The following is a 57,671-nucleotide window of genomic DNA, read 5'->3' as shown; positions in this document are numbered from 1 at the left end:
CGAAATAAAAGGGCACCCAAAAGATGACCGTAGACAACAACAGGGCGATCAGACCGTATCCGTAATAACTCCAGCGCCTGCTCATAAGTCGACCTCCCTTCTGTTCAGAAACTTATACAGCGGGAAAGCCAACACCGATACGCCGATAAACAAAATGACGTTGCCCGCCGTAGCGAGCCCGTAAAAACCGGCCTGATATTGCTTATAAATAATCGATGCGATCAAGTCTGTCGTAAACCCCGGCCCTCCCTTGGTCATCGTCCAAATGAGATCGAAGCTGCGCAAACCGCCGATAAAAGCGAGGATGATCACCGAGTTCATCGCCGGCCGGCTGAGCGGCAAGGTGAGATGCCAAAATCCGTCCAACGAGTTGCCGCCGTCGATTTTCAGCGCTTCGTAATAATGCTGCGGAATCGACAAGATGCCGGCGATATAAATGACCGTTGCAATGCCGACGCCCTTCCATACATCAACAAAAGCTACGGACAGCAAGGCAATTTTCGTATTGCCGAGCCAATCCGGTCCCTCGATGCCGAGCAGCGCAAGCGCATGGTTGATCACCCCTTGCGTTGGATGCATCATGCTGTTGAAAGTGACGCCAACCGCAATCGTGCTGAGCAGCGTCGGGAAAAAGATAACCGAGCGGAGGTAGTTTTTGAACAATACACGGGAGGTCAGAATCGTGCCCAGCACCAGGCCTAATACAACCTTAAGTCCGCAGGTGACCACCGCGTAAATCAGCGTGTTGCGGAAACCGATATTTAAAGACGTCTCCGAAAAAAACATCTGGTAATTTTCGAAGCCGATATAGTCCCATTTCGTCAGCGTCCACCTCGTCATGCTGAAAAACAGCGACATGATCGTCGGGAGCAAATATAAAACGAAATAAATGATTCCGGCAGGCAGCAGCAGCATATACGAATATTTGCTTCTGAACACTTGGCTCATCGTCTTGGCTCTCTCCCTTAAGCGTTTCGGCCCTGCAACACTCCTGCAGGGCCGTATAATTCCATTTCGGCGGCAGCGGCTTTCATTCAAACGTTTACCAACCGGGCAGATTCAACTGCTTCGCTTGCTTTAACACGTCCTTGTCGTAATCTGCGGCACTGTCCTGCGGCGATTTGAGACCGCTGCCGGTTTCGATCAAGATGCTCTCCAAATTCGGACCTTTGACTGGTGAGACGAATTCCAGCGCCGGTCCGGTTTTGCCGGCGTCAAAATATTGCTGCATCTCTTTAACCCCTTCATACGTGCTGTCCGGCAGCTTGATGCCCTTGACGACATAAGGGCCTGAAGCTTTGCTTTTGGAGGTAAAGACGGCCTGGCCTTCCGGCGAGATGAAATATTCGACCCATTTTTTGGCTGCATCGACGTTTTTGCCTTTTTTATTAATATATAAAGAGGTCGGCATCCACACGGTCAAACCGTTGATGTCTGCACTGTCGCTGGGCAGCGCAAACACGCCGATGTCCTTGACTTTGTCGGGGTAGTTCTGGTTTAAAGCGTCGATCGCGCTGGTCAGCATCGGATACTGCACCCCTGTGCCTTCGGCAAGCATTTTTAAAGCGGCGTCGTAAGTCGTAGCTTGGAAGTCTTTATTGTAGTAGCCTTTCTTGAACGGCTCCGCCGTCTTCTCGAAGCCCCGCAGCGCCGCCGGCGTTGTGGCATATTTCGCTTTGCCCGCCGTATAGTCCTGCGCGAAATTCGGCACCTGCTTTTGCAAATTGTAAAAGTCGGCCAGCACAAACAGCTGGGACGTCCAGGTCGTTTTGTAGGAAGCGATAATCGCGGTTTTGCCGGCGGCTTTGATCTTTTCGTTGTTGGCCATAAATTCGGCCCACGTCTTCGGGATGGTCAGCCCGAGGTCGGCGTACGCCTTTTTGTTGTAAAGCACGGCGCCGACGTTCGAGGAGCCGGCCGGTACGCCGAACACTTTGCCGCCTGCGGTTACCGTTGTTTTATAACTGTCCAGCAGATTGCTCATGTACGCTTCGCCGGTCAAATCAACAAAGTTCGTTTCAGGTGAAATCGCTTGCAAAAGCGAGCCTGAATTATAGGCCAAAATGTCGTCCATATCCCCGGTCGCCAGCCGTGTCTTGACCAAGTTATCACCTTCGGTGCCGTCCGGTTTGATATCGAATTTAATCGTGATGTTCAGCTTTTTCTCGGCTTCCGCCGCCACCGCCTGAAGCGCCGGGTACAACGTGCCGTTGTTGCCGACCATCAAGGTCAGCGTCGTTTTTTGTGCAGGCGCAGGGGCTGGAGCCGGAGCTGGAGCGGCTGCAGGCGGAGTTTGTCCGGTATTGGCCGGCGGCTGTGTGCTTCCGCCCGCAGGGGCCGGGGTGGCGGAGCTAGGCGCCGACGTGCTTGGGCTGCCGCAGCCGGCGAGCAAGCTTAACAGCAATGCGGCACACGATGTGAATGCGACCGTTTTCGTTTGCATATCCATCTCATCCTTTTTTGGTATATTCGGATTGCGTCCATCACTTGTCCTCAAGAACTCAGCAAGATGAGCATTAAAAGATCACCCGCACAAACAAACGTTTACCACCCGCTTTAATCTCCTCATTCATTTATGTTATTGTCCGTTTAGTTTGTTATATGTTGGTTTATATCGCTTTATTCCGGGTATATACACAGAAAAACCTAACGGTTCAATCACCGTTAGGTCCCTTTTTGGATACTGCACTCTATTTTTGAAGTTATACCGCGACACCGCTGCTTTTGGTTGTCTCGGGCCCGACCAGCGCTTTTTTCTCCCATTGCCTGCTTTTCCAGCGGTACAGCAAGATGATGCCCCTCACCCATTCATCAAGCATAAACACAATCCAAACTCCCAGCAAGCCGTAGCCAAAATGGATGCCGACCAAATATGTCAGCGGGATGCACATGCCCCAGATGACGGAAACGCCCGTGTACACGATAAACCGCGCGTCGCCGGTTGCCCGGAGCGCTTCCCCGATCACGATATTTAAACACCTGCCGGGCTCCAGCACAAATCCAAGCAGCAGCAGCGTAGCGCCCAAGGCGATAATATCCGGATCGCCCGTAAACAAACCGATCAGCTTTTCCCTAAACAACGCCACAATGACAACAGCGCACATCGCCAGCAGCTCGCTTAGCCCCAAACTGCGAAAAAGCTGCCGGTAAGCGGTATCTTTGTCCCCCGCTCCGATCAGGCGCCCGATGATGATCTGCGTGCCGCGGCCTAATGAAATCGACAGCATCATGATGAAATACATGATGTTTTGCGTATAGATACGCGTGGACAGCATTTCAGCCCCCAGCGACGTAATAAAATAAGTCGTCACAAGTTGGCTTCCCGCATAAGCAAGCTGGTTGCCCGCCGTCGGGATGCCGATGCTTAATATTTTTTTCAAATGCTCCAGCCGGCACTTAGCGAAGTCGGCCAACCCAAGATCAAGCCGAACGACTTTCCGCAAAATCAGAATATACACGATAAGTCCGATACACTGGCTTGTCGCAGCCGATATGGCCACACCCGCAACACCCAGCTTTGGTACGCCAAACGGGCCGAAAATAAACAAATAGTTGCCGGTCAAGTTCAGCAGGCTCATTCCCATGCTGACCATCATCGTATACCGCGTATAGCCGTGAACCTGGGTGATCGCCGAAATCGTCAAATTCATAGCTTGGATGACAAGGGCGCCGCCAACAATCAGCAAATAACTTCTGGCCAATCCCAGCAAATCCTGCTGCAAGCCAAACAAACCAAGCAGCTGTTTGCTGAATACGATCATACATACGCTGATCAGCAGGCCAAACGTGAAATTCAGGCCCAGCGCCCCTGTGGCAAAACGTCTGACCTCCCCCGGCTTATCGGCGCCTAAGTATTGGGAAATAACAATCGCCGAACCGGCCGAGATCACCTGCAGCAGCAAAAACGTGAACAAAATCAACTGTGTCGACACGCCCACCGCCGCAACCGCCGCGTCGGAAACTTGGCTGACCATAAACGTGTCCGCCGTACGCATCGACATCTGCAGCAGCGATTCGATAAACAATGGCCAGGTAATCGTAAATAACGCCAGCTTTTTAGTATTCGTCATGTGCCCGTCCGCCTGCTCTGGTATTGGTCTTTCTTTGTAACTTACCATATTTCGGTAAATCCGACAATGAGGCGCTTTCATTTTAACGGCGGGAATTGTGAAACGGCTCATATATCTGTACGGCCATACGGATTATAGTAATCTGGGATTTCCGAAATAGTTCGATGTTCTCATTTTTGCTCTGTTTAGCAGGAAAATGCGATTTTCACGCTATATGCTGCTTTTTCTATGCTATCATCTATTGAGTAGAAAAATAATTTGGAAGGAAGAGTGAGAGGGATGCAAAACACAAGATTCAGAAAATGGCTGATAACCGCTATATTGGTGGGCTTATTGGGCCAAGTATTTGTTATGGGCAGCGCACAAGCGGCTTCAGAGCCGCATTTGGGAGAAATCACGCTGTTTCCTTACAGCTTTACGCCCGTAGGGTACGCATTATGTGATGGCAGCTTAATATCGGTTCAAAGTAACACCGCCTTGTTTTCTTTGTTAGGCACACAATTTGGCGGAGACGGGTCGCAGACTTTTGGCTTGCCCGATTTAAGGGGAGCATCGCCAACACCTGGCGTACGTTATTTTATAGCTACACAAGGTATTTTCCCGTCACGTCCATGATTAATTTGAGGGGAAAATGATGATGCACATAGGTAAAATACGAGTATTGACGGCAGCAAGGGTAATCGTGTGGCTGCCAATCGCTATCTTGATCGCATTTCTGTTTTGCTTTCTAGGGGTGACTGCGGCGAAAGCTGCATCCACCAACGTAGCGCTGAATAAAACGGCCGCATCCAGCTGCTCTTCCGCTCCTTACGCCGCCTCCGGAGCGGTTGACGGCTCCATCGCGCCAACCGCCCGCTGGTATTGCTCCGTCGGAATTAGCGGGGAGCCGATGTGGCTTCAGGTCGATCTGGGCACGACTTATCGGGTTGACAGCTATTCCTTAACCGGAATGGGTCAGCTTGGCGGAGGCTGGGACGCAAGCTTAAACCCGCGGAGTTTTCGCCTGCAAAAAAGCAACGATGCAAAATCTTGGACCGATGTCGACACCGTGACCGGCAACAACGAGTCGATTGTCACCCGCGGCCAGTTCAGTCCGTTCGATTCCCGATATGTCAGAGTATATATCGACCAAGGCAATCAAACCAACAATATGTGGGCATCCATCATGGAACTTCAAGTGTTTGGTGATTTGCCGCCGAGCAGCAACGCCGACTTAAGCGGCTTGTTGCTTAGTTCCGCAGAGTCTAACGATTTGGTGGAGCTGGAGCCCGCGTTTTCCGCCGGCGATCAAGAATACACCGCTGCCGTTGCTTATACGGTCTATTCGGTTAACTTGAAACCGATCACGGCCGAACCAAATGCCACAGTGACTGTCAATGGAGCACACCTATCAGCAGGCAGCGCCGCTAGCATTCCGCTCAGCGTGGGCAGCAACACTATCAGTGTCGTTGTTACGGCACAGGACGGCTTATCGTCTAAGACGTATTCCCTCACTGTAACCAGAGCGAAAAGCAGCAACGCCGACTTAAGCGGCTTTTCGTTAACCTCTGGTGCACCAAATGAAACGATAACGCTCAGCCCGGTTTTTCAACCTGCCAATATCAATTATACGTCAACGGTCAGCAGCGATGTATACAGCGTACGGATTTCCGCGGTTACGGCGGAATTAGGAGCCGATCTTTCTATTTCGGTTAATGGTACCACCGTTACCGGTGCGGCTTATTCCAACCTTCTCACCGGAGATAACGTCATTAAGGTCACGGTCACCGCGCCGGATCTCTTAACGACTAAGCAGTATACCGTTCATGTAACCAAACTGGAATCCTCCAATAACGAGGTTTCGGCAGTCCTATACGGTGACGTGCCGCTTACGCGGGGCGGAGACAGCTTTGCTCTCGATGTCGGTTATGAGATTAACCATGCCGCTTTCCGCGTCCTGCTGTCGGATCCGGCAGCTTCATTCACCGTTACAGGTGCGACTTATTCGGCCGGCACCGGATCGGTCGTGCTGCCAAGTTTACCGTTGGGCACCAATGGATTTACGATCCAAGCCAAAGCTCCCAATGGTGCGGTCAAAAATTACAGCGTGAGTGTCACCCGTTCTCCCCAACCTTCGCTTGGTTATATCGATCTGAATCAAGACGGCATCGTCGATATTAACGATGTCATCAAGCTCGCCAATCAAGTGTACGACATCAACCTGGACGACAAGGTCGACGGGGATGATGTCACCTTTATGCTGCTGCAGATCAGGACCCTGACAGCTGAACGGTAACAACGAATCCCGCGATCACAAAAAAACTCGGCCACTCCCGCAAAGGATGGCCGAGTTTTTTTCCGTTGATTATCACTCCGCCATATCCCGCATCTCTTCATCGGCGATACCCTGGACGTCTTCCGCAGTAATGCTCATATACACATAACCCATCTCTTCTTGTTTCTTCAGCGCTTTCATCTTCATATATTTCGGGCTGGCTTCTCCGGCGTCCTCATCGTAAAACAACAGAATGCCGTCCGTTTTCCTCAGCAGCAGCTCGTCTCTGGCCGAAAGCTGCCACACGCCTTCATAAGGCCGGTTGCTGACCGCACCGCAGTAATCGACGCCTTTTAGAATCTCCCGGTAGTATTCCTGCTTGTCTTCCTTCCACTTCTCATCGGGCTGGACATATGCCGTAATGATCGATAACTTTAAATGGGGATAGCGTTTTTTTAACCCGATAACAACCTCGCATGCCCATAAATCGGCCCCGATTTGTCCGGGAGTAATGACCCACTCCAGCCCCTCTTCGGCCAGCGGAGCGATACGCGCTTCCATCGCTTTTTTAATAAAAGGAATACCTTTGTGCTTCTGATCGAAAATGCCAAGCTCATGCGCCCTGTAACCTGTGACGAGAAGATTTTTCATATCCGGCTCCTTATAGAGGTTGTTCAAAAAGTCATCTTTTGATCACGAAGCAACACAAGAAGATTATTCGACATCGAATGTTGCATTCACCTTCGAAGTCCGGTGCTCATTTAGGTATCGCCTAAACTCCGCTCCTCCTTCTTCAGGTTCTTGCAACCTTCTCGGTGCTGAAAAGCCGACTTTTTGAACTCGCACTTATGCTGAATAACGATACCCGTTCATGCAAAAAGAAGCCGGAAACGCTGCACCGACTTCTTTTCCGCAACTTGGCAACCATTCGGATTAAATTTCAAAATCGACTCCGATGCTGTCCAATCTTCCCACTTCACGAATAAATGCCGCAACGGCCAAATGCTGCTCGTCCGCTGCATACCGCTCCAGCGCCGCTTTATCTTCAAACCGGACAGACAGCACCACCTGGTACTCCCGGCTTTTTTCCGAAATGTTCAGTCCCGCCTGCAGATCGACGATACCTGTCAGATGGTTGGTTAACGCCTTAAATCTGCTGATAACCTCCTGCAGCTGCTCTGGAGTAGTCGTTTCCCCGAATTTGAGAAGTACGGTACGATGAATCAATGCCATTTCCCCATTTCTATTGTATAAATAATGCCAACTTCACTATAACAGGTTACAGCTTAATTTGCACCTTCAACAAATCGGGCGCTTTCGGCTGCTCCAAAAACGATACGGTTTCTTCCAGAGAGATCGTTTTGGAAATAAGCGGCTTCACCTGAATGCGGCCTTCTTTGATCCAATGAAACGCCGGTAAAAACGTATGATTGATCGCCATCGAACCGATTAATGTCCAATCTTTGTTATACAACTTAAACGGATTGATCCGGATGCTGGCATTTTCGGCGGTAACGCCAAACTGCAAATATTTGGCGGCCGGCCCCATAAATTCAAGCGCCTTCTCGATCACTGCAGGAATGCCCGTCACGTCAACCACGGCATCAAAGCCGTACGGATAAGTATCCTTATTGATTTCCGCATCCAGATTCGAGCTGAGCACCCCGCGGGTCGCTCCCATCTCCAGCGCCAAATCGAGCTTCCCCTGCGATACGTCGACTACAACGAGCTCGGAAGCGCCGCTTCTGGCGATCGACTGGATCAACTGCTGGCCCATCGCTCCGGCACCAAACAAAATCACGCGATTGCCCACCTGCAGCTGAAGACGGTTCATGCCGTGCACAACACAAGCCATCGGCTCGATAAACGCTGCTTCTTCAAACGACATCGAATCCGGCAGCTTGACCACATTGCCTGCAGGAACCGAAACAAATTCGGCCATGCTGCCGTTCACCGTGTTGCCCAGCGCCCCCCAATTTTCGCATTGGTTGCCGCGGTGGGTTAAACAGAAAGCACAAGCGCCGCAAAACAGAGACGGGTCTGCGCTAACCCGGTCTCCGGGCTTGAAACCTGCTACACCTTCGCCCACCTCATGAATGACACCGGAAAATTCATGTCCTGGCACGATCGGATACGGCGAAATAAACTCCCCTTCAAAAATGTGAAAATCCGTGCCGCAAATCCCGACATTTTCAACTTTGATCGTGACTTCCCCGGCCTTCGGATGCGGATAAGGCACTTCCTTGATCGCCGCTTTACGTGGTCCCTCAATCACCAATGCTTTCATCGTTTATTACGCCTCTTTTCCGAATGTTTTCTGTTTTTTCGGGCGACTGCTGCGTTTATTCCCAGGTTGCGCTTAACACCAGCGCTTCTTTGGGTTCGCCAAAATAAATGTGCGGATTCAGTTCAAATGTGACACCGGCCTCGTCCAGCCGCACCGTGATCGTATCTGTAAACGGGGTTTCGATATACCGCCACTCCATTTCAAACGAATTGGCGTTTAACCATTTGCCGCTGGCCGCAATTTGCGATACGGGAAGCGCATGTCCTAAAGCGGCTCCTACACTCCAGCTTCCGAAACCGCAGCGCACCTGCTCTTCTCCTTGGCCGGTCCGTAAAGTAACGATACATTCGTCTTCTGCAAAATCGATCGACCCGGACTCCAGCTTGCGCGAATTGTCGGCAAATACGAACCGTTTGCCGGTATACGCCGTCAAAGCCGGCTGCGCCTCATCTTGAGGCAAAGGCAGGTAGGCCAAGGAGCGAATCGCTGTGGAAAGCGATTCGAACTGCCCGTCATTTGCCGGAAGCGGCTCATCTAACAGACCGGGGAGCAAATGCTTCCATACGAGATCAAGCACCTGCTGCATATTTTTGAGTCCCGACGTAATGGCCACGACCGCATCCTGCTCCGGTATAACGATGCAAAACTGGCCGAACGCCCCGTCCCCTCGATAAGCGCCGTGCTGGCAGCGCCAAAATTGGTATCCGTAACCTTGGCTCCAATCGGTATTTGTGCTGCTGTTTTGTATGTGAAAGGCCGTAGCTTCCTCCACCCATTCGCGCGGCAGCAGCTGTTTTCCGTTCCAATACCCTTTTTGCAAATACAGCTGGCCAAAGCTGGCGATATGTTCGGTTCTCAAACTCAGCCCCCAACCGCCTGCGCTGATCCCAAGCGGGCATGTCTGCCATGTCGCCCCTGCAATGCCAAGCGGCTCGAACAACCGCGGATGTAAATATTCCAGCAGCGTTTCCCCGGTGATCCGCTGTACAATCGCCGACAACATATAGCTGGCTCCGCTATTGTACACAAACACCGTACCCGACTCATATTCTACAGGCAGCTGCAGAAAAGCCTGCACCCAATCTTTATCCTCTCGTTCCCCAAGCGCTCCCATCGTATCTTTGGCATGTCCGGTCGACATCGATAACAGATGGCGGACACGCATGGATTTTAAGTGATGGTCCGCCAGAATCTCTTTGTCCGGGAAAAAGTCGACGACCAAATCGTCTACCGACAGCTTGCCTTCGGCCACGGCAAACCCTACTGCCGTCGAAGTGAAACTTTTGCTTAACGAGAACAGCATATGCGGCAGCTGCGGTCCGTAAGGTTGCCACCAAGCTTCGGCAGCCACTTGGCCATGACGGACAAGCATAAAGCTGTGAAGCCCAACCTGGCCGGAAACAACCTCTTGCAAAAAATCGGTTACGGCTTGCGGTGAAATTCCTAACGCCTCGGGTCTGCTCCTGGGTAACGCCTGATCTAACCTCATTATGCCGGTCACTCCTTTGGGAGATGATTTCGTACGTTTATTAATTCGAAGGCAAGGAATAAAATTCCTGCCGGCACCTAAAATCCAATCAAATTGGTATTTTTATCAAATGAAAGCGCTCTATTTTTTAACGGAGATGTTGCTACAATTAACCATGTAACGACGATCTCGAACAGGAAGAGGGGTAAACAAATGAAAAAAATCATTTCCATGCTCAGCGCCAGCGTGCTGCTGCTCACCGCCTGCGGAAGCGGAGGCGGAACGTCGGCCGCCTCAAAGGATGCCGCCGCCAAACCGGCCGGAGGCTCCGACAAAACGGCGCAGCCAGCTGCCCAAACTCCCGCCCCGGCCGCCGCACCCGCTGCCAGCGCGGAGAAAAAGAAGCTGTCTTTATGGTACATCGAAACCGGCAAAAAGAAAGAGCTGATCGAAGCCGCGGTGCAGAAATTTATGCAGTCCCATGCCGATGCCGACGTCGAGGTCGTGCAAATCCCTAACGATCCGTACAAAACAAAGCTGTCGGTCGCTATGGGCGGCGGAACTCCGCCCGATGTGTTCCACTCCTGGGGCGGCGGCTGGCTGAAGCAGTTCGTGTCGGCAGGCCAAGTGCTTGACCTGACAGGCAAAATCAGCGCCGACAATTATTTGCCGGCGGCGCTCAGCGCATCTACGTTTAACTCGAAAATATACGGCGCACCGCTGGGCATGGGTGTTGTCCCGTTTTTCTACAACAAAGAGATATTCGCCAAATACAACTTGCAGCCGCCGCAAACCTACGATGATCTGCTGGCAATAGTAGACAAGCTGAAGAAAGAAAACATCATTCCGATTGCCATGGCCAATAAAACGAAATGGCCGGCTGCTTTCTTCCTGATGTATTTCGCGGAACGGCTTTCCGGTCCGGAAATTTTCAACGAAGCTTTCGAGCGCACAGGCCGTAATTTCTCGGATGAAGGCTACGTCAAAGCCGGTGAAATGATCCAGGATTTGGTCAAACGCGGGGCGTTTAATCCTGGCTTTAACGGGCTCACTTACGATACCGGCCAGTCGCGTCAGCTGATTTACACAGGCAAAGCGGCCATGGAGATGCAAACCTCGTCGTACATCAACAACGTGCGCAACGAAGCTCCGGAATTTGAAAGCAAGGTTGGCATTTTCCCTTTCCCGGCCATTAATGGCGGAAAAGGCAAGATCACCAACGTTGTAGGCGGCGTATCGCCGGTATTCTCCGTGTCCGCCAAATCGAAATACCCCGATCTGGCCGTCGAGCTGGTCAAAGCGCTGACTTCGGTGGAGCTCGCGCAAAAGCTGGCCGACGAAGCAAGCGCCATCTCTGCGGTGAAAGGCGTCAATTACAAAGACCCGTTTGCCGTACAGCTTAACGACATGCTGAGCAAAGCGCAGTTTTTGCAAACTTATTACGACCAGACGCTGCCGCCGGAACTCGCCGAGCTGCACAAGGACACGACGCAGGAGCTGTTTGGTCTGACGATGACGCCGGCCGAAGCGGCCAAACAGATGGAAGCCAAAGCCAAAGAAGTGCTGAAGAAATAAAAAATCTGTTGCTCCATAACCGGGGGAGGCCAGCCTCCCCTTTCCAACTTTATACCGGGCAGAAGGGGGTATCCCGAAATGAACAACGAGCTTGAATACCGCGCCGCCGTTCAAGCGGAAACGCACCGAACTGTAAAAACAAACCGATTTCGGAATACCGCATTTTTAATCGGCTTTATCGGACCGGCGCTGCTCGTTTATTTGCTGTACGTCATTGTCCCGATCTTCGCCACGCTGTACTACAGCTTGTTTAACTGGAACGGCATCCAGTCCGAGAAAGCGTTCATCGGTTTCGGCAATTATGCGAAACTGCTGGCGGATACCGTATTTATGAAAACGATCGGCAACAATTTGCTGCTTGTTGTCGCTTCGATCGTCACCCAGCTGCCGCTTGGCCTGGCGATGGCGCTTATACTCACCGCGCCGATCCGCGGCATTCGCTTGTACAGAACCATCTATTTTATGCCGCTTTTGATGTCAACCGTCGCACTTGGCATTTTGTGGACGTTTATCTACGATCCGACCATGGGTATCGTAAACCAAACACTTGACGTGCTTGGGCTTCAATCATGGCAAAAGGGCTGGCTCGGCGACGCCAAAACCGCTTTCTGGGCGGTTACGGCAACGATTTGCTGGCAGTTCGCCCCGTTTTATATGATTTTGTTCCGCGCCGCTATGGTCGGCATTCCCGAAGAAATTTACGAATCGGCCAAGATCGACGGATGCAGCGGTTCCAAGCAATTTTGGCATATCACATTGCCGCTGTTGAAACCGACCATCGTCACTTCATCCGTTTTATCGGTCATCGGTTCGCTGAAATATTTCGACCTGATTTTTGTGATGACCGAAGGCGGTCCGGCCAGCAGCACCGAGCTGATGGCAACGTACATGTACAAACAGGCGTTTTCCAAATTCAGCATGGGGTACGCCAGCTCGATCTCGTTTACGATGTTTGTCATTGCCTTTATCGTTGCCGTCATTATTTTGGCAGCCGATAAAAACCGCGGCAAGACGGCGGCATAACGACAACTTCTATAGAAAGGACGATTCGCTTATGCTACTTCTGACCCGCCGCGTGCTGCTGCACGGGCTTGCCATCGTTTTTCTAGTTTTCACCGGTTATCCGTTTGTGTATATGGCGGCAACATCGCTGAAGACGCAGCAGCAATTTTTCGCCAGTCCGGTGTCGCTGCTTTCCGGTTTCCATGCAGATAACTATATCCAGGTGTTCAAGCTCGGCATCGGCCGTTATTTCGCCAACAGTCTGCTCATTTCGTCCGTATGCCTGCTTGCCATCGTGCTGCTCTCGGCCATGGTCAGTTATCCGCTGGTGCGGATGCGGTTTAAGCTGAACCGCCCGATCTTTTATTTGTTTTTGGCGGGTATGATGATCCCCGTTCATACAACGCTGATTCCGGTGTACATATTGACCAAGCAAATCGGTCTGTACGATACGCTGTGGGCGCTGGCCGGTCCTTACATCGCCTTCAGCCTGCCGATTTCCGTGATTATTTTGACGCAGTTCGTGCATGACATTCCGCGCGAGCTGGATGAGGCCGCTACCGTCGACGGCGCCAGCCATGCCCGGCTGTTCTGGAGCATCTTATTCCCGCTGCTCACACCCGCGCTGGCCACGGTTGGCATCTATAACTTCATTCACATCTGGAACGAATTCGTATTTGGACTTGTCCTGATCACCACCCCTGCCAAAATGACGCTGCCCCTCGGGCTCAGGGCGTTCTACGGCGAATTTTCCGTCAATGTGCCCGGCATTATGGCGACACTTACGCTGGGGACGCTGCCGCTTTTGCTCGGATATTTCTTCGCTCAAGAGAAGGTGATCGGCGGGTTGTCCGCTGGGGCCGTCAAGGGCTGAACCGATTGGACGATCGGAAGCATGATTCGCTCATGCAGCGTTCACTTTTCAGTGGCCTCCAACAAACCGATGCGTACCGCCCAATGGACGGTGCGCATTGCCGTCATTTGCGGTATGATGGGAGCATATATTCTTAACCCATACGGCTAACCTTCAGCCGACCGTTCCGAAAAAGGTGTGTGGGCATGTACAAAATAATCGATTGGCTTCGCTTAAACCGCACACGCACGCAAATATTGGCCGGATTTCTGCTTGTGCTTGCCGCAGTGCTCTCCACTGCGGGAGGATTTCTATATAAAGCGACAACGGCAATATTTATCCAGACGACCGAAGAAAACTTGGAGGAAACGGCTAAACAAGCGGGCGCCCGGGTGGACGCCGTGTTAAGCCAGATCGATACGATCAGCTTGCAGGCGGTGACCGACCCGCGAATTCAATCGCTGCTGTACAGATCCAAGCAGGGCCACCTGATACCAATCGATCAGAAGCTTTCGGTACGTCCGATTCTCGATCAATTGGTAGCGTTCTCATGGATTGTCAAAAGCATCGATTTGTACGCGGTGAACGAACCGTTTTATCCGCTGGAAAATAAAAAATGGTCCGATCTCGCCGGCAACGATCCGCAAACGCTGGAGCAAATCAAATCCGGACAACTTACCTTCATCGGCACCCATCCCGACGACAGCAACGTGCTGCTTGCCGTCCGGCAGGTCAGGCTGGAGCAGGATCATTTGGCCGGCGGCGGATATGTCGTGATTAAATCGATGAAGTCGATGCTTGATTTTTTTAATGAGGAATATACGTCCATCTCGGGCAGCAGCATGCATCTTTACGACCAAAACCATCTGTTGATCGCCTCCACCGAACCGCTTCTGCCGGAATACGCCAATCTCAATGTCGCCAGCCGGACGGACGATCAGGGCATGTATCCGGTTATTACGATCAACGGCAGCAACTATTTGCACATTATTAAACAAACCCGGCAGTTCGGATGGTCGATTCATATTCTTGTGCCGCTTAGCACCATTACCGGAAAACTCGATGTACTGAAGCAAATTTTGTGGTTTGCGCTGGCGGTTGGGCTGCTTATCTCACTGGCGCTGCTATGGCCTTTGTCCAGTATGATTACGCTGCCGATCCGCAAGTTGTGGCGCAAAATGCGCGGCGTTCATTTTACGCTGCCGACTCCTAATGAAGTGACGTATTTCAACTACGAGATGAACGAGCTGAACGGCGCATACAACAAGCTGACCCGCGAGCTTCACCATCTGGTCGAAACCGTATACGAGAAAGAGAAGCTGAAAAATCAGGCCGAAATCAAAATGCTGCAGGCGCAAATCCATCCGCACTTTCTGTTTAATACGCTGGAATCGCTGTATTGGACGCTGATCGACCGCGAGCAGCAGGAAGCGGCCCATCTTGTCGTTTCGTTGTCGCGGTTGTTCCGTTACACGATCAAGACGTCGGGAGGCGACGATTGGATTAAACTGCAAGAGGAAATCGAACACTGCCGCCGGTATTTGGAAATTATGCAGTTCCGCCTCGCCCACCGGCTTGTGTGGGACATCCGGATGGATCCGGAGCTTGGCGAGATCAGCATCCCCAAGCTGCTCATTCAGCCGCTTGTGGAAAATGCGATCCAATACGGCATCGAACCTAAAGTGAGCGGCGGCCGCGTCATCGTCACCGTTTGCTTATCCGAGCTGAACGGCAAACCTGCTCTGAACATCAAGGTCCAAGACAACGGCGACAGGATGACCGCCGACCAAGCGGCGCACATCGCCCAAAACCTGGAGCAGTACCGCCCGCTGCAGACGTCAGGTTCGGGTATCGGGCTGATGAACGTACAGGCGCGAATCCGGTTGCATTACGGTGAACCGTACGGCGTGTATTTTGCAAGAAGCGAAAACGCTGGAACCGAGGTAGATTTGTTTTTGCCCTTATAAGGTTATACAATCCCAATTCCCTCCTTGGAGGTGGCCCATGTTCGAGCCCATCAGTATACTTATCGCGGAAGACGAGCTGCCTACCCGCCGAGGCATCCACCGTACGCTGGAAATGTGGGCGCAAGGCGCACACCGTCTGCATGCGGTGGAGAACGGGACCGATGCGTTGGCTTATGCCTCAGAGCATCCGGTCGATCTGCTTATTACGGATATTCGGATGCCCGGCTTGAACGGACTGGAGCTGCTGGAACGCCTGAAGCATGAAGAATCCGAGTTGACTTCGATTCTGCTTACCGGTTATGCGGAATTCGAATACGCCAGGAAAGCGCTTCAGCTTGGCGCCATCAACTATATTTTAAAACCTGTCGAACAGGAAGCTTTAGTGAAAGCCGTGGAAGAAGCATGTTTGCATATGTCTAAAATGAAGCGGGCGCGCCAAACCGCGGATCACAAGTCCCTCTCATCTCGTGAGTTGAATGATGCCGTTCCCACGCTCCCCGAGGTGAAAAACGAATCGATCCGGCAGGCGCTTCGTTTTATTGCCCGCGAATGGAACAGCCCCGCGCTCAGCATGAAGGAGGTGGCCGAACATATCCACTTGAACGCCAGTTACGCTTCCGTGCTGTTTAAAGAAGAAACAAAACTTACATTTACCGATTACATCACGGGACTACGGCTGCGTCAGGCCAAAAAGCTGCTGCTGCAAACGGACAGCCGAATCTATGAAATCGCCGAGCAGGTCGGTTTTGCCGCCTCGAAATATTTTGTTCGCGTCTTTCGGGAAACCGAAGGCATGACACCGCGGGAATTCCGGGTACAGTTCAAACTAGGCGATGGCGGATCGGCGGAGGAGGCGGCAGATACGTAATCGTAAGATGAGGAGGAAAAAACGGTTATGTTGAAACGCAAAGCTGCGGCCGCTGCCCTATTGGCATTATTGATCCTGATGACCGGCTGTATGCCGGACATGGTCCGGTTCAGTCCGGAGCGCCGTCAAGCGGAGCCCGCTCCCGTCAAAATTACGATGTGGAACGTGGAAACGCTGGATCGGCGGCAAACGATTCTGCAGGAGAGCATCCGTACGTTCAACGAAACGCACAAGCAGATGCAAATCGTGCCCTTTTTCTACGAAACGGAAGCGTATAAAAACAAACTTCGCGTCGCTATGGTTTCCGGCAATATGCCGGATCTTTTCCAATATTGGTCCGGAGAAAGCTTTAAACGTATGGTCGACTCGCATGCCGTTGCGGATGTGACCGATCTGTTGGAGCAAAGCCGCGACTTAAAGCGCCAGTACATCCCCGAAGCGCTGCAAAGCGTAACTTACGACGGGCGTATTTACGGCTTCCCCCATACGATTCAGCGGGTCGTCGTATGGTACAACAAAGCGATGTTTGCGGAACACGGCTTGCAGCCGCCGCAAAGCTGGGCCGATCTGATCCGGATCATTCAAGTGTTGTCGCAAAAAGGAATTACTTCGGTTTCCGTCGCCGGTAAGGACCGCTGGCCGCTGCTGCACTGGTTTGCCTATATTAACCATCGGCTGGGCGGGGAGCCCGCTTTCAAAAAAACGGTATCACGCGCCGGAGACTTCAGCGATCCGGCTTTTTTGGAAGCCGGCTTAAAATTCCGGGAGCTGGTCAAAAACAAAGCGTTTATCCCCGGTTTTCTAGGGATGGACGTCATTATGGCGGAGAAGGCTTTTCTGGCCGGCGAAGCGGCCATGTACATACAAGGCGATTGGGTTGCCGGAAAGCTGATGGAGGATGAGAAGCAGAAAAACAACATCGGCTACTTCGGCTTCCCGGAGATGCCGGGCGTGGCCGGCGAGATGGAATATTACGGCGGATATGCCGTCGGATGGGCCATGTCCGCAGGAAGCAAGCAGCGTGAAGCGTCCTTCGAGGCGCTGCAGTTTCTGCTCGACAAAAAAGAACGCGTCAAATACGCGCAAGCTAGCGGCGCCAATGCGCCTTTCCTCGATATGCCCCTGACCCGCCCGGCGGCAGGTTCCGCCATTTACGATTATATGGAGCATGTCGCGGGGGACCGGTCCGGTTTTTTCGGATTTTACGACCAGGAGATCGAACCGCGCAGGGCGCAGCTGCTGCTTGATGCCGTTGTTACGCTTGCCAGCGAAGAAGAACTGAGCCGTGAGGAAATTGAAGCGATCATGGCGCAAATACGTTAGCTGTGCAGCCTTGTAAAGCGTAAAAACCCCCGCATGTTGGAAAGCCACTGAAAGCAGAGTGCGCGAGCTCATTCTAGAAAAACGTCAGCGTTCGCTTTTGTCCCTGAATTTCATCCACTGCGAGCGGATACTAACGGGGGACAACTAGCGACTCTAGAGAATGATTCGCGCACACAGCGTTCACTTTCTCAGTGGCCTACCCTGTTTGCGGGGGTTTTATTTAGATGGTTTAATCCATCGGTGTTCGATCCACCGGCATTTAATCCATCGGTAAACAAAGCCGGATCAAATCGTCCACGTGGGCGGTCGCCAAACATTCTACGGTATCTGCCGCTCCATAGTAAATCTTCACTTCGCCGTCGTCTTCCAAAATCATTCCGCCCGGGAAAATAACGTGGTTTCGAAAACCTCCGTCCGTCTCATAACCGGTTTCGGGTGCAAGCAAAGGTTCTTTGCACATGCCTTTGACGATGTACGGATTATCCAAATCAAGCAGCATGATGCCCGCGCAATAGCGTTTTTTCCAATACGGCTCCCAGCCGTTTTTCCCGCGGTTGTGGTCGATGTCCACCGAATGGAAGGTGGTCAGCCAGCCTTCCGATGTTTTAATCGGCGGCGCTCCCGGGCCTATCTTGTCATTGGCAAACGGCACCTGCTCCAAGCCGAGCAGCAGCTCCGTGTTTCCCCAATATTTCAAATCCGGGGAATCGGATATCCATATATCGAAGCTGTCCTTTCCGCCTTTGCCGTATACGGGAAACGGACGTTCCAGACGTACGTATTTGCCGCCGAACGTTTCCGGAAACAACACCATATTGCGGTTGTCCGGTGCCGACATGCTGAGCACCTCAAAGCTCGCGAAGTCGTCGGTCACGGCAATCCCGCCGCGCACGCCATGTTTAGTATCGACCGCGAAGCAGACGTAACAGCGTCCGTCCATTACAGTAATACGAGGGTCGTATGTTCGAATAATCTCGTCGTTTTCGATGCCAAAGCAAGGCGATGGCTGCACGTCCCAATGAATCCCGTCGTTGCTAAAGGCGAGCCCTACGTTGGTCGTATGGGCCGGAAGCAGCGATTGGTTTGCAGCGTCGCCGTAATCGTTGCGAAACATCATCACATACCGGCCTTCGTATTTGGCGACACCTGCGTTAAACACAAGAGCGGGTTGATAAGGAACGTCCCCGGAGGTGAGAATCGGATTACCGGGATAACGGGTGATGATTTTACTGGAAGCAAGCGAACCGATCGATGCCATTATGATTACCCCTTTCCTTAAACTTCTGCTCTTATTTTTTCGCTTTGGCGTACCAGTCGTTAACTTCTTTGTAGCTGGCTTCTCCGCCGGCCGCTTTGAACTTGGCGATAAACGCGTCCAATCCGCTCAGCGGCTCGGCGCCAAAAATCAGCTTGGTCGTGTAGTCGCCGACCATCGTGTTCAGCTGCTGGAAGCTCTTCGAAAATTCGGGCAGGTAAGGCGCAAAACCAAGCGGATCGGAAATACGCGTGTTCGCCGGTTCAGTGCGATTAATGAAATTCCAGGCGTCAAACAGCCGCATATCTTTGCGCACGCGAGCCTGCCAATAAGTCGGGTAATTTTTATCGTCGGAACCGGTCAGGAAGTTGTTGGCTTGATTCCGCTCATCCGTAAAAATCGGGTTAATCGGCGAATATTGGCCATCCTTGAACGTATAATGCTTGTTTTCCTCGCCGATCGCCATCGCTTTGAACGTTTCCGGCTCCAGCTTAGCATTTAGCCATTTGACCGCATCCTCCGGATGCTTCGATGCCTTCGGAACGTAAGTGATCCGGTCGAAACCTTGCGTTGCACTCAGTCCCAGTTTGCCGTCTTTGCCTTTCAAGGCAGGGATATATAACGCTTTGGCCGCAGGTACGTTTTTGGTTAAAGCATCGGCGATGTTAGGCACGTCGGACCAGTTCATTAAAATCATGCCCGCTCTGCCGCTCGTGAATTTCTCCTTGGCGGTAGCATCCTTGTTGGCCGCAAATTCTTTGTCAAGCAAACCTTGCTTAAACAGCTCGCTCATGAATTTGACGTATTCCGGATAAGCCGGATCCATGATACGCGGGGTCAGCTTGCCATTTACATCGTTCCAGAAATTCGGCATGCCAAACGCACCGACAATGTTATCGACGAAGAAGTTGTCCCCTCTGATCGTAAAAGGAATATTTTTATCGCCGTTGCCCCCGGGATCTTTCTCTTTAAATGCCTTCAGTACCTCGACTAGCTCGTCAAGCGTCGTTGGAGCCTTCATGCCTACTTTATCCAGCCAATCCTGGCGGATGTACAAGCTGGCAATCACGTTGGGGATGCTCTTAGTCGGAATGGCGTACAGCTTGCCGTCGATTTTCGCCGCTTCCAATACTGCCGGATCAACCGCCGCTTTAATATTCGGCCCGTATTTGTCGATAAGCGGGCCCAAGTCGGTTAATGCGCCCTTTTTGGCATAATCGGAATAAAGCGCTTTAAAATCGGTCGTACCCGTTGTTGTTATCGCATCGTAAGGCTCGCCGGAAGCGATCAGGATGTTAAGCTTATCTTGGGGTTTGTCCTGCGGCAGCATGTCGTATTGCACTTTGTAGCCTGTTTTTTCCTCCAAAAATTTCGCTACCGGATACGTGTTGTAGTCGTCCTTCTGCCAAATTTGCAGCGATTTGAGCTGAGGTTTTGGCGCCGCAGCTTGCGTGCTTGCGGAAGCTGCCGGGGCTGGGGCCGAAGCCGAACCTGCCGTTTTGCCGTCGCTTTGGTTTTGCGGAGAACAGGCGGCCAGCGACGCCGCGGATAAACTTGCCGTCAGCGTAAGGAATAATAACTTGTTTCTCTTTTTGTTCAACATGTGGGGAACCTCCCTAGACTCTATAGTTAACATATCATTAAACCAAGGATGCCGTCATCCGGGCATCTTTAGGTAAAATGCGCTCTCACCCTTTGACCGAGCCGATCAGTACGCCTTTGACAAAATGCTTCTGCAAAAAAGGGTAAAACAGCAGCATCGGAATCATGGAAGCGATGACGGTTGCGGAACGGACGCCTTCCGGCGACACGTTCATCATATCGTCGGCACTTTTGTTCACAAGCGAAGAGCTGTCCGCGTCCATGACGATATCGCGCAAATACAGCTGCAGCGGCTTAAGACCCGGATCGTTGATGTACAACATCGGATGAAAATAGTCGTTCCAGAAATACACCGCGTAAAACAGCGAGATCGTGGCGATGACCGGAATGCTGAGCGGGATGACGATGCGTACGAGCACCGTCATATTGCGGGCGCCGTCCATTTTGGCCGACTCTTCGAGCGCTTCGGGAAGCGATTCGTAGTAGCTTTTGATCACCAGCATATTAAACACGCTGATCAGCGCCGGGAGCATAACCGACCATAAGCTGTTGATCAGATGCAGCTGCTTCATCAGCAGGTAGTTCGGAATGATGCCGCCGTTAAACAGCATCGTGAATATAAACAGCACCATGATCAGCGAGATGCCCGGCAGATGACGTTTCGACAGCGGGTATGCCGTCAGCATCGTCAGCATGATCGATAAGATCGTTCCGGCCGCTGTGATAAAAAGCGACACGGATATGGCATGCAGGAATTGGACTGACGAGACGACGTAAGCCATCGTATGAAGTTGGAAGCCGACAGGGATGATACCCACTTTGCCGGAGATGACTGCGGACTCGTCGCTTAACGCTTTGGACAGCACATTGGCCAGAGGCAGCAAGGTGGCGATGCCGCACAAAAGCAGGATCCCGTACACGAATAAGTCCAACAAGCGGTCTTGAAATGATTGTTTGCGCATCGTGTGCTCCTCCTTACCAAATGCTGCGCTTGACGAGGCGTTTGCTTAATTCGTTGCCAAGCAGGATCAGAATAAACCCGACCACCGAATTGAACAAGCCAACCGCCGTGCTAAAGCTGTAATCCTGCTGACCGAGGCCTTGACGGTAAACGTAAGTCCCGATCACATCCCCCGACGTGTAAACGACGGAGTTGTACATCGTCAAAATCTGCTCCGTACCCGCCTCCAGCAAGTACCCGAGGCGAAGCACTAGGACAAGAATGATCGTTGGCATAATGCCCGGCAGCGTAATATGCAGCATCTGCCTGATGCGCCCCGCTCCGTCGATCGACGCCGCTTCGTATTGCTCCTGCTCGATCCCGGCGATCGCGGCGATAAAGATGATCGTATTCCAGCCCGACTCTTTCCAGCCAGCCGTAAATACAAGCACACTGCGGAAGTAGTCGTTATCAAGAAAGAAGGAAATCGGAGTGCCGCCGAAATAATGAATCACTTGATTAACCAGCCCGCCGCTTGGCGACAAAATATTGATGAACAGCCCGGAGATAATCACCCAGGACAAAAAGTGAGGCAGGAAAATGACGGTTTGCACGGCCCGTTTGAACCACATTTTCCGCACCTCGTTCAGCAATAACGCAATCACGATCGGCACCGGGAACAGCAGCACGATTTTGTACAAGCTGATCATCAGCGTATTGATAAACACCTGGTAAAAATCCTCCGAATGAATCAGCTTGGCGAACTGCGCGAGTCCGACCCATTGGCTGCCGGTAAAGCCTTCGAATATGTTGAAATCCTGAAAGGCGATGATAACACCGTACATCGGCGCGTATTTGAACAGCAGCAAAAACGCAAGCCCCGGAATCAATAATAGATACAGGTCGATGTTCATCTGAAAAAGCTTCCAACGGCCCCTGCCGATTGGCCTTGTCCCGGTTTGAACCGGCGCGCGTTCCGCCCCCGGCGCTGTCATTTTCATGTTGGGCTCACCTCCGAGTAGTTATGTTTGTATTATAGAGTGGCGGCAAGCGAGGTTGTAGATGGTGATATTTGTGTTTCTGGTGCAATCTTATTGTCTTTGAAACACATCTCTGCAAAAACGGCAAAAAGCCGCCGATTCAATCGAATCAGCAGCTTTCAAATTGGGTATATATGGATAATTCCATTAAATGATAAAGCGGTAACCGGACCCCCACACTGTACCAATGTACTGGGGTTTGGACGGATTCTCCTCAATTTTCTCTCTGATCCGCGCAATATGTACCGTGACGGTGGAAGCGTCGCTTAATGCGTCCATTCCCCAGATGCGCTCAAACAGCTCTTCTTTGCCGAACACCCGGTTGGCATTCTGAAACAAAAAAAGCAGCAGATCAAATTCCTTTTGGGCCAACGTGACCTCATTTCCGTTCACAAAAACCCTGCGGGCATCTTTCTGGAGTTCCAGCCCCCTTACCTGAAGTTTAGCTGCTTCTTCGCTTTTGCCGAACCGTTCTTTCATACGCTCGAACTTGTTCAGATGGGCGTTGACCCTGGCCACCAGCTCGCCGGAGCTGAAAGGTTTCGTAATATAGTCGTCCGCGCCGAGACCAAGGCCGTTAATTTTATAAATTTCCTCCGCCCTCGCCGACACAAGCAGCACGGGAATGTCTTCGTCTTCGCGAATCTTTCGTAACACCTCGAATCCGTCCATCCCCGGCAGCATAATGTCAAGAATAACAAGGTCCACCGTATCTTTCTTCAAAGCGTCCAATCCTGCGGCTCCCGTAGCTTCGATTCTGACCGAAAAACCGCTCAGCTCCAAATAATCCTTTTGCAGATTGGCGATGCTCTGATCGTCCTCAATTATCAGTATCTTTTTCATCCATCCTTACCCTCCAAAACAATCCCTTTCGGAACTGAACGGTCTGCCTAAACAATCTTTCAACTTATTTACAACTTTTTCAGAGATATCATCATGCGGGTTCCTTCTCCAAGGCCACTTCTCACCCAAATGTTCCCCTCGTGATCCTCCACGATTTGTTTGGCGATGGCCAGCCCCAGACCGCTGCCTTCGGCGCTTCTTCTTGATGCGTCCGCCCGATAAAACCGTTCAAATATATGGGGAAGATCGTGTTCCGGTATGCCTTTTCCATTGTCTTTAATCTCTATAACGGCAGACGACCGCGTTTCTCTTAATACGATCTCAATCCGCCCATCGCTCTTCTCCATATATTTCATTGCATTGTCCAAAATGTTCTGAATGACCCTCTTTACTCTTTCCCGATCGATGGAAACAAAGACGTTATCCTGTAACTCGCTGACCAACGTCAGCTGTATATTCAACTTTTCACATTCATAACGATGATCGGCAACGCAATCCTCGAAATATTGCAAAATATTCGTTTTCTCAAAATGATACGGAATCTGGTGCATATCCAGCCTGGAATATAAAAGCAAATCATCGATCATGGCATTAACCAATATCGCCTTTGATCGTGCCGTTTCCAAATATTCGGCCATTTTCTCCGGGGTTTTGGCAACTCCGTCGATAATGCCTTCGATATACCCTTTCACGGAAGTGACAGGGGTTTTTAAGTCGTGTGATATGCTGGACACCAGAAATTTCCGGTTCTCGTCGTATTTCTGCTGCAAGTATACGGATTCCTTCAGCTTGATCCGCATCAGCTCCAGCGTCCTGCTCAGCTCTCTGACCTCGCCTTCGCCTTCCACCGCAATCCCGCGGTTTAAGTCGCCTTCGCTGATTTTCACGGCGGCGTCCTTGAGCCTGGAGACAGGCGCGATGATGCCGCGGGAAAACCTGTAAGAAACCCAGAAGTTCATCAATAAGAAAGAAGCAATAAAAAAACATAGCGTAAACACGCCGAGAAACATATAAAAACCCGTCTTCAGCCTGACCGGCGCAAGCAGCAGCAGTACGCCCTTATCCCCCGAATGCAAGTTGTAATCCGCCCTGGCGTACATATACGTTCGGCCATCCAGCTCCAGTGTATCCAGGTTAGGACCGCTGCCCGTCAGCATCAAGCTTTTATCGATGTCGATTTCACTTACCTTTTTGGCGGAATACAAGATTTCTCTATTTTTTAAAATGACGGCGTTAGCGCCCAGAACATTTACCCGGTCCGACAGTTCCTGCTGAAATGCCTTATCCAGCAGCCGTTCGAACTCGATGTTTTGCGCCATGCTTTTGATTTCGCCAAGCCCCATTCGGACTTCAAACGCGTTCTTCAAATCGCCCGCGCCCGCTTTCGGGCCAAGCAATTTCGTATATGCAGCTACAAAAATCATGACGGCCAAAACGGTTAATGCTATGGAAATGAACACAGTCAACGCGTTCATAATAAAAAAACGTTTGGCTAGTTGCATTCGGATTACCTTTCTACAGGTCCTTGCGGTCAAATAAATAATAACCCGCCGTAAACAACATTATACCACAACCGGTCATAATTAACGTTTGCCGGAAAATCTTAAGCCCGTTGATCGTTTCCGATATCCACAGCGTATACCAATCAAACATCGAGGTGATCAGAAAGCTGGAAACATGGGAGAAGACGATGCCGATAAAATTAAATCCGATAAAAATCAGGATCGAAAGAAAAAAGACAGCGAGTCCGCCGCGCAATAGGTTGGCCAGCAATACGACAAGCAGCGCAAACACAAAAACCGGGAAAAACGTCGCGGCATAAGACAACACAACTCTTAAAACGCCCATGAAACCGGAAGATGAAGGGTTAAAAATAAATCCGGCCAACAAAGAAAGAATCATCACAAACAAAAGATTGGCGAAAATAAACAAAGCGACGTTTAACACTTTTGCGCAAAATACGCCGAATCGGGAAACGGGCCTTGTGAGCGTAATTTTCATCGTATTGGAAGCAAATTCGCCGTTAAACATATCGATCGCCACAAATGTTGCAAACAGCGGCAAAATCGTGTAAGCGAACACCGATAAAACAATCAACGGAAATTCGGTGCTACCCACGACGCGCAAGCCAAAGCCATGTTTGATCGCCAAAATGGCGACTTCGCCGACTAAAACGGCAATAATGGACAAGATTGCGGCCGCGATCAATTTTTTCTTTTTCAGCAGCTTGACGGTTTCATTAATAAATGCAGCCTTAAACCCTGACATTTCGGTCTACCTCACTGACAAAATAGTTTTCAAGCGAAGAATAATTGGACAAAATATGCTGCGTATAATCCACATTCACCAGCTTGCCGCCGTACACAACGCCGATTCGGGTACAGGTCAGCTCCACATCGTGAATCAAGTGGCTGGATATAAAAAACGTCGTGCCTTCTTCCTCGGCCAGCCGCTTCACCAATCTTCGCATATCGAGCATGCCTTCGACGTCAAGGCCGTTAAGCGGCTCATCCAGAATGAGCAGCCGAGGCCTGGACAAGATCGCCGCGGCTACGCCAAGCCGCTGTTTCATGCCAAGCGAGAACTTCCTGGATTTTTCATGCTTGTATTTCAACATGCCGGTGACTTCCAGACATTCATCGATTCTTTGCTCGTCCACGCCGGGATAAAACCGGGCAAACAACTTCAGATTTTCATAAGCTGTCATATACGGGTACGACTCCGCCGTCTCAATAATGCAGCCGACATGTTTCATCGCGTTCACGTAGTCATCCAAAATGCTCGCGCCAAAAATTTTCACATCGCCGCGATCCGGCTTCAACAGCCCGGCCATCACTTTCATGGCGGTAGTTTTCCCTGCGCCGTTAGGCCCCAAAAAACCGAATATATCGCCTTGATCCACTACCAAATTCAAATCGCTGATGCCCCTGCCGTTATTGTACATTTTGCTGAGGCCGGTAATTTCAATCGCTTTGTTCGTCAATGACTGCATCCCCCATAAATAGGACATGGCTGCCCCTAAAGTCGTTTCGCTTTAAGGAACAGCCTGCGCCTTATTCTTCAAATACGCGGATCATTTCCCCGTCGAAATTTTGACGATTCATGTTCGACCGGTACGAGTTGCCGTTCATCATTTCGATGTTCAGATCAATATACAGCTTTCCGGAACCGCTCGGATGAAGCTGGCCTTGCTCCTGCTCGCCCTTCGAATTGGTGTAAGTAAACAATGACATCTGTCTGGATTGGCTTGGGTTATATTCAAAATTAAAATTGTACGCATCCGGATATTCGGCTTCAAATCCGGGTTTTACCGTCTCGTAATATTTGCCGGCCACTTTATTTTGTTCTACACTTGTAATTTCCAAGTTTCTCTCGCCGATTTTGACGTATTTGCCATTTTTCTCAATAACGATGTTGTTTTTATATTTTCCAACTAGCATGCTGCTAAACCCGCCGGCCTGGCTTACTTTCTCCACGTTCACGCCGGTAAGGTCCGGTGTCGTCACTTTCGTATTGCCAATATCGGACAACTTCACCGCCACATTCAGCAATAAATCGTGCTGCACTCCGTTTTTATCTTTGCCGGTCAGAACAATGTCCCCCGTCACATTTTCCAATAAACCGGCTTTGTTTTCAACCGCTTTACCCGTAACCTTCTTCACGAAAATATCGCTTTCGATTTTCGGGAGATTCGCCTCTTTTTCCATGCGGCCCTGCTGGCCGATCATCTGCTTGAAACCAAAGGAGGAGACAGCGTTGACAACAGCCGGCACCTGCGCTTCGGATAAGCTGCCCGAATAGATGCGGCCGCCCTCAGGCCTTTCTTCGGCCTGTACGTTATCCTTGAGATTGCCCACCATCGCATCGACGATTTTTTCAACCTCTTGCGCGCCCTTTTCTTTAAAAGGATTGTCGAAGCTTTTCCCGCCATTGCGATTCATATCGTCCGGATATTCTGTCGCATAATATTTGTCGTCGGAACCGCTCTTCCAGACGGACAGCTTCTTATCGGAATACGAGTAATGTTTTTCCGTCTCGCCATTCGCCGTCTGAGTGGAGGAAGTGTTCTCCGATTTACCGGGTTCGACTTTATTAACAAAGGTCGACTGAAGCAACAATTGATTGTTGTCCTTCAAACTGAACAATCCTTCGATCGTGTAGCTGTTCAGCCCGGTTTCCAGCTGCGCGGCGGTATTTTTAATAGAGTTTTTAAACCTGTCGTAACCGGAACCAAGCAGCATATCGGCAAAGGCCGTTGAGACAAACACAGACGCTCCGACGGCAAATGCAAGGACAGGGATCGCTTTTTTGCTAATCTTCATTTTGAATCTCCTTTAGTTCATATTCGGAAACGTTTCCTTGTCTTTTATTATAATGGAGGCTTATTGATTCTATCTAAATGAACTATTAACAAAATATTAACTCCTAAGAGGAGGCCACTGAAAAAGTGAACGCTGCATAAGCGAATCATGCTTACGATCGCTCCGCTACTTTTTCAGTGGCCTCCGGTAAATCTGCTCGTTATATATACGTTCCTTGGCATTTGGCGGTGAAGGAAAACCTTCACCGTTAGCCCGTCTCGCTGCCCCCGCCCCGCAGACGTACGATGACCGTCGTTCCTTGTCCGGGGGAGGAACGGATTTCCAGTCCATACATCTCGCCCGCGTACAGCTTAATTCTCTCATTGACGTTATACAAGCCGTAAGAACTTCCCGTATCGAAGGACGGCGTTTCCGGCCTCGGCTCCGTAAGCAGCAGCCGCGCCAGCTCCGGCTCCATGCCGATGCCGTCATCCTTAACGGACAACACCAGGTCTCCTTGCTCCATATCGGCTCTGATAACGATGGTGCCCGTTTTCCCTTTTGACTTCCGAATGCCGTGAATGAGCGCATTTTCCACAATCGGCTGCAGCGTTAATTTCGGCATTTCTTCCTGCTCCACTCCGGCGCCAGCCTCCAGAACAAACTCGAAGCTTTTCGGAAAGCGGCTTTGCTGGAGCTCCAGATACACTTTGGCCAAATTCAATTCATCGCCAACGCTGACGAAGTCTTTGCCTTTATTTAAACTCAACCTGAAATATTTGGCCAAACTGTCGATCATTTGGCTGATGTCGTGAGCGTTCCGCCCGATCGCTATCCAGTTGATGGTGTCGAGCGTATTGTAAAGAAAATGCGGATTGATCTGCGCCTGCAGCGCCCGCAGCTGCGCTTCCCGTTCCTGCACCTTCGATTTGTACGTTTCCTCCATCAAATCGCGGACGCGGTGAATTAGCGAATCGACGGTTTTCTCCAGCAGATTGAAGTCGCCTTCAGCGGTTCCTCCCCGTTCCTCCAGCCAACTTATGCCTTCCTGCTTGATCGATTTGATTACGGTTTTCACCCTGCGGTTCATGCCCTGCACAATGAATGCGAGTAAAATAAAGACTAGGATACAGAACAGCACTGTAACGCCCAGCAAGGTGGCGACACTGGAAAATTGATTAAGCGAGTCCGCCCGCGCGTTGATGACCGTTTTGGGCACTTCGGCGACCAGCTTCCATCCGGTGGAGCGCATCGTCGTAAACACGGCGTACAGCTCGGTCTGATCTTCGGAGATCGGGATGATGCCTTCCGCCGCTGAGTTGATGCCTTGCAGCGCCGCTGCGGACTTCAGCTTCGTGCCAAGCAGCGATTTGTCCCGGTGCAGCATAATCGTACCGTCGGGAGCGACCATCATCACCTTTTGCTGCTTGTCCTTGTTCAGCTCGATTTTGGATAATATATCGTCAATCGTTTTTTCGGTGACGTCGATCAGAAGCACGCCTGACAAGTGGTTGAAATTTTCCGGGTCGCGCAAAATGCGCGCTCCCGAGAACACGTACATTTCGCCTTTGTCGATATAATTTTCCGCATGCAGCCCTTCCCATACCAGCAGCCCTCCCGCATTGAGGACCTCGGGATACCAACGGTCACCTTTGATCGTGTCCCAATTAAAAAGGTTAATTTTCTCATTGGAGAACAGCTTGGTGCCCTCAACAAACAACCGGACCCGGAACACGCTGGAATTGCTCTCGGCGTTGTCCGCCATATGCCGCAGCTCCTTCATCGCATCCAATTGATCGACAAACGATGCGGAGTCCCGCAAGTACTCATGCAGCTTCGGGTACATCAGAATGGTATTCGATACGTCCCGTACGGTATCAAACTGGTAATTTAAGTTGATTTCCGCTTGCTTTAACGTCTGAAGCATCGTGTGCGTCACTTCATCTTCGAGAATTTGCGAATATTTCTGCGAGTACATATACATAAACAGTGAAGCGGGAATCAGAATCAGCACCAAATAAGCGACCAGCCAACGCCTGGCAGCAACGACGCCTTTGAACAGCATGGAGAGGTAACTCCACGCCCGCATCACGGACCTCAGCAAGCTTCTTCACCGCCCTTACAAGACATAATCGCGATACGAGCTCGGCGTAAATCCGGTATACTTCTTAAATATTTTGCTGAAATAGCTCGGATCGGAGTAACCGACGGCATAACATACCTCGTAAAACTTATGGGCCGGATCTTTCAACAGTTCCTTGGCCTTCTCCACCCGTACCTTTGTCATGTATTCATTAATCGTCTCTCCGGTCTCCTGTTTAAACAACAAACACAAATACGTGACCGATAAAAACACTTCCTTGGCAATGTCCCCTACTTGCAGGTTGTCCGCGTAACGCTGGCCGATCAGCTTGTGAACGCGTTCGATCACATTTTTCGACTTGCCGCTCCGCTTTTCACCGATTCGTTGGCATACTTGCAGAAGAAACCGTTCGACAAGCCGCTTCAGCTCGTCAAGCGTCTCCTGCTGAAACACTTTGGCCATCAGTTCGGTTTCCCGCTCTTCCATGTCGATTTCGTGCGCGTTCAGCTCCAGCAGCAAACGGCTGGCAAGCAGCAGCAGCTGCAAACTCACGTTGCGCCCGTAAGCCATGCCTTCCCGGCGGTTTCGGGCAAGCGAAGCGTATAGGCCGTCCAGCTCGGCTTCCACCTTGCCAGCGTCCGCCGCCCTTAGCGCTGCCAAAATAGTTTCACTTTGCGCCGGATCGACCCGAAAAAAACCGTCCTCATCCTGCTCCAAATTGTCCATGGAGATAATCTGATTTTTGCCGAGAAACCATCTTTGATCTGCTGCTTCCTTAGCTTGCATATAAGATTGCGGCAGGCTGCCGAGATTCGAGATCGGTTCTCCGACGCCGATTGTAACGCTGATTTTCAAATAGCGGTCCAGGCTCTCGCGTACTTGCCCGGCCAGCGTAAACAGAAGTTCTTCCTCATTCGGGTGATCCCGGTTCATCCGTAAAATGCCGACGAATTCCCCCATTTGATGCTCAAAAGCGTATCCGCCGATATCGCGGTCGATCAGTTCCTGAACGATGTTGAGTACCGAATACGAAAGCAACTGCTGGTCTCTCGCAGAACGGCTTTCCACTGCTTCGGCGATGTTATCGATCTGAATGGCGATCGCCCAATAAGGAGCTTCAAGCGGAAGATCGAGGCCCAGAAATTCGGTACGCTCCCGGATGCGGGCCGGATGGGAGATGCCGTCGCGAATCAGCGACATAAGAAACTTCTCCCGAAGCAATGGCATGCTCTGCACCAGCTTGACCTGCATATCTCCAATCAGCTTTCGCTCCTTCTCCTCTTCCTGCAGCGTGCCGATCACCCGTTTCACGACCGCATCCAGCTCCTGCAAATTGACCGGTTTAAAAATATAATCAACCGCCTTCAGCTTGAGAGCGGATTTTAAGTAATCTGCGTCGTCATGACCGCTGACAAATATGATTTTGGTATGAGGAAACCGCTCCCTGAGCCGGTTTGCCAGCTGTATGCCGTCCATATTCGGCATGCGCACATCGGTGATGACGATGTCCGGATGAACTCGCGCGATAACGTCCAAAGCGACATCGCCGTCGTCCGCTTCATCGGCGATTTCAATCCCGTAGGAAGCCCAATTGAAATAGGAGCGTAAGCCGTTCCGAACGGTCGGTTCGTCATCGACAATGACCAATTTGTACATATGTGTGACTTCCCCTTCCAGCATAGTGTGAAATTCAGTCTTTCCTCTCATTATATCGTGCTGCCGGGATCTGAAGACAGGGAGGAACTTATGATTCCTGGTACAATTTTCGCTACTATGCTGTAATAAGCTCTCTATTATCGCTTAGCTGTCGTGTTTCCTGTGATAAAATCCCCCTGGATTCGGATATGTTCGTAAGGAAGGGTCGAATTGGCGATACGCCACAACATCCGGTCCGCGGCACGGTAACCGGTTTCGCGGATCGGCAGCAGCGGCCTCGTAAATAAGGGCAGCGTATCCGGCTGCTCGTTCAAAAAGCCGATGACCGATATATCCTCAGGCACCCGCAATCCCAGCTCGCCGCACAGCTTGTATACGATGTGCACTTCGTGATCGATCCCGCAAATCAAAGCGCTGGGACGTTCGTCCGCGATAAGCTGCCGCAGTTCATCCACCCACCGGTTATCCCTGGTGCGTGCCGCAATGGAATGCCGCGCAGGGTCAACCTCGATGCCGTTTATGCTCATTGCATGGCAAAATCCTTGCCAACGCAAAATGAACCCCGGCTGTAAGTGTATATCCCCGATGTACATGATTCGTTCGTGTCCAAGCTCACGAAGATGCGCCACCGACTGGAACGTAGCCTCGTAGACGTCCCAAATCACGCTGTCGATTCTCACTCCGGGCGGGGGAAAGCTGAGCAGCATACGAGGACGGTCCAGCCGGAACAAATAAGGCAGCCATGTCTTCGGCGTAATGCTCGGAGCGATAAAAATGCCGTCCGCATAATCCAGCGATTGTTCCTCAAGCCAATTCGGCATGCCGCTCTCCTTGATTGCGCTGGGCAGCATCAGCTTATCAATCGTATGGCCAAATGATGCAAACCGGTCGTGCAGCCCCTGCATCAGCAGATTGATGTAACCGGTCGATTCTGCGGTTTGCACAAGCACGAAACGCAGCCGCTCCGCAGGATAAGGCGCGATGCGCTCCAATCTGAGGCTGCGGATTTGATCCATCGTGTAATATCCGAGCTTCTCTGCAGTTTGAACGATCAGTTGGCGCGTCGCTTCGGACATGCCGGGTTTGCCCTTCAGCGCTTTCGAGACGGTCTGAATCGTCACGCCCAGCTCCTTGGCGATGGTATGCATCGTCACCTGTTTGCGGACTGGCATATGTAACCGAACCTCCCTGCCGCTTATGTATTCGTTAAACTAAATTTAAACTAGTTCTGCCATCCCGGCAATTTATAATTATTAGCAGATGGCTTAAACCTTGAACTTAAACCTTGAGGAGGAGAGATTCATATGTCCGAAACCAAAAAACAACCCGCTTCAACAATGCCAACGATCAGTATCCCCGCCCATCAGCTTCCGGTCAGCCATACCCCTGATGTGGTGGTTCTTGGCGGCGGCGCGGCAGGTATTGCGGCTGCGATAGCGGCCGCACGAAACGGGGTCGACACGCTGCTGATTGAGCAGCGCGGCTATCTGGGCGGCATGGGTACAGCCGCGCTTGTGCCTGCATTCTGCCCGTACACGGACGGCGAAAAGCCGGTAATCCGCGGCATTGGGCTTGAACTGCTGGAGAAGATGAAGCAAGCCGCGGGTGCCGATTTTATGAGCAAGTATAAAGACTGGCTGAACTGGGTCCCGATCGACGTCGAAACGTTGAAGCGCGTATATGATGAAGAAGTGCTGGGCAGCGGCGCGAACATTTTGTTTCATACTGTTGCGGATCAAGTGCTGCTGGACGGCGACCGGATCAGTGGACTTGTGATCAGCAACAAATCCGGACGTTCCGTCGTGCAGGCCAAGCTGTACATTGACGCCTCCGGAGACGCAGATTTAGCTGCACTTTCCGGCGTGCCGTTCCAATCCGGCGGAGAGCAAGGCGAGCTGCAGCCGGGGACGATGTGTTATGTCGTTACAGGCGCCGATCAAGCGCGATTCGAGCAGTTTCTAGAAGAAACCGGCGAGCATAAACAGCTCGTCAATACGGTTACCCAAGCTCAGCAAAACGGCGACCTGCCGGAAGGACGCAAGCGCATATCCGGCATGGCCTGGATAACCGAGTCTATCGTAGGCTTCAATTTCGGCCATATTTTCGGCATCGACGGAACAAACGCCGAGGATTTATCCCGCGCGGCGATTGAGGGCCGCAAGCTGATCGATACGCAAATCCGCTTTCTGCGCAAATATGTACCGGGCTTTGAGCACATTCGCCTCGTCCATTCCGGCGACCAGGTCGGCATCCGCGAAACGCGGCGGATTGAAGGCGACTACACGCTTGTTGTCGAGGACTTTTTGGCGATGCGCACGTTTGAGGACGATATTGCCCGCAACTCTTATTTCATCGACATCCATTTGGCCAATGCCGACAGCACGATGACAATCAAACATTTGCCTAAAGGCGAATCACACGGCGTTCCTTACCGCTGCATGCTGCCGAAGGGCAAGTCCAATCTGATCGTTGCCGGCCGCGCCGTTTCTTCCGACCGTCCGGTGCAAGGATCGCTGCGTGTAATGCCGAATTGCTTTGCCATGGGCCAGGCGGCTGGAGTCGCTGCTTCCATAGCAAACACCGGCGGCGGCTTCCGCGAGGTGCCCATTGCGGAGCTGCAGCGCAAGCTGGTCGAGCAAGGCGCATGGCTTGGCGAGCACCCGGGGCAAGCGGATGAGATTCAGCCTGTGGCAGCCGGGGCGGTTACTTTCGAAAAAGAATGTTAAGGGATGGGTTAGATTAACTCTCGGAGATATGGGGGGATTTCGCAATATGAAAAGCAAGTGGGCGGGAAAAACGTGGGGAACGCTCGGCGACAGCATAACCGCGGCGAACGGCTATCAGCCGCTCGTCCAGGATGCGCTGGGGTTCTCCCGCGTGCACAATTACGGCGTCGGAGGCTGTCCGATGACCGCAGGCGGCGAGCGGGATTACGGCGCAACAACTCATGTCGGCAGGTCAATCGAAAACACGCTGGACTGTGTGACGATATTCGCCGGTGTGAACGATTTTCGCCTCGATAAACCGCTGGGCGCGATCGGCACGTTGGATCCGTGTACGTTCTACGGCGCATACGCCTCGTTGATTGAGGATATCCTCGTCAAAAATCCGCTTTGCAGACTGAATTTATGGACTCCGCTGCACAGGGACAAGGACGGCTACGACATCCATTATGTGAACGCCGCCGGATACCGCTTATGTGATTACGCCGAAGCCGTCGCTGCACTTGGACGCATCTATGCGCTCCCGGTGCTGGATCTGTACGCGCAGAGCGGGCTGAATAAGCTGACCTTGTCAAACTTCACGACGGACGGCCTGCATCCGAACGAGGCGGGCCACCGCCGCATCGCCGATATGGCGATCTCCTTTTTGCGTGGATTGTGATGAATACAGTAAGGGGCAGAGAATTTCTGCCCCTTGCACATCCAACCGTACGTTTCACCTCATATCGCTTTCCGATGTTCGCCCTAACGCGGCATGCCAATCCGGCTCAAGACGGACAGGCTGCCGGTCACGCTGCGAATTTCCTTGGCACCAACCCCCGCACAAAGTCGCCCCGCCCGACGGGTTAGCGCAGTTCCAATCTCAGCTCATATAAGTCGGTGCTGTAATCGTCAGCAGTAGCTCCGGATATGCCAATGCGGTAAATGGAGTCCGGCTTTGCCGCAAACACAAATTCATTGCGGTTTCCGGCCGCGCCGGTTTGCTGAAGCCGATTGCCGTTGTCGTCGTATACTTCTATATCGTAGTGTTGATCTCCCCATATGCCGGTCGTATCGAGGAGGATATGCGCTTCCGCAGGCTGTGTGCCCGTTCGAAACTGAAAGTAGTCCTGATCGCCGCTTACGGATAATCGCGACCAGCTGCTTTGACCCGCTTCAATCGGCACTGCTGTCCGGTAATTATCGTTAGCCGGCTCGTGATCGTCCTCCTGAACACTGCCAACTGTTAGTGTATAAGCTTCATCCGCCTTGCTGCCAAAATTGCCGGGCGATGCTCCGGAAACGCGGAGGTAGTAGCTTTTCCCGCTTTCCACGGCAACCGTTCCCCATTCGGCGCCGGAAGGCTGGCTGGCCACCCCGGATATTACATTTCCAGCTTGGTCGTACACGCTGAGATCATAATTTTTCGATAGCGGCGCTTCCAGCCGCAAATACATTTTGCCCGAAATATCCGCCTGGAACCGGTAGTAATGAACTTCACCGCTTAAGCGCAAGTTATTCAGCACTGCCGAGCCCGGCTGAACCAACTCCGCCGTTATATAGCCGCCATTCAGCGTGCCTCCGGTCTTGGGCCTGCCGACGGTCAGCGTGTAAGGAGCGAACGTGCTGAAATCTTCCGGTGTGGCGCCCGATATATGAACGTTATAAGTTGCATTCGGCTCCATGTTTACTATCGCCGCTTGATGGTTGTTCTCCGTTTTGATCACATCGGTAAATTGGCTGCCATTCGCTTTGGATATACTCAAAACGTAGTTGCGATTTAGGGTGTCCAGCTCGATGGGCAGGATCATACCGTCAGCACCACTGGATACCATGTAGTCATGCCGCTCTCCCGCTGATGCAATGTATCCGCGAACCGTACTGCCAAAAGCAAGAGCGACTTCCCCTTCCTTGCCGGCATCTGCAGGAATGAGCCGCTCGGTATCCATCTCGATCTCATTAACGGTCAACCGGTACGGATGGACTGAATAGTCATCCGGCATTATGCCGAACACTTTGATATAATAGCTCGCCCCCTTCTCCGCCACAAGCGAGGCGCTTTTCTCCGTGTCTTCCCCGTTAGCCGGCGTAAACAGCGTTGAACCGTCCGCATAATACACTTCGAATGTATATTGCTTCAAATCCGCCGGGCCGCGCAGCTTGATCTGTATAATGCCGTCTGTGTCGGCAACGAACTTATAGAAGTCCTGATCGCCGCTTGCCGATATGTACGATTCCATATCTGTATCCAGAGTTATAGGGGATGCCGTGACCAAGGTATTGTTAGGTTCGTGCGAATCCACAGCGGCTTTGCCGTCTACAACGAAATAATCGACCGACAAATTGTTGCCGCCGGACATTGCATGCTTCCGGCTCGTATTGCGCACCTCCAATACATGCCCTCCGTCGGCAAGTCCGGAAATATCCGCCAGCAGCTGCTGATATTGATACTTGTCGCTATAACTGTCTGCTGTCGTGCGGAGAACACCGTCCACATACACTTCCGCAATTCCGTTCCACGGCCCCTTAAAACCGTACCAAAGCACGCGTTTTCCGGTAAAAGGCAGTATGAATTTTGCAGTCGTATGCCCCGAATAAAGCTGTTTGGAACCTGAAGCATTCGGATTGTCGAAGCCGCCGAATTCTTTATAATACGTTATCGCCGGATGGAATTCTTCCATTCGCTGACTCGGATTCCCATCCGTAAGCAAGTAATCCAGAGGCAGATTAACTCCGCCGGAGGCTGCATGTTTAAGACCTGTATTTTTAATCTCAAAAATATGAATCCCCAGCGGTAAATTCGCTATATCCGCCAACTTCTGCTTATATTGATAAGTGCTGCTGTACGAATCGACAGACGTCATTTTTACTCCGTCGATATAGATGTCGGCAACTCCGTTGTACGGCCCCTTCAGCCCGTACCATATAATTCTGCCGCCAGTGAAGGTAAGCGATATTTGAGCCTGCCGAAACTCGGAGTAAAGCTGCTTCCCTTGCGAAGCGCGAGCATCGTCGAAGGGATAAAACGGCTCAGTCAAATGGATAGCCGGATCATCCTCTTCAATGCGTGGGATCATTTGCCCATCCACAAGCAAATTGTCGACCGGCAAGTTGTAACCGCCCGACAATTCGTTATGCTGCGCCGTATTGCGGACCTCCGCAATATGGATTCCCGACGGCAAGTCGGTTATCTCGGCCAGTTTTTTTCTGTAATCGTATGTATTCGTATATGAATCCACGGACGTCATCTTTACATTGTCCACATACACATCCGCGATTCCGTTATAAGGCCCTGTAAACCCGTACCAGGTAAAACCTGTTCCCTTAAATGTAAGGGTGAAGCCCGCAGCCGGATCTTCCGATGACCATTGATCGCCTCCGGATGCTTCATGTTGTTGAAAACTTCCAAAATATCCGGTGTAATCAATAGATGGGTCATTTTCTTCCAGAAGCCATTGCGCGTTATCGCCGTGCGCGACGTTCGGTAAACAAAGGGTGAATAAAACCGGGATGAACAGCAAAAAAGTGAATCTCATTCGCTTACCACCTGTTAAGTATGATTTGCCCGCAAACACCAAGGTGCAGCGATTCCTTTTTCTATTTTACATGCTTTCATCATAAAGTTGTTTAAAATGATCTTAAAGTGTACACTAGCTTCGTCAATTGAATAGAACAATTTACCTTTGAAAGACTCGGAGGAGGACTTATGAACTTGATTCATGCTTTGGATATTGAGTTTCAATTTAATGAACAACTTCAAACAATTACGCCGGTGCTTCTAATGGACGAGGAGTATACCATTCTCATTGATTGCGGGTATCCAAATTTTATGGATCACATTCGTGAAGCCGCGAGCCGCTCGAATGTTGCCCTCGATACAATCACAACTATCATCCTGACACATGACGATATGGACCATATCGGATCGTTGGCCGCATTGAAGAGGTCCTACCCGCATATCGAAGTCATTTCTCATGAAATTGAGGCCCCGTACATTGACGGAACAAAGAAATCATTGCGGCTGGTGCAAGCAGAAGCTAGTCTTACGATGTTACCCTTACACGAATTGGCGCAGGCGGAACAATTCGTTCGCTTCCTACAAACGATCGAGCACGTTCCGGTCGATCGCTTGGTGAGCGACAAGGAGCTGCTGCCGTGGTGCGGCGGCATTGAGATCATTCACACTCCGGGGCATACGCCCGGGCACATATCATTATACCTCCCCCTCTGTAAAACGCTGATCGCCGGTGATGCCGTCGTCATCGAAAACGGCAAGTTGGATATCGCCAACCCCCAATTCACATTGGACCTGGAAGCGGCGGTTCAATCCGTTCGGCATCTTTTGGCGTACGACATTGAGAAACTTTATTGCTACCACGGTGGTCTCTTCGAGGGACAAGTTCGCCCGGCACTTGAGAGGCTGGCCGATTCTTATGAATCGAGAAACAACGAGCCGCGCCATAACAAAGAATAAGGAAAAGGCCTGATTTCTTAACTGAAATCAGGCCTTTCCTCTTTTTCACTACACCGCCGTTTTTTTCGCTTCCGGCGAATAAGAATCGAAAGCCCGGATCCATTTGAATCGATTTACTTTTACAATAGCTACAAAACATTTCAGGATTTGGTCCGATTTCAGGCAAATAAATGTAATCAATGGCGAAAAATTAAACACAAAAGCACAAAGTGCCGAAGCCGGAAGAACAATCAACCACATGAAAATAGTATCATTGTATAAAACAAATTTGGTATCCCCTCCACTGCGTACGATCCCTGTTAACGCCGGCATCTGATAAGCAGTTCCGCACACGGTGATGGATAATACGGTCATGAACTGCATGGCAAGGTCTCTTGCCTCCGCGGAAATGGTATAAAAGCCAAGTACATAATCCTTTGTCACAAACAGGGCTGCGCCTGTACCTAATCCAATGATAAGATACAACATCTGCAGCGTCTTGGCGTATGATCTGATTTTATTCATATTCCCTTCGCCAATCGTTTTGCCGATGACGATCGTAGTAGCGCTTGCCGAGGCAAAAACAACGACCGATACAATCTGGAAGATGGTTGTCGCTATGCTGTTTGCCGCAATCGCAGCCGCACCCATATGCCCCAGTATGGATGTCTGTGTCGCCATAGCAATCCCCCAGAGAAAATTGGACATCAGAATAGGTGAACCCAACTTGACATATTGCTTAAACAAGCCCATCTCGATCGTAAAGAAATCACGCAGTTTCAAATAGATTTTCCGGTCAAAACGCTTTACGAAGATGCAGACAATGAGCAGTTCAATGATTCTTGCCGTTAAGGTTGCTATGGCTGATCCCTGCACGCCCAGACTCGGAAAACCAAAATGTCCATAGATCAAAACATAATTCAGGCACACATTAATGATGAGTGTGGTCGAGGACAAAATAAACCCGATCTTTACCGTCTCCACACTCCGCAATGTCGCAAGCAGTATGCTGGTAACGGAAAAAAATATGTATGAGAAGCAGATGATCTTTACAAATTTGGTGCCCTCAGAAATAACGCTTTGATCATTTGCAAATAAAGACAGCAAGTTTTGAGGAAAGAAAAAAACGACAAGCCACATCACCAATCCTACAAGAATCGCAAGGCGCATTCCTATGCTGGCAATCTTCTTAATTGACCCGACGTCATTTGCCCCCCAATATCTGGACGCCATGATGACAAGCCCTTCACTTACCCCCATGACGAGCATTTGCAGTACAAACTGAATTTGATTGGCTATCGCGATACCAGATAACGCCGATTCACTGTAACCTCCGATCATCAAGTTGTCGGATAAGTTGACCCCGAAAGTAATAATATTTTGTAAACCGATGATCAGCGTCAATGTAAAAAACTTTTTGTAAAATGACGCCTCTCGCACAAATAAACTCATGAACAGCACCCGTCTTCATCTTAGAGTTATGTCGTATCTTATTCAAAGCTAGCTGTATTCCACTTCTTACATTATAAAGATACATCCATAATAGTGAAAATGCATATTTTGCCTAACACATGAACTATTTGGCTAAAAAGCAAGTGAGATGATGACCAAGGGACAGATTGCCGCGGCGGCTGCTCCATGGTTTCTTTGAATCAACGGCAGCTATCAGCAATAATGAGTAGCCTAAAACACTATGTATACTGTAAACTAAACAGCAAAGTTTAGTGTGAAGGAGACAAAACACGATCATGAAGAGGCAAGGCGCAAAATTGGAAGCGTCCCAAAACCCATTTGTTTTGATGCCGATTTTACTGCTGATGTGGGGGTCATTAGCTGCCGTAGGCAAGCTGCTCTTAAATCATCTAGACAGCTATCAAGTCATGTTTTATATGTATGGAATCGGGGTTATTGCATTTTTTGTCATCTTTCTTTTCAAGGGGCAATTACGCTCGATATGCTCTTGGAAATTTTCTGAAATCGTATTGCTGCTTTCGTGCGGTACGCTTACTTTTCTTTACGATTTTTTTTACTTGAAATCTCTTGAACTCATCCCGGCCGTAGAAGCGTCCATGCTGAATTATTTATTTCCCATTTTTATTGTTCTGCTTGCTATTCCCATCCATAAAGAGAAATTAAACCTATATAAAATGATTTCGGTAGTTATGGGTTTTATGGGCACCTTTCTGCTTATAACAAAAGGGGATTTGGCAAATATCAATTTCACGAACTTCCAGGGGGACCTATTTGCGGTTTTAGCTGCAATAAGTTGGGGGCTGTTTACGAACCTCATTAAGAAAAACCAGAAAGAGCTGCTGGCCAGCACTTTTTTTATAACCATTATTGCTTTTGTTTTATCGGCCGGGGCTCTGCTTACGTCCTCCCGCTTTATCGTTCCTCAACAAACAGACTTTTTCGGTGTTTCATGGTTGAGCATGAGCAATATTGTACTTGGATTTTTCTTGTATTTTCGGGCGTTGAAATATTCTTCGGCTTCTTTAATTGCAAGTTTCACGTTTTTCACCCCATTTGTGACTCTTGTTTTTATCGTTTTGTTATTGGGTGAAAAGCTGACCGTTACGGACTGTCTTGCGGCAATACTGATCATTTTCAGCGTTCCGATTCAGAAGCTTGGCATGTTAGCGGGTAAAAAAGAAGGGCAGCTGTCAAACTCCCTCGAGGAACGATAAATAACTGAGCAGGATAACGCAGCTATGTGTTGAATTCTCTGAAAAGAGTAGTGAGATCAATGAAAGGGAGATGCTAAATGAAAACAATAGCCATTGTTGGAGCAGGCCCCGGAGTAGGAATGTCGATTGCGAAGAAGTTTGGACAACATGGATTTCGTATAGCCCTTATAGCCCGTAACGAAGAAAAATTGAACCAGCTGGTTACTGAACTGGAGCAACTAGGCATTGAAGCGGCGGCGTTTCAAGCGGATATTTTAAATAAAACCCAAATACATACAGCTTTCACAGCGATCAAAGAGAAATACGGGTTTATAGATGTGCTTGAATACAGTCCAACGCCGGGTTTCGCTACATTAGCCAAACCGTTGGATGTAACAGAAGAAAACGCGCTGTTCCAATTTCAATTTAACGTTTTAGGCGCGATATCCAGTGTTCGGGAAGTGCTTCCGGATATGTTGGATAAGCAAAGCGGCGCCCTGTTGTTTACAACGGGCAGATCGGCCATTCATCCCATGCCGATGATGGGCAATATCGGAATTGCCATGTCCGGCCTTCGCAATTACATTTTCAATTTGAACAGCGAATTAAAGGATAAAGGGATTTATGCAGGGCACCTTTCCATCGGAATTTGGCTGCAGCCGAATTCGGGAGTTCAAGACAAAATCGCCGACGTTTGGTACGACATGTACACCAGAAGGGATCGGGTAGAAGAATTAATAACCGAAGAAAACATATAAAGGTCCCCATAAAGCGGATTTAAATCATCTGAGCGGACATTAAGCTAATATATAATATAGGACGTATTGACATTTTGTGGAGGATCCTGTATAACTTCAGAGCCAATACGAAGGATCAAAAAGGAGACTCTGCATGCACAAAGTGATCAAAATCAGATTCACACTTTTTTACAGTGAAGCACCTGAAGCAGCATATTACGGGTACATGGAGTTGAACCAGAATGGCAATATGATTGCACTCTACAATAAGTACGGTGAGGAAATTGACATGTATGGCGGACACGAATATGTAAGGGTACGGACAATTGGCAAATTTGATAATGAAGACCGTGATCATTTTTATTCCTTGTTAGAAAGTGACGGCGTTGGATAATCCGCACGACAGGCTGACGATTCAAGTGCCGGGGCACTATGAAAAGTCAGCCTTTGTACACCAAAAGAAGGGCCTATGATTGAAGGCGGTGTCGGCTGTGCACCAAAAAAAGCTGTTCCGCAGGGCCCTTTCCCGGACCTTGCGGAACAGCTTATGGTGCTTGCGATTGTTTGCGGCTAAGATACTTTGCTTTACCCCGCTAGCGGCAATGTTGGATCAGCTCAAATTGCGAAGCAGTCTGTATGTCGTATTCGCCAAACATAAGTGTTTGCTCTTACAGCTCCAGCAAATACAGCTGGATCGCGCCGCTTCGGTCGGAGGCAAACAGCAGCCGGTCTCCGCCCCAGCTGAAGGTCGGGTGGCAATGCGTTTTCTGCGAGCTCCACGACGTATGATGTGTGCATAAGGTGGTTAATTCCGGTTCATCGCCGGTTAATGCGATCATGACCAAATCGTCCACTTCGTCCCCGACCAGCAGGCTGTTGTCATTGTTGGCGTGATAATGATTGCAATAAAACGGCATCGGAATCGTCTTGATCACTTCGCCGTGCTCATCGGCCAAGCCGATATAAGGGATTTGCCCGCTTTCCTCGGTAATTTCGGTCACCTGTGTGCGGTTTGAGGTGATCGTGCCGTCGTGGCCTTTCCTGCGGTTATCGAAAAAGATATTCCCATCCCGCGTCCAAAACTCATGTCCGACACTATCGTCCTCCGCTTGCCGGAAACAAGGTTTCACCTTGCCTGTTGACAGATCCAGCAGCCAAATGCGCTGATGAACCACGTTCCACGGACCCTCATGGCAAAACATCGCCAGATTGCTGTTATGCGGGGAAAATTGAAAATGCGCAAGCCAATGCGTATCTTCAAAAGCGTTATAAGCCCCGGAGCCGTCCATATGAGCGATGGTGACGTATCCGCGTTTGATCGCATACATCGTTTCTTTGAAGCCGGTGTAGTTGTTGCCGTAAATGACGGACACTTCTTCGTTGCGGCAAAAGCCAAGCCGCTTTTTGTCCGGGCTGATAAACGGCGACCACAACGTCATGCCTTCGGTTTCTTCGTAAATGACGCTGATTTCGCCGGTACGGGTGTTTAGCTTTTTGATCTGTTTGCCCGCCACATAGACGAGCAGCTCGCTGTCCGGCGTTTTGGTGCTGTATCCGATCCCTCCCGGCTCGTCGGTCATCTGGGTCATTTCCCCCGTTGCCAGCTCCATGCGGAAAAAGTTATATGTATTCCGCTCGTTTCCCCGATCCGACAAAAAGTAAATTTCCGTATCCCCGATCGAAAAGGAATTGTCCGTAAAATACAAATGCACGTTATTGGCTGAGCCGGCCGTTAACTGCCATATGGTTCGGCCTGTTTTTTCATCAACATAGGAGCTTTTTTCCGATGAATACTTTGTACCTATCATTTTGTATGCACCCCGCAATATATCATGTTATGGTTCGGTTACAATTGCGCCAGCATGCCGCCGTCGATAACAACGCCGGAGCCGATCATAAATGTGGCTTCGTCGCTGGCTAAGAAACAGATCAAATTGGCGATTTCCCCGGGTTCCCCGATCCGGCCCAGCGGCTGCTCGTCTTTCCATGCTTCGTGTAAATTCGCGTTCATCACGCCGCCCAACTCCGCAAAGCGGTTCAACATCCCGGTAAAAGTAGCTCCCGGCAAAACCGCATTGACGCGTATCCCCTGCTTGGCGTAATCGATTGCCATGCTGCGGGTGAGCGCCATCAGCCCGCCCTTCGAAGCTGCATACGCGGCATATTGGTTGATCGTCGCTTGGGCATGCACGGAAGCGACATTGACTATCGCCCCTCCGCCGGCTTGAATCATCAAAGGAATGCCGTATTTGCCAAGCAGGAACGCCGAAGTTAGATTCACGTTGATGGTCCTATGCCATTCTTCCACCGGCAAATCGACAACGCCATGCAGCGATTCCACTGCGGCGCTGTGAACGATGCCGTTCAACTGTCCGTAAGTGTCCACTGCCGCTTGGACTAACCGCACAATATCGTCGTGTTGTCCGACATCGGTTTGGACAAAGATGGCTTTTCCGGCCATGCCGGTAATTTGCTCCAACGTTTCCCGGGCATTTGCTTCGGATCGGTTGGCGATAACCACGCTGGCCCCTTCACTGGCCAAACGGATGGCTGTAGCCCTCCCGATTCCGGTTCCGCCGCCGGTCACTATAAACACTTTGTCTTTAAATCTCATCGCACCCGCCTCCTTCATTATGGTTTGGAGCCCATTTACGGATGAAGAATGATTTTGCTGAACGGGGATGATCCTTCCGCCAGCACGTGAAAGGCGTCCGGTGCTTCGGTTAAGCGGCACGTTCCGGTCCAACGATCCATGCTGATTTTGCCGCCGGTCAGCAGCCGAACCGCTTGGGTAAAATCTTCGCGGGTATACGAATAAGAGCCAAACAGAGCAACCTCCTGGCGGATTAGGCGGTTTAATTGCAGCGGAGATTCGTCGTGGCCTAAGCCTACCAGCACGATGATCCCGCCCGGACTGATCCATTGCAGCGCTTGCTGCCTCGTCGCGGTTACGCCGACACAATCGATGATCGTGTCGATGCCCCCCGGGGCCAACTCGCTTAACTTCGCTTCCAACTGCTCCGGCGTCGCCGTATCTGCGCCTAACGCCGCGGCATGGCCCAGCCTCGCTTCCTGCCGGTCTACGACCAAAATCCGCTGAGCCCCCATGTTCCGCGCCGCTTGCAACGTCAACAATCCGATCGCTCCAGCGCCAAAGATAAGCAGTTCTCCAAAAGGGCGCAAACCTAACTTCAGCGCATGTATGCAAACTGCCAGCGGCTCGGCCAAAGAAGCAAGCGACGAATCCAGCGTTTTTGGCACGACCAGCAGGCTCTGCAGCGGCACTTTGACATACTCCGCAAAAGCGCCGGGCCGATGGATGCCGATCAGCACACGGTGACGGCAGAGATGCGTTTTACCCGCCAGACAGCGGTCGCAGCTCCCGCAGTTGATCAGCGGATTGACCACTACTTTGTCCCCCGCAGACCAATTCGCGGCTGCAGCTCCATCAGCACCGCAAGCGTCGACAATCGTGCCGCAGCACTCGTGTCCCATGACCAGCGGCGGAACCCGCACGCTGCTGTGCCCGAGATAACCTTCCAGCTCGCTGCCGCATATACCGACCGCTTCCACTTTGACGATAGCTTCACCGGGACCGGCTTGCGGCACCTCATGCTCCTCCATGCTGAGCTGGCGCGGACCCTGATATACAATTGCCTTCATACCCCCACCTCAACGCCGTTGACGATATGTTTGGGGCGTTCGCCGCTAAACAATCGTTTGATCTCCAGAGCGGCATGGCGCTGCAGCCGGCCCAGCGAGCTTTCCGAATACCATGCGCAGTGGCTTGTAATCAAGCAGTTGTCCAACGCGAGCAGCGGACTGTCCGGCGCAACCGGCTGATGCTCCAATACGTCAAGTGCGGCGCCTGCGATTCTGCTGCTCTGCAGCGCTTCAATCAGGCTTTGCGTCTTGACCGCCGCCCCTCTTGAGGTGTTGATCAAATAAGCCGTCGGTTTCATGCGGGCAAAGGCGTTTTCGTCAAAAATATGCTTGGTCGCATCCGTCAGCGGAAGATGCACAGATATAAAATCGCTGGCCTGCAAAAGCGTATCCCAATCGACCCGCTCCGTCCCCCGTTCACGAAATACGTCGTCCTGCACATAAGGATCGTAAGCGATCGTACGTATGCCGAAACTTTGCGCGCGCTTCGCTACATCGCGCCCGATATGGCCGAAACCGGCGATACCCAAGGTTGTGCCTTGAAACCCGAAGATCGGCCGCTGCGGTGTCGTCTGCCATACGCCTCGGCGCACCTGGGATACCACCTGCGGAATTTTTCGAACCGAAGAAAGCAGCAAGGTCATCGCATGATCGGCGACTTCTCCCGTGCCGTAATCGGGCACATTCACTACGGGAATATGTCTGGCTTTCGCCGCTTCAACATCCACATTGTCCACGCCGACGCCGTACCTGACGATAATTTTGCAGTTGTGCAGCTGCTCGATCACTTCCTTCGTAATCGGCGCCCGCTCCGTTAAGATCGCATCCGCTTCGCCGGCCAGTTGGATCACCTGCTCCGCCGTTGTGCACCGGCCTGTCGCAAACTGAAAGCCAAGCGGCAGCAGCACCTCTTCCTCCTGCTTCAAATCGGGGAAACCGTAGTCGGTTACCGCCACTACATATGAGCCCATCGCTAGTCACACCTTTCTATCAACTAATTTCCAGCTGCATATCCCAGCTGCTCATTGCCGACGCCCCGATGACCGCACACTGCTCATTTCGATAGGCGTCATGCAGATTGTCCAAATATCCCGTGGCAGGCTCAAGCGCCAGATGGTACTCGCCATTCCAGCCGCCGCCGTTGATCCATATGCCCAAATAAGGCAAATCGGCCGTATCGTAAGTGAGCTTAAACCGCTCCCCCGTATCGTTAACACGCACCGCGCACCAGCCTTCGCGGCAAGGCGGCTTAACGTAAAATTTATCGGCAACTCCGGAATTGCGCGCTGGCATCGCATTCAATTCGACCTGATCGCCGTTTGCAGCGCAGGCGGTCGGCCACGCGTGCTCATCCCCGCGCGTGCCCAGTCTTCCGTCCGCCGAGTAAGCGGTAACGATACGTTTTACCGTCGCTGGCAGCTCGATCGTCATTTGCTCCGTGGCGGCAATGATCGGATGCGGAGCCCAAATATATGGAAGTGCGTGCCTCCCCCTATTGGTTAAGCTGTAGTGAAAATGGACGCGGTTGTCCTGCAGGCGGATCGTTTTTTCCAATCGGACCGGCAGCAAACGGCTGTTCACGGATAACTTGAGGGTAAGCGGATCGAGTTCTTCATACTCCCAGGGCACAGCCCATAACTCGCCGTGGTCGGGAATAGGAACCTCCGTCTGCCGCTTATGCGGCGATCCGCTTAATCCGCTTGCATCGGCATCGGTGTCATCTTCATCAATGCCACTTATATCTAATCTGCATGCGTCGATGGAAGGAAACAGCTCATCCCACCCGCAGCGGTCCCATTCCTCCCATAAAGAGCCCATCTGGGGCATCCGAAACGGCCGGTGAGGCGGCCGGTCCAGCCATTCGCGGTTTGTTGTTTTGTTCAGCAGCGAGCAGATTTTGCCGCCAAGCCCGGGCAGTATCTGCAGCCGCAGCCGCTCATTCTCCAGCGTGACTTTATCAAACGTATCAAACGGCTCCACCTTGCCGTAAGTGATCATCCGTTTGCCTCCAATGTTATCAGGATAAGAAGCTGATGGACCCAGTATCGTCACGGGAATCGCTTCCTGCGGAAACTTTATGCAAATTCACAATCGTCATGGGAATGATCAAGTTTCTTTTATTCGTCGCGACCCGTTTTGGACATAGAACCTACTCGAATGGACAACGGACTGAATGAGACTGTTGAGACTGTTGATTCGTGCTCCCCCCTCAACGTTGGAGAGGTCCCCACTCTAACGGACGTGAGCGACGCTATGTAAGCCAAATCTGAGGTTCGTTAAACGTAATGGACACCAGCGCTCTTATTCGTCCTGTCCTCACGGTTTCCCTGACTTTTTGGGCAAATAAAGTCTCCATTGTCCGTTAAAAATGATACCCTCGATTTTTTTGCCAAATAGAAGCGCTCCTGTCCGTTAGCGTTCGTGTGGGAGCATGACGTTCGCATGGATAAGGTCGTGTATAAGGCCCATCCTAGCGGCGACGATGTCCGTCACAGGCAGCTAGCCAAAGTCAAGCTTTCGCCCCACCGAACTTTCGTGTCTTCGATCTTTAAAGCTTTCGCGCCCTCGAACTTTCAAGTTTCCTCAACCTCAGCCCTCAGCCGCTTTGCTTCCGCCACCCTAACTCAAGCTTAAGTAGCGCTACCGCTCATGTGCCGCTCGTAGTCCCATAAATCGAGCTTGCCCATGCCAACCGTTTGCCCCCACTTTTTCATATACTCGTGATCCGGTCTTTTCCGATCTCTGCGCCGCAGCAATTCCTCGCCGTCCCAATGTTCGGTGAGCCGGCTTAACAGCCGTTGTTTGACGCCGGCGTAGTCGCTTGATTCGCTTACATCGTTTACCTCGTGGGGGTCCTTATCGAGATCAAATAACTGCAAAGCCGAATATCCGTGATAATAAACAAGTTTGTAGTTTTCCGTGCGGATCATTCTGGCCGGCGTTCTGCCGGGGATGACCAATTCCGAGTAAACGGCTCTATCCTTCCATGACGGCATGTCGTCCGAGTCCGATCCGCCCGGTTCACGAAGCAGAACCGATAAGTCGTGCCCATCCGGGTGCGGAAGCTCAGGCGAATGGGTGACGGCGGCCAGCGTTGGAGCCAGATCAACCAGACTGGTAGGCACATCAACGCTTCGGCCCGGCGACCCAAGCAAATTCCCGTTCTGCTGCACAACCGGATACCAGATCATCGGCACTTTGGCAGCGCCTTCATAAAAACTTCGCTTCCAAAACAATCCATGGTCGCCGGCCATATCCCCATGATCGCTGATGTAGATAAGCAAGGTATCCCGCCGCAGCGACTCGGCTGCTTTGACAATGCGGCCGATGTAACCGTCCAGATGGTTGACGAGCCCTATATAATGAGCACGCGCCATCTTTAATTGCTCTTTGGTCATGGCGCCGAGCCCCGCTTTTTGCCTTGCGCTTTCTATCCACGGATGAAGATTTGGCTGCTGCGGGATGATGTTGTTGTATTGTTCCATGGCGGCCAGCGCCCTGGCGTATTCTTCCGGCGAACACGTATACGGATTATGCGGACCGTACAGCCCTACCGTCAGCAGAAAAGGTTTGCCGTCCGTGCGGTCGCCGCTCTGTTCCAGAAACTGCTCGCAAGCCGAAGTGACGGCTTCGTCATACCGCATGACCGGATTGTTCCCCTGCCCGGCCAGCGTGATCGAAATCATGTCCGAATCCGAGGTTCCCGCCAGATGGCCGTAATCCGTCTTCGGTCCGCCGGTGTAGCTGGGCGTAATATCGCCCACCAATCTCCTATGAAACCCATGCCGCTGATCCGCACCGACAAAATGCATCCGGCCGCACAGCACCGTCTGGTAACCGCCGAGCGCCAAGGAATGCGCGAAGGTCGGCATATCCGACGCCAGGCAGTCCTCATTGCCAAACACCCCCGTATGATGGGGATGGCGCCCTGCCAGCATCGACATCCTCGAAGGCACGCATAACGGCGAGTTGCAGTAATGCTGTATGAACGAAACGCCACCGGCGGCCAGCCGATCCAGATTAGGCGTATTCACCGTTCGATTGCCCCGATGCCCCATAAAATCTCCGCGATGCTGATCGGAAACAATGAGAATGATATTAGGTTTATTCATTTCAACCTCCATCCGCAGCTATCCGCACCAAGCACTTTTCGGCGGAATTCACACATGTTCTTGTAAAAACCGGACGACACTTGCGAATGCCTGCTTCACACTGGGATCAGTTTCATTTTTATCAAAATCGTGCCCCGCACCGTCCATCGTAATCAGCTTGCTGTCAACTCCCGCTTTGTGGAGCTGCTCATGCATCATAAGCGATTGCTCATAAGGCACATCGGTGTCGTCAGTGCCATGGAGCAGCAATGTCGGCGGATAATCGGACGATATTTGATCGATAGGATTGTATGGCAGCAACTGCAGCCTGTCTTTCACGGGATCATAACCGGTTACTTCTTGAACCCACACGCCATTCTGCCGGCAGTACCAATAAAAATCGCGCCGGTCCCTCGATCCCTCCGATCGCTCAGCCCCTCCCACACATCCGTACGCCCGATTCTGCGAAATAAGCGGCATCCGGCAGTAAAACTCGCTTGGCTGCGTATACCAATCGCCAAGAATGTCGCCGTATCCGTAGAAGGAAACAACCGCTTTAGGCCGGTAACCGTCTATTCCCGTTCCCGCCAATAAAGCCAAATAACCTCCTGCCGACCCGCCGGCAAACGCGATCCGGTCGGGATCGAACCGGTATAAGTCCGCCGCTTCCGTTCTCACCCAGCGGATGGCGTCGCGGATATCTTCTGCGATAATCGGAAGTTTAGTTTCCGGCGCCAAGCGGTAATCCACGGAAACGACATTAAAACCCGCTTGCATATACAAATCGATTTGTTCGTCCGGAAGCATCGTCCTTGAACCCGATATAAGCGCTCCGCCATGAAAATAAACAAGGGTCGCCGCATTATGGCTGCTATGGCTGACATCCGCTTGGATCCGGCAATCGTTTACAGTTTTATAAACATGGGTATGTTTTCCGCCGCTCATTGCCCGCTTCTCCATTCCGTCGGGGTCGCGCCTGTATGTTTCTTAAACACTTCCGTAAAATACCGCCTGTCCTCGAATCCAAGCTCCTGGGCAATCTCCTGCACCTGCTTGTCGTGGAGCAGCATTTTTTGCGCCATGGCGATTTTTTCCCGGATCACATACTGATGCACGGTGAGCCCTTTCGTTTTTTTGAACACTTTGGCAAAATAACTCGTGCTGAGGTGCACATGCGCCGCATAATCGCCGATCGTCAAATTGTCAGAAAGCGACCTGTCGATGAACTCGACGGCTTCATTAACCAGCCGGATCGCTTCGCTTTCCTGTTCTTTTTGAATCAAACCGCAGCCGACCCGGCACATATCGTAAAGCTGCTGCTTCATCGACTGCACGCTGGCCGTATTCGATTTGCGCAAATCCGTCATTTCCTTATCGATCAGCGCCGCATGTTCGGCGGGAACAATATCAAGCAGCTCCCGCTTCATCAGGAACATCAGTTCGTTACCTCTGGAGATGATGTCGTCGGGAGCGGAAAGCTGCCGAACATCACAATAGTGGTCAACCATTTGCCCCATGATCTCGGTCATTTTGTCAGCGTTGCCGGCCCGTAAGCAAAGCAGCAATTCCTTCTCCTTCTCCGTTTCGCACCGCGCTGTGTCCACCATGCCCAGCTGATAGTCGGAGAAGCAAAAAATGCTGTTTCCCCCCGTATAAAAGTTGTAAGATAACGCGGTTAACGCCTGGTTGTAAGCGCGGGGCAATTGCTCGATCGGAACGACCAAACTTACGCCGATGGACACCTTGTATTTGGAATAATCGCCGATATTGATCCGGCTTTCCTCGCCGAGCTTGCGCGGATCCATCTGTGCGGAATCATGAATGATGCTGACGATCCGGTTGGAATACGCATCGGGAAATACAATGCCGCCGGCGGATTCCAGAATCGTTTCTTCCCATATTTTTTGCACCGCATACCGCACGATTTCCGCTTCCTGGATTTGGATCCGATCGTCCGACAAAGGCCAATCGTCGATTTCTGCAACCATAACGACAAATTGTCCGTTCCCCAGCTTAAGCTGCAAATCTCGCCAACGCCGTTCGGCGGCTTCCCGGGACGTTTCGTAACGGATCAGCAGATTCAGATGCTCTTTTACTAATATGGGCATGCTGGCGTTCATTTTCTTCTCGATCGATTGCTCCTGCAGCCGCTGTTCCCGCTCCTTCTCCAGCAAGGAAATCACTTTGCCCATCGTGTTCCCTAGCTCCAGCGGCGTCAGCGGTTTGATCAGATAGTCGGCCGCCCCCAAGCGGATCGCTTTCTGCGCATATTGAAAATCCGAATAACCGCTCATGATAATAATTTTGACTCCCGGCATATCCTGCAGCACGGACGAAACCATCTCAAGGCCGTCCATATGGGGCATGCGAATATCGGTCAAGACAATATCCGGCTTCAGTTCCTTCATGAGATCAAGCCCGTCGCGCCCATTGGTTGCCGTTCCGCAGACGCTGATGTTGTAATCGTGCCACGGAATATTTTTCACAAGCGATTCGACAGCGTCCTCCATATCGTCGATGATACATAAGGTGTAAGGCGCATCGTTCAATTCCGCTCCCCTCCGTCCGCGCGTATAGGTATGAACAGCTGAATCCGGGTTGTTGCGCCGGGGATGCTCGTAATACTCATTTGCGCACGGTCTCCCCCATACAGCTTCAAGCGATTGTACACATTGCGCAGGGCATAAGAATCGGCGGACTTGTCGTGTATGGTCCGTTTAACCGCCTGCGGATCCATGCCCGATCCGTTATCCTGAACCGTCAGCACAATAAAATCATGCTCACGCTCCACAAAAATATCGATTTCCCCGCCGGTCGTCTGATTTTTGAAGCCATGCAAAATCGAATTTTCCACCAGCGGCTGCAGCAATATTTTCAGCATAGGGTAGGCCAGCAGCGATTTGTCTTGAACATGAATGCGGTAGTCAAACAAATCGCGGTAACAAGCCATCTGGATTTTCATGTAATATTCGACATGATGCAGCTCCTGCTCCACCGTCGTGCCTTCCAGCCCTTTATTTAGGCCCAACTCAAACAGTCTCGATAAAGAGATCACCATTTCTTTGGCTTTATCGTATTGATTATCCATACATTTCAAGAACACCATATTTAAGCTGTTGTACAAAAAATGCGGGTTGATTTGCGCCTGCAGCGCCTTCACTTCGGCGACATGTTTATCTTTTTCCATCTGCGTATTTTGCTCCATCAGCGCCATGATCTCATCCAGCATCTGATTGAATTTCTCGCCCATCTGCGCCAATTCGTCCTGATACGGACTGTGAAACCGCAGATGCAGGTTGTTCTGGCCTACACGGTTCATGAGAAACTGCATCTTCATCAGCGGCTTAAACAAAATGCCGGTGAGCACATTGGTAATATACAAAGTCAGAATCGCACAAACGATCACAATCGCGATCGAACTCCAGCGTATGCCGTCAATGAGCCGCAGCAGCTTGCTCCTCGGCTGAACCGTAAACAACGTCCAGTCGGAATATACTTGAAGTTTCGCGTAGTTGATCAAATACATTTCCTTATCGTTATGGGAAAACACGAAGAAATCTTCCGTTTCCTTGCCGATCCGTTCAAATAGACCGCCCGATTGAAGCAGGTCCCAATAGCTTCCTTGCCGCTTGAATACACTGCTCTTGCCGCCCGCCAGTATAAACGATTCGCGGTCAAGCTCATCAAACGTGCTGTCCACCAGCTTAAAAATCGTCGGCGCATCGACGTTAACGATGATATAGATGTCTTTTACCGACAAGTTTTGCGTGAACGGTTGAAACACAAGGCTGATCACGCTTTTGCCGTCGGAAAACAACTCGTCTTTATGCTCTTCGGACCAATATACCCGCTGGTTGGCCGTGGAGGACGTCATCTGCCGGTATAACTCCGTTTGCTGGAACGGATGCTCCGTCAGCCTGCGCTGCGTCGTGCTGTAAAAGTCTCCGATCGAGGTGCTGATCAGCACCGAGCCCACCGAGTGTTCATTCAGCGTAAACTGGTCAAAAATCGGCTGCAAATTGGAGAGATGCTTATAATAATTGCGACTGTCCTGTTCCGACAAATCGACGACCAAATCTTTAAACGGCTGGCTTATCGTGATGGTCATCATATATACGAGTATTTTTCTCAAGCGCTCATCCAGCACTTGGGCCGATTTGTTCAAGGAATCCTGGCTTTGCTTTAACGCCTGCCTTTCGATGACGCCGGCAACGATATAATAGGAAACCCCTCCGGTAGAGGCCACCGCAAAAATCAGTAAGCACATGAATGCGGTCCGAATCCGGTTTTTAAACGATATGCCGTGAATCCAGTTCAGGAAATAAGACCGCATCGTAAACTCTCCCCGTCAATTTGGTGGCCACTGAAAAAGCGAACGCTACATGAACGAATCATGCTTACGATCGCCAATTGTCCCCGAATTTCTTGAATGTACCTGCTTGCGGCAGGTGAATTTCGGGGACAAAAGCGAACGCTGGCGCTTCTTCAGCATGATTTTTCTCTCACTTCGCTACTTTTTCAATGGTCTCGTCAAATTGCCGCTGGATTTGCTTTGGCAAGAAGCTCCCGGCGATAATTCGCTTCGATTTCGTCGCGTTCAGCGCAAGCTGTCTTCCTCGTAAACTTGCTGTGAATGCTGTTGCTTTCCATCATATGACGAATTAACGCTTCGTGCAGAGCAGCGATTGTATCCTTGTAACGCTCATCTCCGGCCAGATTGGTCAGCTCTCGGGGGTCCTCCTGCAAATCGTACAGCTCCTTGCCGCCGCTGGCGTACAGGCTGTATTTGTATCTGCCGTCCATCACCATATACTGTTGATCCACTTCACTGAACACATAAGCGGGCCGCGGTGCGCCGGAACCTTCCAGCAGCGGGCCAATCGACCGGCCCTGCAGATCGGACGGCGCTTTCACCTCACACGTTTCGTAAAAATAAGGGATCAAATCCAGCGTGCTGACCAGCGTTTCGCAGCGGCTTCCGGCCGGCACCCCGGGGCCGCGGACAATAAGCGGCACCTTCACCATCGAATCGTAAAAGAACCCTTTCCATACCATGCCGTGATCGCCTAACGCATCGCCGTGATCGCTGGTAAACACAATCGTCGTTTGCTCCAAAATGCCCTTGCGTTCAAGCGCATCCAGGATCTTCCCGATACCTTCGTCGATCAGCGAAATATTGGCGTAATAATGGGCGCGCCATGTCCGGAACTGCTCGGGTGTCGTTTGCGATACGTCGATGCGGAACATCGAATTGGTCATGGCCAGTTTGGCCGCGCGCTGCAGCTTAATCGCCGCTTTATCTTCGAGACGGTCAGGCACGGGAATCGGCTCCGGAATCGGCGCATCCTTGTACATATCCGCCAGCTCGGCTGGAGGATCGTACGGATCATGGGGCCCGACAAAGCTGACCCAAACGGCAAACGGAGCATCCCCGTTCCGGTCCAGCCACTCCGCCGCCTGGTCGGCGATATAAGCGTCGGGGTGAAACGATTTGGCATAAGGGTACAGCGGCGCGCCGTTTGTCTCGTAATACCGGGGATAATCCGCGGGATGCGGTTTCTCCAAACCGTGCCGTTCCAGAAACCGGGCATGATCGTCGGGAATATACGAATGGCGTTTGTCCTCGCAGGTGATCCGTTCGTCGAATCCGTTTAAAATGTCCCAAGGCGCAAAATGCATCTTGCCGATGCCGGCCGTGCGGTATCCGCCTTCGCTAATCAGACCGGCCCAAGTGGGCACATCCGGGTCAAGCCACGTTTCATTGCCCATCGTGCCAACTGCGGACGGATAATACCCCGACATGATCGAAGCGCGGCACGGAACGCAAAGCGGCGCCGGCACGTAACACCGGTCAAACACCATACCTTCGGAGGCCAATCGGTCCAGATTCGGCGTCTTCATAAAAGACATCCCATAGCATGGCAAGCTGTCCTGCCTTTGCTGATCGGTTGTAATAAACAAAAGATTGCGTTTCATCGCTAGAACATCTCCGATCCGGTTGAATATTACCCTTTAATGCCTCCCGTATTCACTTGCGTAAAGCTTTTGTTAGCGAGCAAATAGACGATCAAAATCGGGATCATCGACAGGCAAGCGCCGGCCAACATCAGATTGCTTTGCTGCGCGCCGTCCGGGCTGTATTTTAAATTGGCCAGCCCTACCGTCAGCACCTGAAGTTTGGGCTGCGTCATCGTAAACACCAGCGGCATAATGTATTCGTTCCAAGCATTGCGGAACGCAAACAGCGAGGTGACCCCAAGACCGGGAAGCAGCAGCGGCATGATGATTCTGGCGTAAATATAACCGAAGCCGGCTCCGTCCAGTTTGGCCGCTTCATCCATATCGCGGGGAATGCCTTTCATGAAACCAAGCAAAATAAAAAACGCAAAAGCGTGAGCTGAAATATTCAAGATGATAACTGCCCAAATCGATCTGTTCAAATGCAGCGCTACCATGACATCAAATTGCGGGCGAAGCATAATCGCTCCCATGGCGACAAACATCGTGCCAGCCTGAAGTCCCAGGAACAGACGCTTGCAGGCAAATTCCCTGCGGTCTACCGCATAAGCCGCCATCGAAGCGATGACGACCGTGCCGACGGTGGAGAAAAAGCTCATATACAAGCTGTTCCAAGTAAATACGGCGAAATTCGCTTCCTTCCACGCCTTGATATAATTCGAGAAATTCCAATGCAACGGCAGGAAGGTGGCGCCTGTATTTAATTCGGCGTTCGTTTTAAACGATCCCAGCAGGGCCATGACGATCGGAAATAACGTGAAGATCAGCACGGCTGTCAAAAAGACCCACAACACGAATCGGCCCCCTGCTTTTCGCAGCCGGATGCGCTTCGACGCGGCTTGCTGTCTTGTGCTTGCGATTACTTCCATTATAACATCGATTCCCTTCTATCTATGTGCTTGATTCAGCTTTTTGGAAAGCAAAAAGTAGATGGCCGTAATCATTCCCACAATGACCGAAATCGCAAAGCCGACTGCGCTGCCATAACCGATTTCCTGCGCTGCGGGTCCTCCCGCCGAGATCGGGAACAGCAATTTGAACAAATATAAATACATCACTTCGGTTGTTCCCGCAGGTCCTCCGCCCGTTAACACCATGATGCCTTCGTAGCCCTTCAGCGCCGAAATAATCGCCAGCATCATAATGACCTGCAGCACAGGCCCCAGCATCGGGATCGTAATATACACGAACTTCTGCACGCTGCCGGCCCCGTCGATTTCCGCGCTTTCATACACATCATGGGGAATCCCCTGCAGCCCGGCCAAAAACAGCAGCATATTGTTGCCGATGGCGCCCCATGCGGCGACTAGCACCACTGTCAGCATGGCATGTTTGCTGCTCAGCCATTCGATATTTTGCGAGATCAGGCCGAATTTCAACAAATACTGGTTCAAGATGCCGTTGTAAGAGTTAAATATGATGTAGAAGACAACGGACATAACCGCAATACTGATGACGGTCGGCATAAAATAGATGATCCTCAGCACGTTGCGCCCTTTCAGCCGGGTATTTAAAATCACGGCGACGATCAAGGCCACAGGTATCGTTACCAGCAGTTTGCCCGCGCTGAATACCAGCGTGTTGACCAGTGCGTCCCAAAATTGCGTATCCCGCATTAACCGTTCAAAATTGTACAGCCCGGTAAACTTCGGGACGCCGTAACCAAGATAGTCGTAAAACATAAACCGGAACACCCAAATGATCGGATATACGGAGAATACCAGCATCAGCAGCGCGCTTGGAAAAATATACAGGTAGGGCTGCGAAGCATGCCGCCATTTTGTCATTGGAGCCTATCTCCTTTCTGTATAACGTCACTTGCCTTGCAGCTTGACGGGATCAAAGGACGGATCCGGCTTCACCTGCTGGCCCGATTTCTCCAACGCCGCATTGTACTTCTGGTTGAGCCGCTTGATCACTTCGTCCAGATTGCCGCCGACAAGGATATAGTCGA

General features: G+C 51.2%; 49 protein-coding genes (2 of these 49 running past the window's edge). 14 read left to right on the top strand and 35 right to left on the bottom strand.

Annotation, left to right across the window (positions count from 1 at the left end; all coding sequences use genetic code 11):
• The 4 genes from EYB31_RS19615 to EYB31_RS19600 form a co-directional block, all read right to left on the bottom strand.
• Positions 1-85, bottom strand: the start of a protein-coding gene (locus EYB31_RS19615; RefSeq protein WP_131015100.1) for a carbohydrate ABC transporter permease. 749 nt of this gene lie to the left of the window's left edge; only the first 85 of its 834 coding nucleotides appear in the window; the start codon lies at positions 83-85; its stop codon lies off the left edge, out of view.
• Positions 82-948: a carbohydrate ABC transporter permease gene (locus EYB31_RS19610; protein WP_131015099.1), complete on the bottom strand. Its 867-nt coding sequence runs from the start codon at positions 946-948 to the stop codon at positions 82-84. The genes EYB31_RS19615 and EYB31_RS19610 overlap by 4 nt, the downstream gene beginning before the upstream one ends.
• A gap of 94 nt (positions 949-1,042) precedes the next feature.
• Entirely contained in the window at positions 1,043-2,443 is a 1,401-nt protein-coding gene (locus tag EYB31_RS19605; protein ID WP_131015098.1) for an ABC transporter substrate-binding protein, read from the bottom strand.
• Positions 2,444-2,702: 259 nt separating this feature from the next.
• Entirely contained in the window at positions 2,703-4,070 is a 1,368-nt protein-coding gene (locus tag EYB31_RS19600; protein ID WP_131015097.1) for an MATE family efflux transporter, read from the bottom strand.
• A 279-nt stretch (positions 4,071-4,349) separates the two neighbouring features.
• On the opposite strand from EYB31_RS19600, the gene EYB31_RS19595 reads away from it, so the two are divergent.
• Positions 4,350-4,685, top strand: a complete 336-nt coding sequence (locus tag EYB31_RS19595; RefSeq protein WP_131015096.1) for a phage tail protein — start codon at positions 4,350-4,352, stop codon at positions 4,683-4,685.
• 46 nt (positions 4,686-4,731) lie between these two features.
• Positions 4,732-6,345, top strand: a complete 1,614-nt coding sequence (locus tag EYB31_RS19590) for a cadherin-like beta sandwich domain-containing protein (RefSeq protein ID WP_165452496.1) — start codon at positions 4,732-4,734, stop codon at positions 6,343-6,345.
• Positions 6,346-6,417: 72 nt separating this feature from the next.
• On the opposite strand, the gene EYB31_RS19585 is transcribed toward EYB31_RS19590, so the two are convergent.
• The 4 genes from EYB31_RS19585 to EYB31_RS19570 form a co-directional block, all read right to left on the bottom strand.
• Positions 6,418-6,975, bottom strand: coding sequence for an SLOG family protein (locus tag EYB31_RS19585; RefSeq protein WP_131015094.1), 558 nt, complete (start codon positions 6,973-6,975; stop codon positions 6,418-6,420).
• A 282-nt stretch (positions 6,976-7,257) separates the two neighbouring features.
• Positions 7,258-7,557 carry a Dabb family protein gene (locus EYB31_RS19580; RefSeq protein WP_240762604.1) on the bottom strand — a complete coding sequence of 100 codons (300 nt, stop codon included), beginning with the start codon at positions 7,555-7,557 and terminating at the stop codon, positions 7,258-7,260.
• Positions 7,558-7,603: 46 nt separating this feature from the next.
• Positions 7,604-8,611 (bottom strand): zinc-dependent alcohol dehydrogenase family protein, encoded by a 1,008-nt coding sequence (locus tag EYB31_RS19575; protein WP_131015093.1) that lies wholly within the window; start codon positions 8,609-8,611, stop codon positions 7,604-7,606.
• Between the two features lie 55 nt (positions 8,612-8,666).
• The gene (locus EYB31_RS19570; RefSeq protein WP_131015092.1) at positions 8,667-10,100 is read right to left on the bottom strand and encodes a serine hydrolase domain-containing protein; all 1,434 of its coding nucleotides are present in this window, start codon (positions 10,098-10,100) and stop codon (positions 8,667-8,669) included.
• A 192-nt stretch (positions 10,101-10,292) separates the two neighbouring features.
• Here EYB31_RS19570 and EYB31_RS19565 point away from each other — a divergent pair, with 192 nt between their 5' ends.
• The 6 genes from EYB31_RS19565 (at position 10,293) to EYB31_RS19540 (ending at position 17,667) form a co-directional block, all read left to right on the top strand.
• On the top strand, positions 10,293-11,654 hold the full coding sequence (locus EYB31_RS19565) for an extracellular solute-binding protein (protein WP_131015091.1): 1,362 nt from the start codon (positions 10,293-10,295) through the stop codon (positions 11,652-11,654).
• A 78-nt stretch (positions 11,655-11,732) separates the two neighbouring features.
• Entirely contained in the window at positions 11,733-12,677 is a 945-nt protein-coding gene (locus tag EYB31_RS19560) for a carbohydrate ABC transporter permease (protein ID WP_131015090.1), read from the top strand.
• 31 nt (positions 12,678-12,708) lie between these two features.
• Entirely contained in the window at positions 12,709-13,530 is an 822-nt protein-coding gene (locus tag EYB31_RS19555; protein ID WP_131015089.1) for a carbohydrate ABC transporter permease, read from the top strand.
• 185 nt (positions 13,531-13,715) lie between these two features.
• A complete protein-coding gene (locus EYB31_RS19550) occupies positions 13,716-15,476 on the top strand; it encodes a sensor histidine kinase (protein WP_131015088.1) in 1,761 nt (586 codons plus the stop codon).
• A 37-nt stretch (positions 15,477-15,513) separates the two neighbouring features.
• Entirely contained in the window at positions 15,514-16,344 is an 831-nt protein-coding gene (locus EYB31_RS19545) for a response regulator transcription factor (RefSeq protein ID WP_131015087.1), read from the top strand.
• A gap of 27 nt (positions 16,345-16,371) precedes the next feature.
• Positions 16,372-17,667, top strand: coding sequence for an ABC transporter substrate-binding protein (locus EYB31_RS19540; RefSeq protein WP_131015086.1), 1,296 nt, complete (start codon positions 16,372-16,374; stop codon positions 17,665-17,667).
• 259 nt (positions 17,668-17,926) lie between these two features.
• Here EYB31_RS19540 and EYB31_RS19535 read toward each other — a convergent pair whose 3' ends face one another.
• From EYB31_RS19535 to EYB31_RS19480, 12 genes are all read right to left on the bottom strand, one after another.
• Positions 17,927-18,925, bottom strand: a complete 999-nt coding sequence (locus EYB31_RS19535; protein WP_131015085.1) for a glycoside hydrolase family 130 protein — start codon at positions 18,923-18,925, stop codon at positions 17,927-17,929.
• Between the two features lie 31 nt (positions 18,926-18,956).
• A complete protein-coding gene (locus tag EYB31_RS19530) occupies positions 18,957-20,525 on the bottom strand; it encodes an extracellular solute-binding protein (RefSeq protein WP_131015084.1) in 1,569 nt (522 codons plus the stop codon).
• 85 nt (positions 20,526-20,610) lie between these two features.
• Complete coding sequence (locus EYB31_RS19525; protein WP_131015083.1) at positions 20,611-21,486, bottom strand: carbohydrate ABC transporter permease; 876 nt, start codon at positions 21,484-21,486, stop codon at positions 20,611-20,613.
• A 13-nt stretch (positions 21,487-21,499) separates the two neighbouring features.
• Entirely contained in the window at positions 21,500-22,459 is a 960-nt protein-coding gene (locus tag EYB31_RS19520) for an ABC transporter permease (RefSeq protein WP_131015139.1), read from the bottom strand.
• A 192-nt stretch (positions 22,460-22,651) separates the two neighbouring features.
• Positions 22,652-23,347: a response regulator transcription factor gene (locus tag EYB31_RS19515; protein ID WP_131015082.1), complete on the bottom strand. Its 696-nt coding sequence runs from the start codon at positions 23,345-23,347 to the stop codon at positions 22,652-22,654.
• Between the two features lie 68 nt (positions 23,348-23,415).
• Positions 23,416-24,822 (bottom strand): sensor histidine kinase, encoded by a 1,407-nt coding sequence (locus EYB31_RS19510; protein ID WP_240762603.1) that lies wholly within the window; start codon positions 24,820-24,822, stop codon positions 23,416-23,418.
• Positions 24,823-24,862: 40 nt separating this feature from the next.
• Positions 24,863-25,615 carry an ABC transporter permease gene (locus EYB31_RS19505; RefSeq protein ID WP_131015080.1) on the bottom strand — a complete coding sequence of 251 codons (753 nt, stop codon included), beginning with the start codon at positions 25,613-25,615 and terminating at the stop codon, positions 24,863-24,865.
• Entirely contained in the window at positions 25,602-26,357 is a 756-nt protein-coding gene (locus EYB31_RS19500) for an ABC transporter ATP-binding protein (protein ID WP_240762601.1), read from the bottom strand. Before EYB31_RS19500 ends, EYB31_RS19505 begins: the two co-directional genes overlap by 14 nt.
• Before the next feature lie 43 nt (positions 26,358-26,400).
• Positions 26,401-27,669 (bottom strand): hypothetical protein, encoded by a 1,269-nt coding sequence (locus EYB31_RS19495; protein ID WP_131015079.1) that lies wholly within the window; start codon positions 27,667-27,669, stop codon positions 26,401-26,403.
• Positions 27,670-27,916: 247 nt separating this feature from the next.
• Positions 27,917-29,752, bottom strand: coding sequence for a cache domain-containing sensor histidine kinase (locus tag EYB31_RS19490; RefSeq protein ID WP_131015078.1), 1,836 nt, complete (start codon positions 29,750-29,752; stop codon positions 27,917-27,919).
• A 15-nt stretch (positions 29,753-29,767) separates the two neighbouring features.
• Positions 29,768-31,387: a response regulator gene (locus tag EYB31_RS19485; RefSeq protein ID WP_131015077.1), complete on the bottom strand. Its 1,620-nt coding sequence runs from the start codon at positions 31,385-31,387 to the stop codon at positions 29,768-29,770.
• A 137-nt stretch (positions 31,388-31,524) separates the two neighbouring features.
• Positions 31,525-32,559 carry a LacI family DNA-binding transcriptional regulator gene (locus EYB31_RS19480; protein WP_131015076.1) on the bottom strand — a complete coding sequence of 345 codons (1,035 nt, stop codon included), beginning with the start codon at positions 32,557-32,559 and terminating at the stop codon, positions 31,525-31,527.
• A gap of 132 nt (positions 32,560-32,691) precedes the next feature.
• Here EYB31_RS19480 and EYB31_RS19475 point away from each other — a divergent pair, with 132 nt between their 5' ends.
• Together EYB31_RS19475 and EYB31_RS19470 are read left to right on the top strand one after the other, a co-directional pair.
• Positions 32,692-34,113: an FAD-dependent oxidoreductase gene (locus EYB31_RS19475; RefSeq protein ID WP_420819455.1), complete on the top strand. Its 1,422-nt coding sequence runs from the start codon at positions 32,692-32,694 to the stop codon at positions 34,111-34,113.
• Between the two features lie 46 nt (positions 34,114-34,159).
• Positions 34,160-34,771 carry an SGNH/GDSL hydrolase family protein gene (locus tag EYB31_RS19470; RefSeq protein WP_165452495.1) on the top strand — a complete coding sequence of 204 codons (612 nt, stop codon included), beginning with the start codon at positions 34,160-34,162 and terminating at the stop codon, positions 34,769-34,771.
• 184 nt (positions 34,772-34,955) lie between these two features.
• Here the strand turns inward: EYB31_RS19470 and EYB31_RS19465 are convergent, their stop codons facing one another.
• Positions 34,956-37,625, bottom strand: a complete 2,670-nt coding sequence (locus tag EYB31_RS19465; protein WP_131015074.1) for a hypothetical protein — start codon at positions 37,623-37,625, stop codon at positions 34,956-34,958.
• 170 nt (positions 37,626-37,795) lie between these two features.
• Between EYB31_RS19465 and EYB31_RS19460 the strand changes: the two genes are divergently transcribed.
• Positions 37,796-38,563, top strand: coding sequence for an MBL fold metallo-hydrolase (locus EYB31_RS19460; RefSeq protein ID WP_131015073.1), 768 nt, complete (start codon positions 37,796-37,798; stop codon positions 38,561-38,563).
• Positions 38,564-38,611: 48 nt separating this feature from the next.
• Here the strand turns inward: EYB31_RS19460 and EYB31_RS19455 are convergent, their stop codons facing one another.
• Positions 38,612-39,946 carry an MATE family efflux transporter gene (locus tag EYB31_RS19455; RefSeq protein ID WP_240762599.1) on the bottom strand — a complete coding sequence of 445 codons (1,335 nt, stop codon included), beginning with the start codon at positions 39,944-39,946 and terminating at the stop codon, positions 38,612-38,614.
• A 344-nt stretch (positions 39,947-40,290) separates the two neighbouring features.
• On the opposite strand from EYB31_RS19455, the gene EYB31_RS19450 reads away from it, so the two are divergent.
• The 3 genes from EYB31_RS19450 (at position 40,291) to EYB31_RS19440 (ending at position 42,339) form a co-directional block, all read left to right on the top strand.
• A complete protein-coding gene (locus tag EYB31_RS19450; protein WP_131015071.1) occupies positions 40,291-41,229 on the top strand; it encodes a DMT family transporter in 939 nt (312 codons plus the stop codon).
• A gap of 77 nt (positions 41,230-41,306) precedes the next feature.
• Positions 41,307-41,966, top strand: coding sequence for an SDR family NAD(P)-dependent oxidoreductase (locus EYB31_RS19445; RefSeq protein ID WP_131015070.1), 660 nt, complete (start codon positions 41,307-41,309; stop codon positions 41,964-41,966).
• Positions 41,967-42,099: 133 nt separating this feature from the next.
• Positions 42,100-42,339: a hypothetical protein gene (locus EYB31_RS19440; RefSeq protein ID WP_131015069.1), complete on the top strand. Its 240-nt coding sequence runs from the start codon at positions 42,100-42,102 to the stop codon at positions 42,337-42,339.
• Between the two features lie 274 nt (positions 42,340-42,613).
• Here EYB31_RS19440 and EYB31_RS19435 read toward each other — a convergent pair whose 3' ends face one another.
• The 13 genes from EYB31_RS19435 to EYB31_RS19375 all read right to left on the bottom strand — a co-directional run.
• A complete protein-coding gene (locus EYB31_RS19435) occupies positions 42,614-43,753 on the bottom strand; it encodes an oligogalacturonate lyase family protein (protein ID WP_131015068.1) in 1,140 nt (379 codons plus the stop codon).
• A gap of 38 nt (positions 43,754-43,791) precedes the next feature.
• The gene (locus EYB31_RS19430) at positions 43,792-44,559 is read right to left on the bottom strand and encodes an SDR family NAD(P)-dependent oxidoreductase (RefSeq protein ID WP_165452494.1); all 768 of its coding nucleotides are present in this window, start codon (positions 44,557-44,559) and stop codon (positions 43,792-43,794) included.
• 35 nt (positions 44,560-44,594) lie between these two features.
• Positions 44,595-45,608: a zinc-dependent alcohol dehydrogenase gene (locus tag EYB31_RS19425; RefSeq protein WP_131015066.1), complete on the bottom strand. Its 1,014-nt coding sequence runs from the start codon at positions 45,606-45,608 to the stop codon at positions 44,595-44,597.
• Positions 45,605-46,579, bottom strand: a complete 975-nt coding sequence (locus EYB31_RS19420) for a C-terminal binding protein (RefSeq protein ID WP_131015065.1) — start codon at positions 46,577-46,579, stop codon at positions 45,605-45,607. Before EYB31_RS19420 ends, EYB31_RS19425 begins: the two co-directional genes overlap by 4 nt.
• Before the next feature lie 19 nt (positions 46,580-46,598).
• A complete protein-coding gene (locus tag EYB31_RS19415; protein WP_131015064.1) occupies positions 46,599-47,606 on the bottom strand; it encodes a DUF5107 domain-containing protein in 1,008 nt (335 codons plus the stop codon).
• Between the two features lie 632 nt (positions 47,607-48,238).
• On the bottom strand, positions 48,239-49,720 hold the full coding sequence (locus EYB31_RS19410; RefSeq protein ID WP_165452493.1) for a sulfatase-like hydrolase/transferase: 1,482 nt from the start codon (positions 49,718-49,720) through the stop codon (positions 48,239-48,241).
• Positions 49,721-49,768: 48 nt separating this feature from the next.
• Entirely contained in the window at positions 49,769-50,644 is an 876-nt protein-coding gene (locus tag EYB31_RS19405; RefSeq protein WP_131015062.1) for an alpha/beta hydrolase, read from the bottom strand.
• On the bottom strand, positions 50,641-52,248 hold the full coding sequence (locus EYB31_RS19400) for a response regulator transcription factor (RefSeq protein ID WP_131015061.1): 1,608 nt from the start codon (positions 52,246-52,248) through the stop codon (positions 50,641-50,643). Before EYB31_RS19400 ends, EYB31_RS19405 begins: the two co-directional genes overlap by 4 nt.
• Positions 52,245-54,032: a sensor histidine kinase gene (locus EYB31_RS19395; RefSeq protein WP_131015060.1), complete on the bottom strand. Its 1,788-nt coding sequence runs from the start codon at positions 54,030-54,032 to the stop codon at positions 52,245-52,247. The genes EYB31_RS19400 and EYB31_RS19395 overlap by 4 nt, the downstream gene beginning before the upstream one ends.
• Positions 54,033-54,229: 197 nt before the next feature.
• A complete protein-coding gene (locus EYB31_RS19390) occupies positions 54,230-55,675 on the bottom strand; it encodes a sulfatase family protein (protein ID WP_131015059.1) in 1,446 nt (481 codons plus the stop codon).
• A gap of 29 nt (positions 55,676-55,704) precedes the next feature.
• Entirely contained in the window at positions 55,705-56,586 is an 882-nt protein-coding gene (locus EYB31_RS19385; protein WP_240762597.1) for a carbohydrate ABC transporter permease, read from the bottom strand.
• 18 nt (positions 56,587-56,604) lie between these two features.
• Positions 56,605-57,504, bottom strand: a complete 900-nt coding sequence (locus EYB31_RS19380) for a carbohydrate ABC transporter permease (RefSeq protein ID WP_131015058.1) — start codon at positions 57,502-57,504, stop codon at positions 56,605-56,607.
• 27 nt (positions 57,505-57,531) lie between these two features.
• Positions 57,532-57,671 carry the 3' portion of an ABC transporter substrate-binding protein gene (locus EYB31_RS19375; protein WP_131015057.1) on the bottom strand. 1,258 nt of this gene lie beyond the right edge of the window, so only the last 140 of its 1,398 coding nucleotides appear in the window; the start codon falls outside the window, past its right edge — the gene reads right to left on this strand; it ends in the stop codon at positions 57,532-57,534.

It is taken from the genome of Paenibacillus thalictri, from assembly GCF_004307995.1.
Lineage (GTDB): Bacteria > Bacillota > Bacilli > Paenibacillales > NBRC-103111 > Paenibacillus_AF > Paenibacillus_AF thalictri.
Note: the sequence above shows the minus strand (reverse complement) of the source record. Positions and strands in the feature narration are given on the sequence as shown.

Bases quoted from the DNA above. Each gene is read 5' to 3' on its own strand.
- EYB31_RS19575 (WP_131015093.1), bottom strand. From the start codon at position 8,611: ATGAAAGCATTGGTGATTGAGGGACCACGTAAAGCGGCGATCAAGGAA.
- EYB31_RS19405 (WP_131015062.1), bottom strand. From the start codon at position 50,644: ATGAGCGGCGGAAAACATACCCATGTTTATAAAACTGTAAACGATTGC.
- EYB31_RS19570 (WP_131015092.1), bottom strand. From the start codon at position 10,100: ATGAGGTTAGATCAGGCGTTACCCAGGAGCAGACCCGAGGCGTTAGGA.
- EYB31_RS19410 (WP_165452493.1), bottom strand. From the start codon at position 49,720: ATGAATAAACCTAATATCATTCTCATTGTTTCCGATCAGCATCGCGGA.
- EYB31_RS19610 (WP_131015099.1), bottom strand. From the start codon at position 948: ATGAGCCAAGTGTTCAGAAGCAAATATTCGTATATGCTGCTGCTGCCT.
- EYB31_RS19535 (WP_131015085.1), bottom strand. From the start codon at position 18,925: ATGGCATCGATCGGTTCGCTTGCTTCCAGTAAAATCATCACCCGTTAT.
- EYB31_RS19380 (WP_131015058.1), bottom strand. From the start codon at position 57,504: ATGACAAAATGGCGGCATGCTTCGCAGCCCTACCTGTATATTTTTCCA.
- EYB31_RS19415 (WP_131015064.1), bottom strand. From the start codon at position 47,606: ATGATCACTTACGGCAAGGTGGAGCCGTTTGATACGTTTGATAAAGTC.
- EYB31_RS19600 (WP_131015097.1), bottom strand. From the start codon at position 4,070: ATGACGAATACTAAAAAGCTGGCGTTATTTACGATTACCTGGCCATTG.
- EYB31_RS19420 (WP_131015065.1), bottom strand. From the start codon at position 46,579: ATGGGCTCATATGTAGTGGCGGTAACCGACTACGGTTTCCCCGATTTG.
- EYB31_RS19440 (WP_131015069.1), top strand. From the start codon at position 42,100: ATGCACAAAGTGATCAAAATCAGATTCACACTTTTTTACAGTGAAGCA.
- EYB31_RS19525 (WP_131015083.1), bottom strand. From the start codon at position 21,486: ATGCGCAAACAATCATTTCAAGACCGCTTGTTGGACTTATTCGTGTAC.
- EYB31_RS19390 (WP_131015059.1), bottom strand. From the start codon at position 55,675: ATGAAACGCAATCTTTTGTTTATTACAACCGATCAGCAAAGGCAGGAC.
- EYB31_RS19565 (WP_131015091.1), top strand. From the start codon at position 10,293: ATGAAAAAAATCATTTCCATGCTCAGCGCCAGCGTGCTGCTGCTCACC.
- EYB31_RS19480 (WP_131015076.1), bottom strand. From the start codon at position 32,559: ATGCCAGTCCGCAAACAGGTGACGATGCATACCATCGCCAAGGAGCTG.
- EYB31_RS19520 (WP_131015139.1), bottom strand. From the start codon at position 22,459: ATGACAGCGCCGGGGGCGGAACGCGCGCCGGTTCAAACCGGGACAAGG.
- EYB31_RS19460 (WP_131015073.1), top strand. From the start codon at position 37,796: ATGAACTTGATTCATGCTTTGGATATTGAGTTTCAATTTAATGAACAA.
- EYB31_RS19515 (WP_131015082.1), bottom strand. From the start codon at position 23,347: ATGAAAAAGATACTGATAATTGAGGACGATCAGAGCATCGCCAATCTG.
- EYB31_RS19500 (WP_240762601.1), bottom strand. From the start codon at position 26,357: ATGTCCTATTTATGGGGGATGCAGTCATTGACGAACAAAGCGATTGAA.
- EYB31_RS19435 (WP_131015068.1), bottom strand. From the start codon at position 43,753: ATGATAGGTACAAAGTATTCATCGGAAAAAAGCTCCTATGTTGATGAA.
- EYB31_RS19475 (WP_420819455.1), top strand. From the start codon at position 32,692: ATGTCCGAAACCAAAAAACAACCCGCTTCAACAATGCCAACGATCAGT.
- EYB31_RS19425 (WP_131015066.1), bottom strand. From the start codon at position 45,608: ATGAAGGCAATTGTATATCAGGGTCCGCGCCAGCTCAGCATGGAGGAG.
- EYB31_RS19545 (WP_131015087.1), top strand. From the start codon at position 15,514: ATGTTCGAGCCCATCAGTATACTTATCGCGGAAGACGAGCTGCCTACC.
- EYB31_RS19445 (WP_131015070.1), top strand. From the start codon at position 41,307: ATGAAAACAATAGCCATTGTTGGAGCAGGCCCCGGAGTAGGAATGTCG.
- EYB31_RS19530 (WP_131015084.1), bottom strand. From the start codon at position 20,525: ATGTTGAACAAAAAGAGAAACAAGTTATTATTCCTTACGCTGACGGCA.
- EYB31_RS19395 (WP_131015060.1), bottom strand. From the start codon at position 54,032: ATGCGGTCTTATTTCCTGAACTGGATTCACGGCATATCGTTTAAAAAC.
- EYB31_RS19580 (WP_240762604.1), bottom strand. From the start codon at position 7,557: ATGGCATTGATTCATCGTACCGTACTTCTCAAATTCGGGGAAACGACT.
- EYB31_RS19540 (WP_131015086.1), top strand. From the start codon at position 16,372: ATGTTGAAACGCAAAGCTGCGGCCGCTGCCCTATTGGCATTATTGATC.
- EYB31_RS19510 (WP_240762603.1), bottom strand. From the start codon at position 24,822: ATGAACGCGTTGACTGTGTTCATTTCCATAGCATTAACCGTTTTGGCC.
- EYB31_RS19560 (WP_131015090.1), top strand. From the start codon at position 11,733: ATGAACAACGAGCTTGAATACCGCGCCGCCGTTCAAGCGGAAACGCAC.
- EYB31_RS19605 (WP_131015098.1), bottom strand. From the start codon at position 2,443: ATGCAAACGAAAACGGTCGCATTCACATCGTGTGCCGCATTGCTGTTA.
- EYB31_RS19505 (WP_131015080.1), bottom strand. From the start codon at position 25,615: ATGTCAGGGTTTAAGGCTGCATTTATTAATGAAACCGTCAAGCTGCTG.
- EYB31_RS19385 (WP_240762597.1), bottom strand. From the start codon at position 56,586: ATGGAAGTAATCGCAAGCACAAGACAGCAAGCCGCGTCGAAGCGCATC.
- EYB31_RS19465 (WP_131015074.1), bottom strand. From the start codon at position 37,625: ATGAGATTCACTTTTTTGCTGTTCATCCCGGTTTTATTCACCCTTTGT.
- EYB31_RS19495 (WP_131015079.1), bottom strand. From the start codon at position 27,669: ATGAAGATTAGCAAAAAAGCGATCCCTGTCCTTGCATTTGCCGTCGGA.
- EYB31_RS19585 (WP_131015094.1), bottom strand. From the start codon at position 6,975: ATGAAAAATCTTCTCGTCACAGGTTACAGGGCGCATGAGCTTGGCATT.
- EYB31_RS19470 (WP_165452495.1), top strand. From the start codon at position 34,160: ATGAAAAGCAAGTGGGCGGGAAAAACGTGGGGAACGCTCGGCGACAGC.
- EYB31_RS19550 (WP_131015088.1), top strand. From the start codon at position 13,716: ATGTACAAAATAATCGATTGGCTTCGCTTAAACCGCACACGCACGCAA.
- EYB31_RS19450 (WP_131015071.1), top strand. From the start codon at position 40,291: ATGAAGAGGCAAGGCGCAAAATTGGAAGCGTCCCAAAACCCATTTGTT.
- EYB31_RS19485 (WP_131015077.1), bottom strand. From the start codon at position 31,387: ATGTACAAATTGGTCATTGTCGATGACGAACCGACCGTTCGGAACGGC.
- EYB31_RS19595 (WP_131015096.1), top strand. From the start codon at position 4,350: ATGCAAAACACAAGATTCAGAAAATGGCTGATAACCGCTATATTGGTG.
- EYB31_RS19430 (WP_165452494.1), bottom strand. From the start codon at position 44,559: ATGAGATTTAAAGACAAAGTGTTTATAGTGACCGGCGGCGGAACCGGA.
- EYB31_RS19555 (WP_131015089.1), top strand. From the start codon at position 12,709: ATGCTACTTCTGACCCGCCGCGTGCTGCTGCACGGGCTTGCCATCGTT.